Origin of the sequence: Rheinheimera pacifica (assembly GCF_900108485.1) — a bacterium.
GTDB classification, from domain to species: Bacteria; Pseudomonadota; Gammaproteobacteria; order Enterobacterales; family Alteromonadaceae; genus Alishewanella; species Alishewanella pacifica.
The window spans coordinates 309,390-367,060 of record NZ_FNXF01000003.1 but is presented as its reverse complement, the minus strand read 5'-3'; the positions used below and the strand labels follow the sequence as shown (position 1 = coordinate 367,060).

The 57,671-nt window shown below is 49.9% G+C and carries 51 protein-coding genes (2 of these 51 cut by a window edge); 34 read left to right on the top strand and 17 right to left on the bottom strand.

Annotated elements, in window-relative coordinates; translation table 11 throughout:
- Positions 1 to 1,644: the 5' portion of a catalase gene (locus BLW68_RS06190; RefSeq protein WP_245728283.1), read on the bottom strand. The gene continues 750 nt to the left of window position 1, outside the view; 1,644 of the gene's 2,394 nt are visible here — the first part of the coding sequence; it begins with the start codon at positions 1,642 to 1,644; the stop codon falls past the left edge of the window.
- A gap of 408 nt (positions 1,645 to 2,052) precedes the next feature.
- Here BLW68_RS06190 and BLW68_RS21080 point away from each other — a divergent pair, with 408 nt between their 5' ends.
- Positions 2,053 to 2,214: a hypothetical protein gene (locus BLW68_RS21080; RefSeq protein WP_177172168.1), complete on the top strand. Its 162-nt coding sequence runs from the start codon at positions 2,053 to 2,055 to the stop codon at positions 2,212 to 2,214.
- Between the two features lie 101 nt (positions 2,215 to 2,315).
- On the opposite strand, the gene BLW68_RS06180 is transcribed toward BLW68_RS21080, so the two are convergent.
- The 3 genes from BLW68_RS06180 to wecA are packed head-to-tail and all read right to left on the bottom strand — an operon-like array spanning position 2,316 to position 5,908.
- Positions 2,316 to 3,476, bottom strand: coding sequence for a polysaccharide pyruvyl transferase family protein (locus tag BLW68_RS06180; RefSeq protein WP_092791366.1), 1,161 nt, complete (start codon positions 3,474 to 3,476; stop codon positions 2,316 to 2,318).
- 11 nt (positions 3,477 to 3,487) lie between these two features.
- Positions 3,488 to 4,807 (bottom strand): flippase, encoded by a 1,320-nt coding sequence (locus BLW68_RS06175; RefSeq protein WP_092791364.1) that lies wholly within the window; start codon positions 4,805 to 4,807, stop codon positions 3,488 to 3,490.
- Positions 4,808 to 4,831: 24 nt separating this feature from the next.
- Positions 4,832 to 5,908 carry a UDP-N-acetylglucosamine--undecaprenyl-phosphate N-acetylglucosaminephosphotransferase gene (gene wecA / locus BLW68_RS06170; protein WP_092791362.1) on the bottom strand — a complete coding sequence of 359 codons (1,077 nt, stop codon included), beginning with the start codon at positions 5,906 to 5,908 and terminating at the stop codon, positions 4,832 to 4,834.
- A gap of 173 nt (positions 5,909 to 6,081) precedes the next feature.
- Here wecA and BLW68_RS06165 point away from each other — a divergent pair, with 173 nt between their 5' ends.
- The 5 genes from BLW68_RS06165 to BLW68_RS06145 are packed head-to-tail and all read left to right on the top strand — an operon-like array spanning position 6,082 to position 10,770.
- Positions 6,082 to 7,137: a glycosyltransferase family 4 protein gene (locus BLW68_RS06165; protein ID WP_218141315.1), complete on the top strand. Its 1,056-nt coding sequence runs from the start codon at positions 6,082 to 6,084 to the stop codon at positions 7,135 to 7,137.
- Positions 7,134 to 7,883, top strand: a complete 750-nt coding sequence (locus tag BLW68_RS06160; protein ID WP_092791360.1) for a WecB/TagA/CpsF family glycosyltransferase — start codon at positions 7,134 to 7,136, stop codon at positions 7,881 to 7,883. Before BLW68_RS06165 ends, BLW68_RS06160 begins: the two co-directional genes overlap by 4 nt.
- Before the next feature lie 19 nt (positions 7,884 to 7,902).
- Positions 7,903 to 8,805: a glycosyltransferase gene (locus tag BLW68_RS06155; RefSeq protein ID WP_092791358.1), complete on the top strand. Its 903-nt coding sequence runs from the start codon at positions 7,903 to 7,905 to the stop codon at positions 8,803 to 8,805.
- A complete protein-coding gene (locus tag BLW68_RS06150; RefSeq protein ID WP_092791356.1) occupies positions 8,805 to 10,085 on the top strand; it encodes an O-antigen ligase family protein in 1,281 nt (426 codons plus the stop codon). The genes BLW68_RS06155 and BLW68_RS06150 overlap by 1 nt, the downstream gene beginning before the upstream one ends.
- Positions 10,069 to 10,770, top strand: coding sequence for a YdcF family protein (locus tag BLW68_RS06145; RefSeq protein ID WP_092791354.1), 702 nt, complete (start codon positions 10,069 to 10,071; stop codon positions 10,768 to 10,770). The genes BLW68_RS06150 and BLW68_RS06145 overlap by 17 nt, the downstream gene beginning before the upstream one ends.
- Here the strand turns inward: BLW68_RS06145 and BLW68_RS06140 are convergent.
- Entirely contained in the window at positions 10,767 to 11,894 is a 1,128-nt protein-coding gene (locus tag BLW68_RS06140) for a PAS domain-containing protein (RefSeq protein WP_092791352.1), read from the bottom strand. The two genes, BLW68_RS06145 and BLW68_RS06140, sit on opposite strands and share 4 nt — an antisense overlap.
- A gap of 224 nt (positions 11,895 to 12,118) precedes the next feature.
- Between BLW68_RS06140 and BLW68_RS06135 the strand changes: the two genes are divergently transcribed.
- The 6 genes from BLW68_RS06135 to BLW68_RS06110 all read left to right on the top strand — a co-directional run bounded on the left by BLW68_RS06135 (position 12,119) and on the right by BLW68_RS06110 (position 21,377).
- Positions 12,119 to 13,084: a response regulator gene (locus BLW68_RS06135; protein WP_092791350.1), complete on the top strand. Its 966-nt coding sequence runs from the start codon at positions 12,119 to 12,121 to the stop codon at positions 13,082 to 13,084.
- Positions 13,077 to 13,499 (top strand): Hpt domain-containing protein, encoded by a 423-nt coding sequence (locus BLW68_RS06130; protein WP_177172167.1) that lies wholly within the window; start codon positions 13,077 to 13,079, stop codon positions 13,497 to 13,499. The genes BLW68_RS06135 and BLW68_RS06130 overlap by 8 nt, the downstream gene beginning before the upstream one ends.
- Entirely contained in the window at positions 13,492 to 13,866 is a 375-nt protein-coding gene (locus BLW68_RS06125; RefSeq protein ID WP_092791346.1) for a response regulator, read from the top strand. Before BLW68_RS06130 ends, BLW68_RS06125 begins: the two co-directional genes overlap by 8 nt.
- 62 nt (positions 13,867 to 13,928) lie before the next feature.
- Positions 13,929 to 18,719 (top strand): EAL domain-containing protein, encoded by a 4,791-nt coding sequence (locus BLW68_RS06120; RefSeq protein WP_218141314.1) that lies wholly within the window; start codon positions 13,929 to 13,931, stop codon positions 18,717 to 18,719.
- Positions 18,716 to 19,555 carry an ATP-binding protein gene (locus BLW68_RS06115; RefSeq protein WP_092791342.1) on the top strand — a complete coding sequence of 280 codons (840 nt, stop codon included), beginning with the start codon at positions 18,716 to 18,718 and terminating at the stop codon, positions 19,553 to 19,555. The genes BLW68_RS06120 and BLW68_RS06115 overlap by 4 nt, the downstream gene beginning before the upstream one ends.
- Before the next feature lie 16 nt (positions 19,556 to 19,571).
- Entirely contained in the window at positions 19,572 to 21,377 is a 1,806-nt protein-coding gene (locus tag BLW68_RS06110; protein WP_092791340.1) for an ABC transporter transmembrane domain-containing protein, read from the top strand.
- Between the two features lie 81 nt (positions 21,378 to 21,458).
- Here BLW68_RS06110 and BLW68_RS06105 read toward each other — a convergent pair whose 3' ends face one another.
- Together BLW68_RS06105 and BLW68_RS06100 are read right to left on the bottom strand one after the other, a co-directional pair.
- Positions 21,459 to 21,788, bottom strand: coding sequence for a hypothetical protein (locus BLW68_RS06105; RefSeq protein ID WP_092791338.1), 330 nt, complete (start codon positions 21,786 to 21,788; stop codon positions 21,459 to 21,461).
- Positions 21,789 to 21,790: 2 nt separating this feature from the next.
- Positions 21,791 to 22,135, bottom strand: coding sequence for a thiol-disulfide oxidoreductase DCC family protein (locus BLW68_RS06100; RefSeq protein WP_092791336.1), 345 nt, complete (start codon positions 22,133 to 22,135; stop codon positions 21,791 to 21,793).
- Positions 22,136 to 22,308: 173 nt separating this feature from the next.
- Here BLW68_RS06100 and cueR point away from each other — a divergent pair, with 173 nt between their 5' ends.
- Both cueR and BLW68_RS06090 read left to right on the top strand, forming a co-directional pair.
- Entirely contained in the window at positions 22,309 to 22,707 is a 399-nt protein-coding gene (cueR, locus tag BLW68_RS06095) for a Cu(I)-responsive transcriptional regulator (RefSeq protein ID WP_092791334.1), read from the top strand.
- Positions 22,708 to 22,728: 21 nt separating this feature from the next.
- Positions 22,729 to 24,987 (top strand): heavy metal translocating P-type ATPase, encoded by a 2,259-nt coding sequence (locus BLW68_RS06090; RefSeq protein ID WP_092791332.1) that lies wholly within the window; start codon positions 22,729 to 22,731, stop codon positions 24,985 to 24,987.
- Positions 24,988 to 25,029: 42 nt separating this feature from the next.
- Here BLW68_RS06090 and BLW68_RS06085 read toward each other — a convergent pair whose 3' ends face one another.
- Positions 25,030 to 25,965, bottom strand: a complete 936-nt coding sequence (locus tag BLW68_RS06085; RefSeq protein ID WP_092791330.1) for a sodium-dependent bicarbonate transport family permease — start codon at positions 25,963 to 25,965, stop codon at positions 25,030 to 25,032.
- A 131-nt stretch (positions 25,966 to 26,096) separates the two neighbouring features.
- On the opposite strand from BLW68_RS06085, the gene BLW68_RS06080 reads away from it, so the two are divergent.
- Positions 26,097 to 27,029, top strand: a complete 933-nt coding sequence (locus BLW68_RS06080; protein ID WP_092791328.1) for a LysR family transcriptional regulator — start codon at positions 26,097 to 26,099, stop codon at positions 27,027 to 27,029.
- A 54-nt stretch (positions 27,030 to 27,083) separates the two neighbouring features.
- Here BLW68_RS06080 and BLW68_RS06075 read toward each other — a convergent pair whose 3' ends face one another.
- Positions 27,084 to 28,940: a M1 family metallopeptidase gene (locus tag BLW68_RS06075; protein WP_092791326.1), complete on the bottom strand. Its 1,857-nt coding sequence runs from the start codon at positions 28,938 to 28,940 to the stop codon at positions 27,084 to 27,086.
- Between the two features lie 130 nt (positions 28,941 to 29,070).
- Here BLW68_RS06075 and BLW68_RS06070 point away from each other — a divergent pair, with 130 nt between their 5' ends.
- Both BLW68_RS06070 and BLW68_RS06065 read left to right on the top strand, forming a co-directional pair.
- Entirely contained in the window at positions 29,071 to 29,799 is a 729-nt protein-coding gene (locus tag BLW68_RS06070; RefSeq protein ID WP_092791324.1) for an SIMPL domain-containing protein, read from the top strand.
- Positions 29,800 to 29,886: 87 nt separating this feature from the next.
- Positions 29,887 to 31,557, top strand: coding sequence for a M28 family metallopeptidase (locus tag BLW68_RS06065; RefSeq protein ID WP_177172166.1), 1,671 nt, complete (start codon positions 29,887 to 29,889; stop codon positions 31,555 to 31,557).
- Positions 31,558 to 31,561: 4 nt separating this feature from the next.
- Here BLW68_RS06065 and BLW68_RS06060 read toward each other — a convergent pair whose 3' ends face one another.
- Positions 31,562 to 32,110 carry a TetR/AcrR family transcriptional regulator gene (locus BLW68_RS06060; protein ID WP_092791319.1) on the bottom strand — a complete coding sequence of 183 codons (549 nt, stop codon included), beginning with the start codon at positions 32,108 to 32,110 and terminating at the stop codon, positions 31,562 to 31,564.
- A gap of 130 nt (positions 32,111 to 32,240) precedes the next feature.
- Here BLW68_RS06060 and BLW68_RS06055 point away from each other — a divergent pair, with 130 nt between their 5' ends.
- Both BLW68_RS06055 and BLW68_RS06050 read left to right on the top strand, forming a co-directional pair.
- Positions 32,241 to 32,708, top strand: a complete 468-nt coding sequence (locus BLW68_RS06055; protein WP_245728282.1) for a DUF4199 domain-containing protein — start codon at positions 32,241 to 32,243, stop codon at positions 32,706 to 32,708.
- A 5-nt stretch (positions 32,709 to 32,713) separates the two neighbouring features.
- Positions 32,714 to 33,142, top strand: coding sequence for a CBS domain-containing protein (locus BLW68_RS06050; protein WP_092791315.1), 429 nt, complete (start codon positions 32,714 to 32,716; stop codon positions 33,140 to 33,142).
- Between the two features lie 35 nt (positions 33,143 to 33,177).
- Here the strand turns inward: BLW68_RS06050 and BLW68_RS06045 are convergent, their stop codons facing one another.
- Together BLW68_RS06045 and BLW68_RS06040 are read right to left on the bottom strand one after the other, a co-directional pair.
- Positions 33,178 to 34,263 (bottom strand): fatty acid desaturase family protein, encoded by a 1,086-nt coding sequence (locus BLW68_RS06045; RefSeq protein ID WP_092791313.1) that lies wholly within the window; start codon positions 34,261 to 34,263, stop codon positions 33,178 to 33,180.
- An 11-nt stretch (positions 34,264 to 34,274) separates the two neighbouring features.
- The gene (locus tag BLW68_RS06040; RefSeq protein ID WP_143039925.1) at positions 34,275 to 35,366 is read right to left on the bottom strand and encodes a flavin reductase family protein; all 1,092 of its coding nucleotides are present in this window, start codon (positions 35,364 to 35,366) and stop codon (positions 34,275 to 34,277) included.
- 330 nt (positions 35,367 to 35,696) lie between these two features.
- On the opposite strand from BLW68_RS06040, the gene BLW68_RS06035 reads away from it, so the two are divergent.
- A complete protein-coding gene (locus tag BLW68_RS06035) occupies positions 35,697 to 36,569 on the top strand; it encodes a GGDEF domain-containing protein (protein WP_092791309.1) in 873 nt (290 codons plus the stop codon).
- A 19-nt stretch (positions 36,570 to 36,588) separates the two neighbouring features.
- Here the strand turns inward: BLW68_RS06035 and soxR are convergent, their stop codons facing one another.
- On the bottom strand, positions 36,589 to 37,032 hold the full coding sequence (gene soxR, locus BLW68_RS06030) for a redox-sensitive transcriptional activator SoxR (RefSeq protein WP_092791307.1): 444 nt from the start codon (positions 37,030 to 37,032) through the stop codon (positions 36,589 to 36,591).
- A gap of 215 nt (positions 37,033 to 37,247) precedes the next feature.
- Between soxR and BLW68_RS06025 the strand changes: the two genes are divergently transcribed.
- The 5 genes from BLW68_RS06025 (at position 37,248) to BLW68_RS06005 (ending at position 39,785) form a co-directional block, all read left to right on the top strand.
- Positions 37,248 to 37,688: a VOC family protein gene (locus tag BLW68_RS06025; protein ID WP_092791305.1), complete on the top strand. Its 441-nt coding sequence runs from the start codon at positions 37,248 to 37,250 to the stop codon at positions 37,686 to 37,688.
- The gene (locus tag BLW68_RS06020; protein WP_092791303.1) at positions 37,685 to 38,236 is read left to right on the top strand and encodes an NADPH-dependent FMN reductase; all 552 of its coding nucleotides are present in this window, start codon (positions 37,685 to 37,687) and stop codon (positions 38,234 to 38,236) included. Before BLW68_RS06025 ends, BLW68_RS06020 begins: the two co-directional genes overlap by 4 nt.
- Positions 38,237 to 38,321: 85 nt before the next feature.
- On the top strand, positions 38,322 to 38,885 hold the full coding sequence (locus tag BLW68_RS06015) for a flavodoxin family protein (RefSeq protein ID WP_092791301.1): 564 nt from the start codon (positions 38,322 to 38,324) through the stop codon (positions 38,883 to 38,885).
- Positions 38,886 to 39,022: 137 nt separating this feature from the next.
- On the top strand, positions 39,023 to 39,289 hold the full coding sequence (locus BLW68_RS06010; protein WP_092791300.1) for a DksA/TraR family C4-type zinc finger protein: 267 nt from the start codon (positions 39,023 to 39,025) through the stop codon (positions 39,287 to 39,289).
- Between the two features lie 73 nt (positions 39,290 to 39,362).
- Positions 39,363 to 39,785: an N-acetyltransferase gene (locus BLW68_RS06005; protein WP_092791298.1), complete on the top strand. Its 423-nt coding sequence runs from the start codon at positions 39,363 to 39,365 to the stop codon at positions 39,783 to 39,785.
- A 139-nt stretch (positions 39,786 to 39,924) separates the two neighbouring features.
- On the opposite strand, the gene BLW68_RS06000 is transcribed toward BLW68_RS06005, so the two are convergent.
- A complete protein-coding gene (locus tag BLW68_RS06000) occupies positions 39,925 to 43,179 on the bottom strand; it encodes a S41 family peptidase (protein ID WP_092791296.1) in 3,255 nt (1,084 codons plus the stop codon).
- A 239-nt stretch (positions 43,180 to 43,418) separates the two neighbouring features.
- Here BLW68_RS06000 and BLW68_RS05995 point away from each other — a divergent pair, with 239 nt between their 5' ends.
- The 4 genes from BLW68_RS05995 (at position 43,419) to BLW68_RS05980 (ending at position 50,059) form a co-directional block, all read left to right on the top strand.
- Positions 43,419 to 44,012 (top strand): PEP-CTERM sorting domain-containing protein, encoded by a 594-nt coding sequence (locus BLW68_RS05995; RefSeq protein WP_177172165.1) that lies wholly within the window; start codon positions 43,419 to 43,421, stop codon positions 44,010 to 44,012.
- A 284-nt stretch (positions 44,013 to 44,296) separates the two neighbouring features.
- Complete coding sequence (locus tag BLW68_RS05990; protein WP_092791491.1) at positions 44,297 to 45,481, top strand: efflux RND transporter periplasmic adaptor subunit; 1,185 nt, start codon at positions 44,297 to 44,299, stop codon at positions 45,479 to 45,481.
- A 17-nt stretch (positions 45,482 to 45,498) separates the two neighbouring features.
- On the top strand, positions 45,499 to 48,672 hold the full coding sequence (locus BLW68_RS05985; RefSeq protein ID WP_092791291.1) for an efflux RND transporter permease subunit: 3,174 nt from the start codon (positions 45,499 to 45,501) through the stop codon (positions 48,670 to 48,672).
- Positions 48,673 to 48,787: 115 nt separating this feature from the next.
- Positions 48,788 to 50,059: an Nramp family divalent metal transporter gene (locus tag BLW68_RS05980; RefSeq protein ID WP_245728281.1), complete on the top strand. Its 1,272-nt coding sequence runs from the start codon at positions 48,788 to 48,790 to the stop codon at positions 50,057 to 50,059.
- A 25-nt stretch (positions 50,060 to 50,084) separates the two neighbouring features.
- On the opposite strand, the gene BLW68_RS05975 is transcribed toward BLW68_RS05980, so the two are convergent.
- Entirely contained in the window at positions 50,085 to 51,086 is a 1,002-nt protein-coding gene (locus BLW68_RS05975; protein ID WP_092791285.1) for a sugar phosphate nucleotidyltransferase, read from the bottom strand.
- Between the two features lie 242 nt (positions 51,087 to 51,328).
- Between BLW68_RS05975 and paeA the strand changes: the two genes are divergently transcribed.
- Entirely contained in the window at positions 51,329 to 52,636 is a 1,308-nt protein-coding gene (gene paeA, locus BLW68_RS05970) for a polyamine export protein PaeA (protein WP_092791282.1), read from the top strand.
- 22 nt (positions 52,637 to 52,658) lie between these two features.
- Here the strand turns inward: paeA and BLW68_RS05965 are convergent, their stop codons facing one another.
- The gene (locus BLW68_RS05965) at positions 52,659 to 53,255 is read right to left on the bottom strand and encodes a DUF5610 domain-containing protein (protein WP_092791280.1); all 597 of its coding nucleotides are present in this window, start codon (positions 53,253 to 53,255) and stop codon (positions 52,659 to 52,661) included.
- Positions 53,256 to 53,463: 208 nt separating this feature from the next.
- On the opposite strand from BLW68_RS05965, the gene BLW68_RS05960 reads away from it, so the two are divergent.
- Entirely contained in the window at positions 53,464 to 54,645 is a 1,182-nt protein-coding gene (locus tag BLW68_RS05960) for an MFS transporter (protein WP_092791278.1), read from the top strand.
- Here BLW68_RS05960 and BLW68_RS05955 read toward each other — a convergent pair.
- The gene (locus tag BLW68_RS05955) at positions 54,613 to 55,347 is read right to left on the bottom strand and encodes a pseudouridine synthase (RefSeq protein ID WP_092791276.1); all 735 of its coding nucleotides are present in this window, start codon (positions 55,345 to 55,347) and stop codon (positions 54,613 to 54,615) included. The two genes, BLW68_RS05960 and BLW68_RS05955, sit on opposite strands and share 33 nt — an antisense overlap.
- Positions 55,348 to 55,823: 476 nt before the next feature.
- Between BLW68_RS05955 and BLW68_RS05950 the strand changes: the two genes are divergently transcribed.
- The 3 genes in view from BLW68_RS05950 to BLW68_RS05940 are tightly spaced (at most 10 nt apart) and all read left to right on the top strand, a layout consistent with a single transcriptional unit that may run on beyond the window.
- Complete coding sequence (locus BLW68_RS05950; RefSeq protein WP_092791274.1) at positions 55,824 to 56,348, top strand: RNA polymerase sigma factor; 525 nt, start codon at positions 55,824 to 55,826, stop codon at positions 56,346 to 56,348.
- Positions 56,341 to 56,850 (top strand): hypothetical protein, encoded by a 510-nt coding sequence (locus BLW68_RS05945; protein ID WP_092791272.1) that lies wholly within the window; start codon positions 56,341 to 56,343, stop codon positions 56,848 to 56,850. The genes BLW68_RS05950 and BLW68_RS05945 overlap by 8 nt, the downstream gene beginning before the upstream one ends.
- 10 nt (positions 56,851 to 56,860) lie before the next feature.
- Positions 56,861 to 57,671: the 5' portion of a DUF4097 family beta strand repeat-containing protein gene (locus BLW68_RS05940; protein ID WP_245728280.1), read on the top strand. Its footprint extends 164 nt past the window's final position; only the first 811 of its 975 coding nucleotides appear in the window; the start codon lies at positions 56,861 to 56,863; the stop codon falls past the right edge of the window.

The following is a 57,671-nucleotide window of genomic DNA, read 5'->3' as shown; positions in this document are numbered from 1 at the left end:
GGCCTGCGCATAATGTTCGGCAAATTTTTCCGGCTTGCCGCGCACTTTGTCTTCTCTAACGGCCTCGGGGAATGATATAAAGCCTGCGCTTCCGGCCTGAAAAGGGCAGCCACCAGCCAGGGAGTTTGGTTCATAGGCAACGCGGCCACGGTTTATCGCCTGGCGGTGCATGCCATCGCGTTGGTTATTCTGCACCTGTGCCAGCGGCGAATTAATCGGGATTTCGTGAAAATTAGGCCCACCCAGACGGCTGATTTGCGTATCCACATAAGAATGAATACGGCCGGCGAGCAGCGGATCATTAGAGAAGTCGATGCCCGGTATTATATGTGCCGTACAGAATGCCACTTGCTCTGTTTCAGCGAAAAAGTTATCAGGGTTGCGATTAAGCACCATGCGTCCGACAGGTGTCAGTGGCACCAGTTCTTCTGGAATTAACTTGGTCGAGTCGAGTACATCGAAGCTGAAGCCTTCAGCCTGCTCTTCGGTAAATATCTGCACAGCCAGCTCCCATTCAGGGAACTCGCCTGACTCAATGGCTTCCCATAAATCGCGCCGGTGGAAATCAGGATCGGCACCGGATATTTTTACCGCTTCATCCCATACCAGCGAATGGGTGCCCAGCAGCGGCTTCCAGTGGAATTTACAAAATACAGCTTCACCCTGTTGGTTGACCAGCCGGAATGTATGCACGCCAAAACCCTGCATCATCCGGTAACTGCGTGGTATGGCCCGATCTGACATTAACCACATCAGCATATGAGTAGATTCGGGCATCAAGGATACAAAGTCCCAGAAAGTGTCGTGTGCTGAAGCCGCCTGCGGCATACCGTGATGTGGCTCTGGCTTAACAGCATGCACCAGATCAGGAAATTTCATCGCATCCTGGATAAAGAACACTGGCATATTATTACCCACCAGATCCCAGTTACCTTCATCGGTATAAAACTTTACGGCAAAGCCTCGCACATCGCGCGCAGTGTCTTTCGAGCCGCGCTCGCCCGCCACGGTAGAAAAACGTACAAACACCGGGGTGCGTTTGCCTTTTTCGGCAAATGGTGCTGCACGCGTATATCGGGTTAACGCTTTATATGCTTCAAAGTAGCCATGGGCGGCAGAGCCGCGGGCGTGAACCACCCGTTCGGGGATACGCTCATGATCAAAATGGGTGATTTTTTCACGCAGAATAAAATCTTCCAATAGTGTCGGCCCACGCAAGCCTGCTTTTAAACTGTTTTGATTATCAGCTACCGGTACGCCCTGATTGGTTGTTAATGGCTGCTCGCTGGCGTCTACCCGAACCCGGTCAAGCGGGCCATTTGCTGGGTTTGAGCCGGGCCGCGCTGCAGCACCGGTTTTTGTTGTGCCGTCTTGCTCGGTATGGGTGCTGGCAGTTAACGCTGCGGAATCAGGTTTTACTGTTATGCCATCGGGGGGCAGCACGGCATTATCGTGGCCATGCTCGAGTTTTTTATTACTGTTATATGGCATAGCTGCGACTAAAGCGTCGCTTGCGTCAGCTTGTTGCATGGTAACAGCGTTAGTTTTAAGCAACTTGTTGTGTCTGTGGGGAGCTGTTTTTTCAGCTTTAGCGGTTTTACCGCTTAGCCGGGCTGACTGCGTAGATTTGTTATTCGTGGCCATAAATAAATAGTTCTCCGGTTAAGGTCGGACCTATAGAGGATCCAGCTTCAAAGTAGAGCGGTGCATAAATTAGACCATGTAGCCACCATGCGGCTTTCGGACCGATGCGACAGCGGCATCAGGCTGCGCAGGGCAACTTCGGTGGGTAGTAAAGTTGGATGGCGGTCCGGATAAAGTGTGTTTTCTGCACACAAGTGAGTAATTTTTGCAATTTATCGTTAAAAAATTACATACTTTTTCTGGGGTGGTGCAATGCAAATATTTTACATTTTACACTTAAGGGCCTGAAAGATGAGGTTTGCACTATATGGCACTGACTATGCAACAGGGCTGCGTGAACAGTGTGCGTGAACATTGTTTATACATGCAGTCAGATAATTTATTTAACTTACTAGCAGGAGGCCTGTTATGGCTAACCAGAAAAATCCAGGTGGTCGTCCAATGGACGAAGAAAAGCGTCACGGGGGCTCACAAGAGCAAAGAAATCAGCATAAACCGGTCAAGCCGGAGCGGGAAATCGATCCGGATAAAGATCGTAGTCCAAGACGGCAAGGTGGCCGTAACTCATAAGTATGTAACCCGGCAGTAGATGCCGGGTTATTCTCTTTTCTTTATCAATGTTTAAATAACCCGTCTGTCACAGAGCTTCGCCGCCAGACAATACCAGCTATTTAACTGATAGCCTGATACAGCCGTTGCCACATAGCGGCATTTTGCTGTTTTAGCGCAGCGGCTTTTTGTTTTACCTCTGCGGCTAAAGTGGTTTTGTTATCCAGCAGTTGCTCCAGTGCGTCCAGCAGGTTTTGTTCACTAAGCTCAGCTACGCAGTAATCGCCCATGCCAAAATCGGTCATCATGGCGTGGTATTTGTGGCTCCAACTGGTGGCAATACAGGGTACGCCCTGGCTAAGAGCATTTACCGCGCCGTGAAAACGCGAGCTTATTGCCAGTTCAGCTTTGCCGATAAAGGCTTTTACCGCCAGCGGATCTTCAATTTGCACTATCTGACACGGGGCTTTGGCGGCTATTTCTGCACAAAGCTCGGCATCTTCTTTACCTTCGTGGTTTACCAGCACGCATTGCATACCGGCCCCAGCCAGGGTGTTGGCTGCAGCGGCAAAGGCGGTAATGTAATCGTTGCGCAGTTGCTCAGCTCCGGCATGGTTAAACTTAGATACCACCTTATTGTTGGGTATAAGAGCGGCGTAAGGGCCATTAATCACCGGGATCTCATCATTAGGCCTTGCTGTTAAACCGACGGTGAAATCCGGTGTTAATACCACGGACTCTGGCAGGTTAGGCACGCAGCTTTGTAAATGCTGCAAGGATACCGGATCACGGACAAAAATCAGCCGGGCATGGTTAATAATATCGCGCATGGCGGCTTTGCTGTCTTCGGTTTTAAACGGGCCAAAGGCTTGCGGCATAAACACAAAGGGTTTACCGGCTTTGGCAAAACGCACGACTTCTTTGGCGGTGTTTTGCAAAAAGCGCAGTGGCCACTGATCGCCATAGGCAAAGCCGCTGGCTTCGAGCACTAAATCAATTTGTTTTTCGCTTACCATGCCGTAGCGGTTAAACAGCCGCTGCACCGCGCCGGGTAATTTGCCAATCATTGGCGTTAAATCCAGACCGCCGCGGCGGAATGACAGCTTTTGCCAGGCACCTAAACGGGCGCGCTCGGGGTAGGGCAGGTTAGGGCCGGGTGATAACACCAGCTCTACCGGCCGGGCAATGCCTTTTAAGCCTTCAAGACTGGCCAGCAGCATTAAATAAGCGCCTTTGTTGCGAAACTGCACACCTTTAATTTCAACGAAAAGTGGTTTGCTCATAGAAAAACCTTTTAATTAATGTCAGCGCGACGTGTGGTAACTAATTGCCACAGTTGCTTACGGGTGCTGGAAGATAAAAACAGGAAAAAGAACGATGCATAGGCGTAAGAAATCAGTGTCGCCCAGGCGGCACCGACTATGCCCATTTTTGGAATTAACCATAAATTCAGGCCAACATTCAGCACAGCGCCAATACCATGGCTTAACAGCGACAGTGGCTCTTGCTCGGTAATAACCAGATGCTGGCTGATAAGATAACGGACAAAAATAAAACAGCCGGCCCAGATATGAATACGCAGCACTTCTACCGCTGCAGAGAAGTTTTCACCAAATAGCAGGCTGATAATCCACGGTGCAGATAGCGACATAACCACCGCAATGCTAAAAGCCGCGGCAAAAAACATAATGGCAAAACGGCGCAGTTTAAGAAAATAATGTGGCCAGCCCTGCTGATGGGCTTTTAGCATGTCGGGGTAATACCGGGCAGCCAGCGTAGCAGGAAACACATACCACAGCTCAGATAAACGGCTGGCGGCAGCATAAATACCGGCCTGCTCGGTACCGGCGATTGAGCCTATCATGACGATATCAATTTTCAGATAAATCACCGAAACAATGCCTGATAACCACAACCAGGACGAGCGTTTTAGCAGCTGTTTTGCCTGCGCCAGATTAAACCAGCGCGGGTGATAGCCCGGCCAGCGCGCTTCGTTTTCTTTAAATGGCTGGTGTTTATGCCGGTATATAAGGTACTGCGCTATACCCACAACAAAAAATTCGATACCGGTAAGCAGTAGCAGGCTGGCAATGCCAAAACCACTATAAAGCAGCGCCAGTTTGGCACCAAAGCTAAGCAGTGAAATAGCCGATTTTATATAAGCGACACTACGAAAAGTGCCCTGATAATTCAGGTAAAACTCAAACAGCAAAAAGCCAAAAAATGCCTGCAACATAAACAGGGTGGGAATGGCAATAGCGGTGTTGCCTTCAAACATACTGGGGTACAACAGATAAAACGCCAGCAACATCAGGCTGCCGCCCAGTAAACCCAGCGCTAACCGGATGCTGATGGCGCTGTATAACATGGTCATGGCGTCGTGGCTGTTGTCGTGCTTTACCATCTGGCGCACCACTATGTTGTTCAGCCCCATGCTGGTAAGCGGCACTAAAAAAGCACTCCAGGCCATAACAATAGAATAAACGCCAAGCTCACTGGCGCCCAGCATACGGGCGACAAACACCGTTAATATGGCGCCGGCAGCCAGCTTTACCAGTTTGTCACCGAGCATAGCTGTGGCGCGTGCCATCAGGATTTTTTTAATTATTTTCACTACTTGCAGTCCTTAATTACCTGGCTACTTCACTATCCTGGGCTGTCGGCTTTGCAGCCGTTTCTGGCGAAAGTGCGAGATAATACGCCAAATATTTTGCAGGCTATACAAATAAGCACCAAACACGGCTAAAAATAACAACAGCATAACGAGATCCGGTACCAGCAGGTATTCGCCGATAATACCAATACAGGCAAAAATACAGGCTAAAGAGGTAATTAACGCCAGTGACTCGCGCGAGCTTAAGCCTAACCGCAGCGAGATATGGTGCAGGTGTTCGCGGTCGGCCTGAAACGGCGACTGCCCTTTACGGATACGCCGCACCATAATGGCAATCATGTCCATCAGCGGTATGGCAATGATCCACAATGCCGTCACAGGGCGAAAGCTGGCGCTTTCACTTTGGGTACCAATAATTAACAGCCAAATTACGCTCAGGCCAATTAACATACTGCCGGCATCGCCCATAAAAATGCGCCGCCCGGGCACCAGATTAAGGTTACATGCCAGGTAAGGCAGCATCGCCAGCACCACCACCAGCGCCATAGACGCATGCAGTTGTTGGCCCCATAAAGACATAAAAATAGCGATAGTGACAAAACTAACCATGCTAAGCATACCCGCCAGGCCGTCGATGCCGTCGGTCATATTAAATGCATTAATGGCAGCGATTACCGCAATCAGCGTAACCGGAATACCCAGCACACCAAGGTCTACCACACCTAAGCCAAACAAGTCGCCTAAGCTACCCAGATGCAAATTCAGGCTGTATGTCATGGCAAGCCCCACCAGGGTCTGGATAGCCAGGCGCAGCTTTACGCTTAAATCGAGGTAATCATCAAATACCCCCAATAACACTATGGTGCCACTGCACAGCAGGTAATAAATGGGCTCTATGCTGCTGTCGGCAAATAACAGTAGTGCCAGGCTTAAACCACAGTAAGTGGCAATGCCGCCAATCAGTGGTACGGCACCCTGATGTTGTTTACGGCCGCGCGGAATATCGACCAGACCAAAGCGGACAGACAAAGGATATAAAAAGGCAATAGCCACACAGGATGTGATAAAGGCAGCGAGATAAAGGCTAATATGTTCAGGCATTTAACTTTCCGGTTTGCGCTCAGGGTTATAGTTATTCAGCCAGGCGTCAGCTAAAATCCGTTATTACTATGCCGTTTTCGGCGTGGCCAGCAATGTCTTATAAACTAAGTGTTTTCTGGCCAGACAACAAGTATTGTACACAGCCAGTGTGACTGTCAGGATGAAATTTAAGCGTGCAAGCAGCTAACAGCAACATTTTAATTATCAGTAACATGGGGCCTAAGCCGTCGTCACCGTTTCAGGGTAAATTTGTGCATAATCAGGTGTGGGCACTGGCTGCGTTTCATCCTGCTTATCATTATATGCGCTGGCACAGTGACTCTTTGCTGAACAAATTATTGAAATATCCCGTTTTTCTGCTGGATTTTATCTGGCGCTTTATTCTTACCCGCCGCCGCTTTGATATAGTGCATGTGCATTTCTTTTATCCCACTATCTGGCTGGCGTTATTGTATAAAGCGGTGCGAAACCGCAAAGTGAAAATTGTAGTGACCTGCCATGGCAGTGATATTTATAAGTATCAGCCGCCTGGTAAAGCTTACCGCTGGTGCGCGCGTAAGGTGGATCAATGGATTTTTGCCAGCAAGGCACTGGCACAGCATTTTACGCTGCCAACTAAGCGTGCCGTAGTATTGCCGGCGGGCATCAGTGAGTTATTTCGCCAGGTTGAGCCATTAAGCTGGCAGCAAAAAACCATAGATATATTGTATGTGGGCAGCCTGGATCAGAACAAAGGTATGGATCGCCTGCTGGCATTGCTGCCCGCCATCAGTGACAAAAAAGTGGTTATAGCCGGCTCCGGCCCCTGGCTGGATAAGCTGCAATCGGCGGCAAGGCAGTTTCCTAATGTGCTGGTGGTGGGGGCAAAAGACAGCCTGGCACTAAAACAGTTATACAGCCAGGCCCGCTGTTTTGTCAGTTTGTCACGTCATGAAGCCTTTGGTTTAGTGATGGCAGAAGCCATGGCATGTTATACGCCGGTAATCGCCACCCAAACAGATGGTGCCAGCGAGCAGATAAAAGCGCTCAGCAATGGTATTCTTATCAGCCAGCAAGAAACAGAGCAACAGCTTGTGGTGGCGTTTACCCATGCTATTGAGCGCATGTGGCAGCAAAGCCCGGCAGAATATCAGCGTATGCAGCAACAGGCCCGCGCCACTGCTGAGCAGTATTTGCTGGGCCAGGTGGTAAATGAATTACAACAGCTTTATCAGGAAATCTTATTATGACTGAAGCCAGTGCAGCAGTGTTGGGCCAACAGATCCCCCAGGTAAAGATAGGGCCGGTACAGGTGTCCTCGTTTGCTGATATGCAGCAGTTACTTGAGTTTATAGTGCGCGAAGACGGCAGTGTGTATGCCGGTTCAGCTATTGCCATTAACCCGGAAAAAGTGCTGACAGCTATGCGCAACCCGCAAATTGAAGCGGTGATTAGCGGTGCAGATATCCGCTATGCTGACGGCATTGGTGTAGTAAAAGTGATGCGTAAGCGGCTGAAAAAAGACGTGCAGCGTATTCCTGGCTGCGAGCTGTGGCAAAACCTGATGCTGCGTGCAGCACAGTATAAAGTGCCAGTGTTTATTGTTGGCGCCAAACCAGAGGTAAACCAGCAAACGGCTGATAAACTGCGCGCGCAGCAGGTTAATCTGGTGGGAGCAGTAGACGGTTATTTTAAAGATGAAGCTGTACTTATTGAGCAAATAAAGCAAAGTGGTGCCCGTATTGTCAGTATTGCGATGGGCTCGCCCAAGCAGGAACTGCTGATCCAGCGTATCCGGGCGCAACACCCGGACTGTTTTTATATGGGCGTTGGCGGCACTTATGATGTGTTTACCGGTAATGTGAAACGTGCACCGGAACTTTGGTGTAAGCTGAATTTAGAATGGGCTTACCGTTTGTTGTCGCAGCCTAGCCGTATTGGCCGCCAGTTAGGGCTGCTGCGGTATGTCTGGTGGTATTGGACAGGTAAAATTTAACGTCCGGGATGGAGTTAAGATGGAAAAACAACAGCAGTTACCACTAATCAGTGTTTATATGCCCACCTTTAACCGGGTGAGCATGGCTATTCGTGCAATTGAGTCGGTGCTGGCACAGGACTACAGCAACATAGAGTTGCTGGTGGTAGACGATGCTTCAACTGACGACACCTGGCATGTATTGACTAACAAATACATTAATGATGAACGGGTAAGGTTTTTTCGCCAAAGTAAAGGCCAGGGCGCCTGCGCGGCCCGTAACCGGGCAATATCTGAAGCGAAGGGCGATTTTGTTACCGGTATTGACGATGACGATGAGTTTTTACCACACCGTTTAAGCAGCCTGTATAACGCTTATGACGACAAATACAGCTGTGTCTGCTCTGGCTATATCTGGGATTACGGCACAGTGCAGAAAAAGCTGTTTGCCAGCCGCAGTGTGGTGGCGTTACCCGAGCTGCTGGATTTGCATACCTTATCTAATCAGGCGCTGGTGCGGCGCGAGCGTATGCTGGAACTGGGTGGGTTTGATATCGGCCTGGCTGCGTTTCAGGATTATGATATGTGGGTGCGGGTGGTACAGGCTTATGGCCCGGCACTACGCATTGCCGATGCCAGCTATAAGGTAAATGTGGGCCATGAACTGGGCCGTATTACCAATTCACCCAAACGGTTGGATGCGCATAAACAGTTTGTTGCCAAGCACCGCGTGCACATGAGCGAGCGCAACCTGCAAAACCAGATGTTTTACCGCCAGAGCATGGAACAAATTCCGTTAACCCTGCTCGGGCTTATCAGCAGCTGTCGTTATGGCCTGGTAAAGCTGAAATGGCGCTATTACCTTAAACACAAGCTGGGTGCGCTCAGCCGATGGCGTATTAAAGTATTCAGTAAAGGCCTGGCCGGACTATTTAAAAAATAATGTCGTTTGCTACGCTAACTTCACCGTTGCAGCAGCGCAGCGATAAACTGCTGGGCTGGCTTATCCCGCTGTTTTTGCTGGTAGATTGCCTAAACGGCGCTTTGCTGCAGCTACATGGCATCAGCTATGGCTTGTCGGTGTTTTACAAGCTGTTATTACTGCTGCTAATGACGTTAGCTTTGCTGGTGCAACAACCTAAGGTTGTGCTGGGCCTGCTGCTGCTATTGCTTTTAATGCTGTTGGGGCCCGCACTACAGTGGCCGGTTTTAGCGCAGCGCTGGTGGCTGGCCGACATCCAACTGGCCATTAAAGCCTTAAGCCCGCTGCTGGCTTTTGCCTATTTAGTGTCTTTGCAGCAACGCTTACCTGCAACCGCGCAATTAGTATTTAAACACACGCTGATCATCAGTGCTTTGGTGTTGCTGCTAAATGCTGTGGCCGGTTTAGCCGGGTTTGGTTTTACCGCCTATCAGCCGCTTGACGGCGTAGCGCAATCGTTCTTAGGCATTAAAGGCTTTTTTTATTCCACCAACGAATTGTCGGCCGTACTGCTGGTGCTAAGTTGTGCTTTGCTGGTGCTATGCTGGACGCAACATAAACTGGCGTACTGGGGTATCAGCGCTACCGCTTTGGTTATTGCTGTGCTACTGCTGACTAAAACCGGCTTATTTGGTGTGCTGCTGCTGGTGCTGCTTATTCCGTTACTGATGCAACCGCTTAGCTTTTGGCAACGCCAACGCAAGTTAGTGTACTGGTTGCTGCTGGCAATGGTGCTGGTGCTGCTGGCTGTGCTGTTTAACGGCGAAAGCCTGTTAAAGCTGCTGGGTATTTACGACAAGCTGACTTTTGTTTACCAGCAGCGCGGCATCAGCGGTATTTTGCTGTCATCACGTGATTACTACGCCGGGCGTATCTGGCAAACCACCGCCGAGCACTATACCGACTGGCAACGTATGCTGGGTGTGGGCCAGGGCGGGGTAGCGCTATATCTGAAAAAATATTTTGCCGAGCTGGATTGGTTTGACTTGCTGGTATTTCACGGTGTCGCGGGCTTGCTGGCGTTTGTACTGTGCTTTGCCGTATTTTTCCGCCACAGCTGGCAGTTAGGCGCCAGTGGTGCCGGGCGCAGTCTGTTGCTGTTAAACCTGCTGCTGTTGCTGGTATCGTCAGTGGCTGGCCACATTTTAACGTCCGGTATGTTGTGGCTGCCCTGGGCCTTATGTAATGCGTTACTGGTACATCAGCATCAGGCAAGGAGCAAAGATGAAAGATATTCTTGAACCCTTTATGTTTCCGCATAACCTTATGCTGTTTGGTCTGTTACTGGCGTGTATTGTGTACCGCAAAAAAGGCTTATGGTTATTGCTGGCGTTTTATTATCTGGCCGGTAACAGCTTTGTGGCAAATCAGGTAAGGCACTGGTACGCCGGCCATACCAGCAGTTACAGCATGGCAGCAAACAGCAGTGTGGTGGTGCTGGGCTGTGGCGGCTCCCAAACGGCATTACCGGCGTGCGCTAAATCACGCCTGCAGCAACTGGCGCAACTGTTGCCGGATGGTGGCAGCGTGATGATGACCACCCAATACTGCAAACCCTATATCGATTACCTGATCAGTGTGGCAAATAATGTTGCGGTAGACTGCTTTTATGGCGGTGATAATACCTATAAAGAATTTAACAGCTTAGCGGCCAGACAATTAAAACCGGATTATATTGTTACCAGTGATTTTCACGCCTGGCGGGTAAAACAACTGACCCGGCATCATGGTTTTAACAGCCAGGTTGTGGCTACCTCCAGCCAGACGTTTCGCCAGGTAAACTGCGGTTTAAATTGTCTGCTGACTGTAAACCTGACCAATTTTGATTTTTACAGCAAGTTAACCGCAGAGTTTGCCAGCTATGCTGTTTTTGTGGTTACCCGCAGTTGGACCGATTGGTATCAGCCGGCGGAACCGGCTAATTAATTCAGCTTAGCAGTGTCCGGTTTTTTAGCGGCTACTGATATTGCCATGGCCGAGCCGAGCCATTTTTCGATGTTGCCGTCGCTGCCATATTCTGCTACCGCTTTGGTTAAATGCCAGATATAGCTGCCATCGTGGCGGCGTATGCGAAATTCAATGCTGTAGGGATCGCCGCTTTGTACACAGTGTAGCCAGTGTACTGATACATGTTGCCGATCGTCAGGGTGCACTACATCCAGCCAGTTTGCTGTTAGCTGCTCAGCTGTTAAACCGGTGTAGTTCAGCAGCATCTGGCTGACAAAATTTACCGCCCCGCTGCTATCTGCGGTCCAGACAAAAATAGGCATACTGTCTGCCCAATGTTTAAAGCGTTGCTGCTCTTGCGCCAGCCGCATTTTTACCTGATGCGCCGAGTTGATCTCCTGCACTATACCTTGCATGGTGGCTTCAGGGTTTACAGAGGCATAACCGACAATTCTTACCCAGTGCTCCGTTTTACCGTCTAACAGGCAGGGGCATTCAATATCAAAAGGCTGTTGTTGCTCCAGATAGTCGCTCATTAACTGCTGTATTACCGCCTGATAAGGCGACTGAAATAAACTACTGAACTGGCTTAAGGTAAAACGGGTTCTGCTGGCGTTGGGCAGCAAGGCTTTTGCCTCTGCCGACAGCCTTACCATGCTGGTATGGGTATCAAGGGTCCAGCGCGCGAATTTGGTGAGCTTATTCGCCAGCTGAAGTTGCTGTTTTTGCATTTCCATATCGGCGCGTTGCCGGTTTTGCTGCAGGTGAAGGTAAATAGCGGCGCGCATTTGCAGGTAAATCAGTAACAGGCAAACACAGGCACCGGCCCGGTTCGCCAGGACGAAAATAAACGAAAACCCCTGTGGCGCGGCAGGAGAGGTTAATACCCCGAGCCAGATAAGTACTACAGCAGCAATAAATGTGGTGTGCAGCAAGCGCAATTTGTCGGTAAGGCTGGCCAACAGTAATAATGGCGCGTATAAAAAACCATGGGCAAAACCAAGCTGAGTTTGGCTGTCGGCAGCAAAAATAAGTAATAACAGCAAATAAATCAGGTAAGCTGCATTATCGTTCTCGCGCAGTTGCTGGATCCAGTGACTCATTGCTTGCTCCCTGCCAATATACGTGCGCTAATTATGGTACATAAGTTATTGGGTTAAAAATTATTTGTATGTAAATGCTGTTTTCTTGTGATGTGAAATATTTCAGATTACAGCTTAAGCAGAAATTCTGCTGTTACAGGCCTATACTGAAACCAAACAAGTTAATGATTCTAATCTAACTTTTATCAGCCAAATAAACTGTGCCAGAGGGTACACAGGAACTTATGTTACTGAAAAACTTTAACGTACTGGTGGTAGACGACGTAGTGCTTATGTGCGACTTTCTCTATGGTGTAGCCAAGAAAGTGCCGGGCTGTTATGCCTTTAAAGCACTGGATGGTAAAACTGCGGCCGAAACGCTGGAAAATGAAGCCATTGACTTGTTAATTACTGATATTGAAATGAAAGGCCCCACCGGGCTGGAGCTAATATATCGGGTGAGATCAGGCGGTTTTGCCAGCACCGCGCATGATATTCCGATCATTATATTTTCAGGCAATGCTTATCTGGAGTTAATACAGCAAAGTATCAGCTATGACGTTAATGATTTTCTGGCTAAGCCGATTACCGCAGATCAGCTGATACGCAAAATACAACATCATTTGCAGACAGAAAAACAGATTAAAAGTGCTGCACATTATCGGGCGCTAAACAGCGATTTTTCGGCTAAAACCGCCGTACCGGATGAAAACCGCAAAGTCAGTGTGGCAATAGTGCGTGAGTTAAACCCTAAGCCTGAAGCTGAGACTGAAGAGCCCGACATTTCAGGTAAGAAAGCAGATAAAAAGGATTTTTTGTTCTGGCCCGAACATGCCACTACCGGCTATTTCCAGATTGACCGCCGCCTGCGTAACTTTGCTTTTAATATCAGTTGTTTTCACAATGTATTTGTTGGTAACTGCAAGCCGGTGGCGATTGAGAGTGAACGTAAAAGAGCCTGTGAAGCCTGCGATTACCTGTTTCACATTACGAAAAACATTAAGCATAAAGAGCGCCGCCATCAGTTTTGGTTGTTGTTCAATCAACGGCTGGAAAAATTAAAACCCTTAGCGGCAGAGCTAAACAGCGTCAACATTAAGCATCATAGCCAGGTGCTGGTGTTGTTGAAACGGCTATCTTACTGGTGGATGCAAACCTGTAACCGGCCGATTATTCAGAAAAACGATGACGACGGAGCTGATAATGGCTGAACCAGCCACATTGCCGGTACTGGATCTTAACGTGCTGATTGCCATGTATGGTGATGACAGTGCAGAGACGATAACACTGGCCTTATCCGGTTTTCGCCGGGAAGCGACTCATTATGTACAACAGTTGCAGGACGTCGGGCAGCCCAGTGCTCGGAAAGATCATGCCCCAACAGATAATGTCCAAACAGATAATGCGCTGGCAGATACAGCACGCCTGTGTCACAGCCTGAAAAGCATGTGTGGCTTGGTGGGGGCTGCAAAACTGATGCAGTTGTGTATAGCGCTTGAGCAGGCCGCCTGGCAGCAAGACCTGCCAACCCTACAAAGCGGACTGCTAAAGTTAGCCGGGGTTTGGCCAGAAACGTTGGCCATGTTAAACCTGATCTTACTACAACACGGCTACACTGATGTGTAACATCCTGTTTATTGATGACGACGCATTTATCCTCAGTGCCTATCAGCGTATGTTGCGCGGGTCTGTTTATCAGGCCTGCTATTTACAACAGCCGGCCCAGTTGTGGCAGCAGGTTTATTTAACCTCACTGACGATCGTGCTGGCTGATCAACAAATGCCGGGTATAACCGGCACTGAGTTACTGCTACAGTTACAGCACAATCACCCTGCAATTAAGCGCGTATTGATCAGCGGTGACCTTACTTTAGCAATAGAACAGCTGGCACCCGAGCTGACACTTGATGCCGCTTTGGCAAAACCCTGTAGCAAAGTGGCATTACTGGACTGTTTACAACGCCTTAGCGGAGGGCTTACAGCAACTACATGACAAATAGCCAGCTTCGCATTAGTAACATTATATGGCTTAGTGTATTTTACAGCAGCAGCCTGGTGCTAGTGTTTGCTGCCTTATTGGTATTGTGCGGTACGCTGTTGCATAGCGATGCCAGGGTATACCGCTTTGTTTTACTACCCGACACTGCTTTAGCCCTGGTGGCCGCAGTGCTGTTACTGTGGGCAGTGATCAGTAAAAAGCCTGCTCTGGTATTAGCAGCAATGTTGGTTGTCGCTTTAGTTGCCGGCGCTGGTTTGCTGTGGTATCAGGCCGATGTTGGTAGCGCAGCGTTAAGCTGGCAAAGTGACGAAGCCCGGCTGCCACCACTGCAAAGCACAGTGTTGTTGTTGTTTTGCTTTGTCTGGTCAGGTTGGTTTTTGCGGCCAACATCGCACTGGTGTCGTGTTTTCAAAGGTTTACGGCTGCTATTTAATCTGCTTTTAGCTGGGTTAAGTTTCTGCATGTTACTGGCTGAACATGGTTTTCTCTCTGGTACCTCACTTAGCCTTGATATAGTGCCGGGCTCTGATGCGATGCTGAGTTTAAGTGCCACAGCTTCTGTTCATACCGCCCTATATTTACTCTTGCTGGCTGCAGCCAGTTTCACTGCGCCTTATGTCAAAACCCGGCCATCGGCACAGCAATTGCGCAGCAGCGGATGGTTATTGGTGTGTTTTATTGCCCTGGCATCCGCTTTGCTGTGGTTTAATTTTGCCCATCAGTTACAACAAAAAGCCGAGCAGGTATCGGCACAGATCGCAGATAAATTGCAGCTTAATGTCAATCAGATGATAGCGGAGCAGCGGGGCTTAATGTACCGTTTAGCTGAAAGAATAAACGCTGCCGAGTATGAACTTAGCCAGTCTTATTTCAGCGCTGAAATTCACAGTTATCTGCGTGATTATCCCTATATTGATTACCTTGCGGTACAGGCAGGCGACGGCTCCTTACTGTATGCCAATGCCCAGCAAAACACAGAGTTAGCCTGGTTTAACCGTTACCTGCAGCAACTGCCAGATATACAGCCGCAGCACTTTGCCGGGTTGTCGCAGCCTTCTTTGAGGCTGTACTATGATACTGTTATAGACCATGCATTTGTCCTTGCTGCAATAGCGCCAGTTAACCGCGCTGGTGTGGCTCAGGTGGTCGCCAGCGTCGACTTTGCCAAGGCGCTGCGGCTGGCATTGCCTGAGTTAATACCAGAGGGCTACTTTGTGAAGTTGCAGCAAACTGCGCAAAACCCGGTTTACAATTCGGTGGCTACAGCACCTGATGCTACCAAAGTGGGCCAGTTTGCTATTGATCTGATGCCAGGGTTTTCGTGGCAACTAAGGGTGTATACCAACCTCAATGCTGATGCCAAAACCATGTTGTTAACGGCAGAAGTAGTGCTGCTGGCAGGGTGGTTAACTACGTTGCTGGTGATGTTGAGCCAGAAATACTACCAACAAAGCCAGCGCCATCGTATGCGTTTGCTTGCCGGCAACGATAAACTGCAGCACAGCCTGGATACCGTGCGGCTGTTGCAGTTAAAACAGCAGCAAATTCTGGAGAACTCAGCTGATCTGATTTGTGTTATTGATGCTGACGGCTGTTTTGTGGAACTGAGTAAGTCTTGCGGCAAAATACTCGGCTACCGGCCTGACGAACTATTGCAGCAGAATTTTATCGATTTTGTGCATCCGCAAGACAAAGTTCTGAGCCTGACCGAAGCCGATAAAATTACCTCAGGCACGCCAACTAATCACTTTCGTAATCGTTATCTGCGTAAAGACGGCTCGGTGGTGCATCTGATGTGGGCGGCAAGTTATGTCGACGTTTATCGAACCATCTATGCCGTGGCCCGTGATATTAGCTATCTGGTGAAAGCCGAGTTGTATCAGCAGGCGCAACAAGACGTGCTGAGAATGATCTCAACCGAGCAGGCACTGCCTGAGATTTTGCAGCGCATTTGCCTGATGGCAGAGCAGCAAAGCAGTACAGTGTTGGCTGCAGTAATGTTAAAACAGGGCGAACAGCTGCATTTGGCAGCCGCGCCATCTTTTAGCACAGCCTTTGCTGGCGCGCTTACCACCCTGGCGGTGGCGGATAACGCCGGCTGTTGTGGTGCCGCGGCTTATCAAAAGAGCCTGGTAATGTCGCCGTTAATATCTGCTGATGAAAAGTGCCGCATTTATGCAGCCGCCGCCCAAGAGCAAGGCGTGCTGGCATGCTGGTCGATGCCCATGGTGTCACTGCAGGATGACGTAGTGGGCACCTTTGCCCTGTATTGCACCGAACAAAGAATTGCTGGCAAAGAAGAGCTTGAACTGATGATTAGCTGTAGCCGTTTTGCCGCTCTGGCAATAGAGCGTGCGGCGCATACCCGCCTGTTGCAGCAAAGTGAACAGCGTTTTCGCTCGCTGTACGAGTTAAACCCCGATCCGGTGTACATTCTTAACCCAGAAGGCTACTTTGTCGATATGAACCAGGCGGGCTGTAAGCTGCTGCAGTATAGCCGCGCTGAGGTAATCGCCATGCATTACGGCCGGGTAATGCTGCCTGAGCATTTACCGCTGGTACACCGCCATTTTGCCAGTGTTCTTGCTGGCAATGGCGAACGCTTTGAGGCCAGTATTGTTACCCGTAATGGCCGGCAGTTGGAGCTGGATATATCCATTATACCCAGCTGGCAGGACGGTAAGATTATTGGTGTTATTGGTATATCAAAGAATATTTCCGAACGGGTACTGGCACAGAATCAGTTGCGGCTGTTTAAACGGGCGGTAGATGCAACCTCCAACGGGGTAATTATCGCTGATGTGCTGCAGCCAGATATGCCTATCATTTATGTTAACAGTGCTTTTGAGAAACTTACCGGTTATAGCTCAACGGAGGTTGTTGGCCGTAACTGCCGATTTTTACAGGGTAAAGAGCGTGATCTGCTGGCAACGAATCAAATACGTGATGCCATTGCCAAACGTCAGGAATACTCGGTGGTGCTAAGAAACTTTCGCAAAGACAACCGTGCGTTTTGGAACAACCTGTTTTTGGCGCCGGTGCCGGATGACTGTGGTGCTATTACCCATTACATCGGTATTCAGGCCGATATTACGGAACAAAAAAATTATGAACAGGAGCTGGCGTATAACTCGTCGCATGATTTGCTCACCGGCTTACCCAACCGTGCACTGTTAAAAGATCGTCTGACACAAAGCTATCAAATCAGTAAACGCAATCAGCAAAAAGTGGCCATTTTGTTTATCGATTTGGATGGCTTTAAATTAATTAACGACAGCCTTGGTCATTTAAACGGCGACGAGGTGCTAAAACAAAGCAGTATGCGTATTGTATCCTGTATTCGCCCTGGCGATACGCTAGCCAGAATTGGTGGGGATGAATTTGTATTAATGCTAACCGATCTTAGTTCAGCAGATGAGGTTATGCCGGTTACAGAACGTATTCTGGCGGTAGTGGCGCAGCCACTTAACATTGCCGGCCAGGAGTTGCATATCACTGCCAGTATTGGTATCAGTTTGTCGGACAATGAACAATCCGAGCCGATGCAGATGGTGCAACAGGCTGACTTAGCTATGTACCGCGCTAAGCAGTTAGGCCGTAACAACTACCAGTGGTATAGCGCTGAATTGGATGTTGCGCTGAGCAAACAGCTGAATTTGCGGGCACAACTGAAAAAAGCTATCAGCAATCAGGAGTTCGAGCTGTATTATCAGCCACAAATTGACGCCATCAGCGGCGATATTATAGGGCTGGAAGCGCTGCTGCGCTGGCCCGATAAGCAAGCAGGCTTTATCAGCCCGGACGAATTTATTCCGCTGGCAGAAGAAACCGGTGAAATAGTACCGCTGAGTAACTGGGTGCTGGATCACGCCAGCCGCTATAATAAATCACTGATTGAGCGCGGTATTGCGTCAGTGGTGATGGCGGTGAATATCTCGTCGATACAGTTTCAGCGCAGCAATTTTGTAGAGCAATTACAGCAAACATTACAGACAAACGGTTTGGCGCCGCGCTGGTTCGAAATTGAACTGACAGAATCGGTGTTGTTCGATAACACCGAACAGGTGATCCTGAAATTGCAGCAACTGCGCCAGATTGGCGTGAAAATTTCAATTGATGATTTTGGTACCGGCTATTCCAGTTTAAATTACCTTAAGCGCTTACCGATGGATAAACTGAAAATAGATCGCACTTTTATCCGCGATATTGTTACCGATAAGCGTGATGCAGCGATCAGCAGAGCCATTATCGCTATGGCGCACCATCTGGATATCAGGGTTATTGCTGAGGGCGTGGAAAATGAAGCCCAGGTCGCGCTGCTGCGCAAAAGCCTGTGTGATGAATACCAGGGCTATTACTTTGCTAAACCGATGCCCGCAGCCCAACTTGAGCTGTTTATACAGCAGTACCCCACGCAGCGGCAGATCCTGCCGGAATCGGTCAGTAATCAGCAAACTATTTTGCTGGTGGACGATGAAGAAAATATTCTCAGTGCCCTGACACGGGTGTTGCGCCGCGATGCTTATCGAGTGCTGACCTGCACCGGCGCTAAGCAGGCGTTTGATATTCTGGCACTGAACCAGGTGCAGGTGATCTTGTCAGATCAGCGTATGCCGGGCATTAGCGGTACTGAGTTCTTTAGCCAGGTTAAAGATATGTACCCCGACACCATTCGTATCGTGTTATCCGGCTATACCGATTTACGTTCTGTCACCGAGGCAATAAACAAAGGCGCTATTTATAAATTTATGACCAAACCCTGGCAGGACGACGAATTGCGTAGCGAAATCAAACAGGCATTTGCACAGTATCAGCAGCAGATCAACAGCAAAACGGGGCAACAATGAGCCAGCGCAATAATGGCAAAGAGGCACAAATAGCGCGTTTAGAAGCGCAATTGCTGGTATTGAAAGAGCAATTGCTGCAATCAGAAAAGCTGGCATCTTTAGGCCAGTTGGCCGCTGGCGTGGCGCACGAAATTAATAACCCTATTGGCTATGTGTCGTCGAATATGAAAATGCTGGCAGAATATTCCGACAGTTTAATTAATCTGGTGAAACTGCTTAGCATGCAGGTTGATGAAGCGCAGCGTCTGCCGCTGCTGGCGCAGTTTGATTTTGATTATGTCTGTGCCGATTTACCCAAGCTGGTGCAGGAGTCTGAGCAGGGCCTGAGCCGGGTAGTGGATATTATTCACGACTTAAAAGATTTTTCTCATATTGAAGAAGCTGAATTTGTTGAGGCTGATTTACATCAGGGCATCCAATCTACCCTTAATTTGGTGGCAAATGAACTGAAGTATAAAGCTGATGTAGTAAAAGACTTTGCTGAATTACCTTCGGTGCACTGTATTCCGTCACAGCTGAATCAGGTGTTGCTTAACCTGCTGATCAATGCCGCTCATGCCATTGAGCAACATGGTATTATCCGTATCAGTACCGGTTGTAATGACAACTGGGTTTGGTTTAGCGTAAGCGATACCGGTAAAGGCATGGAGCCGGCGCAGTTAGGCCGTATTTTTGAGCCGTTTTATACTACTAAACCCAAAGGCCAGGGCACTGGCCTGGGGTTACCGTTGTCCCGCAGCATCGTCGAGAAACATCAGGGTGTGCTCGATGTTAGCAGTACGCCTGGGGTTGGCAGTTGTTTTACCGTTAAATTGCCGCGCCAGCCACAACTTTAATCATTAAGAATACACCATGACTGATAAAACCCCGCACCTTGTAGTGGCGCCAAATGTGCCTGTGTCAGCCCAAGTAGCCGTGCCGCCAACTTTAGCTGTATTGCCTTGGATAGGCGGCTTTTTAAAGCCTTATCGTAACCGGGTATTGCTGGCCATATTGTTTTTACTGATTGGTTCCCTTAGCTGGCTGGCGCTGGGCCAGGGTGTGCGCCTGTTGGTTGACGATGGTTTTGTTGCCAATAACAATGCCCGGCTAAACCAGATCACGCTGGGTATTTTGCTGCTGTGCATGTTGTCTTCGGCGGCGGTATTCTGCCGTTTTTATTTAATGACCTGGCTGGGTGAGCGGGTAAGTGCTGATATCCGCAACCGCGTGTACCAGCATATGCTGAAGTTGTCGCCGTCATTCTATGGTGAAATGCGCACCGGTGAGGTGATTTCACGTTTTACTGCCGATACCACCTTATTGCAAAGTGTCGTGGGTTCCAGTTTGTCGATGGCGCTGCGGGCAACAGTAACGGCCATTGGCGGTTTGCTGATGATGGCACTAACCAGCTTCAAAATGACCGGATTAGTATTGCTGGCAGTGCCGCTGGTATTACTGCCGATTATTGTGCTGGGTCGCAAAGTGCGTAAATTATCGCGCGTCAGCCAGGACCGCTTAGCTGAAGTGGGCGCCTATGTTGATGAAAGCCTGCATGAAATTCATACCGTGCAGTCTTATGGCCATGAGCCGCGTGATAAACAATTGTTCGCCGACAGAATTGAGCAGGTAATGCAGTCTGCCAAACAGCGTATTTTCTACCGTGCTTTACTGATCGCTGCCGTAATGCTGCTGAGTATTACCGCTATGGTACTGATCAGCTGGGTAGGCGCGCGCGATGTGATGGCCGGGGTTGTCAGTGCCGGTGAACTGACTGCTTTTATGTTTTATGCCGTGATGGTGGCAGGCAGCGCAGCAACAATCAGTGAAGTAACCGGCGATATTCAGCGCGCAGCGGGCGCCACGGAGCGCTTAATTGAACTGGCCACCGCACCGGTTGAAATAGCCTCACCGGCAGTTCCACAAGCACTTTGTGCGCCGGTAGCAGGTGCACTTAGCCTGCACCAGCTTAGCTTTGCTTATCCGCAGGTGGCCGATAAAATGGTGCTGCAACAGCTTAATATCGACATTCAACCCGGTGAACGTATTGCGCTGGTAGGGCCAAGTGGGGCCGGTAAAACGACTTTATTTCAGCTATTACAGCGGTTTTATCAGCCAACTACCGGACAGATACTGCTGGATGGCACTGATATCAGCCAACTGGATTTAACCCAGCTGCGCGCCCAGTTTGCTCTGGTACCGCAAGAGTCAGTTATTTTTGCCAGTTCAGTGCTGGAAAACGTGCGTTACGGCAGGCCAGATGCCACAGAGCAAGAAGTAATTAACGCCTGCATTGCCGCACGGGCAGATGGTTTTATTGCTGAGTTTAGTGACGGCTATGCCACACAATTAGGTGAGCGCGGCGTGCGGTTATCCGGTGGTCAAAAGCAGCGTATTGCTATTGCCCGGGCTATTTTGGCTGACAGACCTGTGTTGTTGCTGGATGAAGCGACCAGTTCACTGGATGCCCTAAGTGAGCAACAGGTGCAACAGGCGCTGGATAATTTAATGCAGGGTAAAACCACACTGATTATCGCCCACCGGCTAGCCACAGTACTTAACGCCGATCGCATTCTGTTGCTGGAACACGGCAGGCTGATCGCCAGCGGTACCCACCAGCAGTTGCTGTTATCAAGCCCGTTATATAAGCAGCTGGCTGAGCTGCAGTTACTAAATTAATACCAGCAGTAAAACAGCAAATGGCTAATGCTTACCCCGAAGGAATTAAGCCGGCATAACCTAACACGGATAAGCGTGACATTATGAGTTCTCCATTAAAATAGCCTGGCGCTCGTCTTCGGTTAAAATACCCACCAACACCGTGCGACGGCGCAGTTTATTCATCCGCTCGCCGTTATCCAGCAGGGCAGTGCGAAATACCTCGGGCTGCTTAATACAATCTAAAATGCTGTACCAGTGGATATAGCCACTGTGGCGCAGTAAACCGGCCTGATAACGTTGCTCCAGCGTGTTAAGTACTTGCTGCAGCCGCTCAGGTTCGGCCAGCAGTTTGTCTGCCATTGCGCTGTGCAAGCGTAAGATTTGCGCGTCGGTTGCTGCGCTTTGTTTGGTTAAGGTGCGCCGGCGCATGGTTAGAGTGTGCAATTGCCGCTTGAGCAGTTACTGCGTTTGGCTGCCCAATATGCATAGGCTTTTTTCGCCAGCCAATAGCAGGGGGGCAGGCGCAATAACGCCACCAGCCAGCTGTGGCCGGCCAGTTGCCAGTAGTGCAAGGTTGCGTCGATACCAATCAAAAAATGATCCTCCCGCCATAAATGAATCTGCTGCATCATGGCGGTTTTAGTTACGCCTTCAAAGCCACTAAAGCCGTCTGCGCTGATATCGATAAGCTCTAAATGCGGCTTCAGTTTGGGTGCCAGCCAGTTAATTTCGCGCCGGCATAAAGCACAGCTGCCATCAAAAAACAGTTTTTGCATTTTTTGCCTCTTTTGCACAGCTAAATGCTTAATTCTGCTGTTGGCTAAATACTGTTGCTGCGGTTACGGCTGGCGCGCATTATGGATCAGTGTGTTTAATCGCTATTGCCGCTTGACCTTGCCATGATGGTAAGGTTCATACTGCTACCAGTGTGATGCAGCAGGAGACAGCAATGAATATTGGTCAGGCAGCCGCGGCAAGTGGCCTTAGCGCAAAAATGATCCGCCATTATGAGCAAAGCGGGCTTTTGCAGCCTATGCAGCGCAGCGATGCCGGTTACCGGCAATACCAGCCAAAAGATATTGAAATACTTAAGTTTATTCGCCGCGCCCGTGTATTGGGCTTTTCACTGGCCGATATTGCCGGCCTGTTGGCGCTGTGGCAAAACCCGCAGCGTTCTAACACTGTAGTCAAGCAGGTGGCACTACAACATTTAGCTGAAGTAGAGCTGAAACTGCAAGAGCTGCACGCGATGAAACAAACGCTGCAGCAGATGATAGCGCAATGTGCTGCTGATGGTGGCGCGCACTGTGCCATTTTACAGCACCTGGCTAAGCCGGCTAGTAGTTAAACCAGCAGTGGAGACAAATTAATGTCAAAAGCAATGTCGAAAATCAGGCTTAATATCAGTGATATGCACTGCGGCTCTTGTGTGGGCAAGGTGGAAAAAGCCTTACTGGCGGTGCCTGGCGTACACTCAGCCAGTGTAAACCTGGCCACTGAGCAGGCGCAGGTAGAGGGCAGCGCCGCAGCGGCGGCTTTAGTGGCAGCGTTACAGGGCGCCGGTTATAAAGCCACAGTGCTGGTAGCCGAGGCAGATAAACAGGCTGCACAGCAGGATAAAACGGCACAAAAGCAGGCAGAGCAGGCGGTGTTGCTGCGCGATCTGTGGTTAGCTGCTGCGTTAACCTTACCGGTATTTGTATTGGAAATGGGCGCTCACCTTATTCCGGCGTTCCACCATTGGTTAATGGCCACTTTAGGCCAAAGCCTGAACTGGCAACTTCAGGCTGTGCTGACTACCTTAGTTTTACTGGGGCCGGGGCGGCGCTTTATGCAAACCGGTATTCCGCTGCTGCTAAAAGGCCAACCGGAAATGAATTCCTTAGTGGCGCTGGGCACCTTATCGGCCTGGGGCTTTTCGCTGGTGGCGACCTTTATGCCGCAGCTGCTGCCGGATGGCACGGCGCAGGTGTATTTTGAGGCCGCTGCAGTAATAGTGACGCTGATTTTGCTGGGGCGTTATCTGGAAGCGCGCGCCAAAGGCCAAACCGGTGCGGCGATACAGCAACTGCTTAGTTTGCAGCCTGCTACCGCAACGCTGTTAATAGACGGTAACCAGCATAAGGTCGCTCTGGCGCAAATTAAACCCGGCGACCTGTTATTAGTGCGCGCCGGTGAACGTATTGCGCTGGATGCCACTGTAGAGCAGGGCGAGTCTTATATCGATGAGTCGATGCTAAGCGGCGAGCCGCTGGCCAAAGCCAAACAGCGCGGTGATGCGGTGTATGCCGGTACGGTAAATAAGCAGGGCGTGCTGCAGGTGCGCGTAAGCAAAGCCGCCGGCGATACCGTACTGGCACAAATTATTGCCCTGGTGCAACAAGCGCAAAGCGACAAATTACCCATTCAGTCGTTAGTAGATAAAGTAACGGCGATTTTTGTACCGCTGGTTATGCTGCTGGCGGCTGCTACCTTTGTCGTCTGGTGGCTGTGGGGGCCGGATCCGGCCCTTAGCCTGGCGCTGGTTAATGCCGTAGCGGTGCTGATTATTGCCTGCCCCTGCGCCATGGGCCTGGCCACGCCGACCTCTATTATGGTTGGCACCGGTCGCGCAGCGCAGCTGGGTATTTTGTTTCGCCAGGGCAGTGCACTGCAAACGCTACGCGATTGTAAGGTGATAGCACTGGATAAAACCGGCACCTTAACCTTGGGTAAACCGCAACTGACCGACACCTTAATACTGCAAGCAGGCCTGAATGAGCAGGATATTCTGGCGCTGGCAGCGGCGCTGGAGCAACAATCTGAGCATCCGCTGGCCGAAGCCTTAGTGACTGCCGCGGCGCAGCAGCAACTGACATTGCAGCCGGTAAGCAATTTTACTGTGCACAGCGGCATGGGGGTAAGCGGCACGGTTAACGGCCAACAGGTTGCCATTGGTGCCGACCGTTTTATGCATCAGCTACAATTGGATGTAACTACGCAGGCGGTTCCGGCCGATACGCTGGCCAAAAGCGGTAAAACGGTGTTGTATCTGGCGCTGGATAATAAGCTCGTGGCAATGCTGGCGGTGGCCGATACGCTAAAACCTGGCTCCGCAGAGGCGATAACGGCGATGCACCAATTGGGCTTAAAAGTAGCGATGATCAGCGGTGATAACCGCCATACCGCTGAGGCGATTGCCAACCAGTTGCAGATTGATACCGTGGTGGCCGAAGTGTTGCCGCAGGGCAAGGTTGATGCCGTAAAACAGCTACGTGCTGAGTTCGGTGCTGTGGCTTTTGTCGGTGATGGTATTAATGATGCACCGGCGCTGGCAGAGGCCGATATTGGCCTGGCGGTGGGTAACGGCACCGATATCGCAATAGAAGCGGCCGATGTGGTGTTAATGCGTGCCGATATTATGGGTGTAGTTAATGCCATAGCGCTTAGCAAAGCCACCTTGCGTAATATCCGCCAGAATTTATTTTGGGCTTTTGGCTACAACGTGCTGCTGTTGCCGGTAGCTGCCGGGGCACTGTACCCGGCCTTTGGCTTGTTGTTATCGCCGATGCTGGCCGCCGGTGCGATGGCGTTATCCAGTGTGTTTGTGGTAACCAACGCGCTGCGGCTGCGCCGCTTAGCGCTTTAACCAGCCAGCCCGCGTTAACCGGGCGGGCTAAAACTGCCGGCTTTAACCGGTTAGCGCCGTGATCCAGCTTAAATACAGCGGCAGGCCAATAAGCACATTAAGCGGGAACGTCAGCCCCAGCGCGGCCAGTAGTGCCAGGCCAATATCCGCCTGCGGTATGGCAGCGCGGATAGCCGCCGGCGCTGCTATATAAGATGCGCTGGCCATCAGAGCAGCTAATACCAGAATACTGCCACTGCTTAACCCCAGCAGCAGGCCCAGGCCAATACCCAGCCAGGCCAGTACAAAGGGGGCCAGCAGGGCAAACAGCATCAGCCGCCATTGTTTAACCGGCAGTGGCGAGCACACTTTGGCAGTGCACAGGCCCATTTCCAGTAAAAACAGCGCTAACAAAGTACTGAAGCCGCCCATTAACACCGGCGTAATAGCGGATAGCCCTTCAGGGCCATACAACCAGCCAATCAGCAAACCACCGCCCAGCAGTAACACACCGCGGCTGGTTAAGGCTTCATGCAGTATCGCCAACGAGCCGGCCTTGCTGCCGTTTACATAGCGATACAGCCATAGCATGGTGACAATAGCAGGTAGCTCCAGTAGGACCAGATACAGCGTAGTTTGCGGCTGCATCGGCAAGTTATGCTGCATTGCCAGTGCCATCACCACAGCAAAGGTACCGGCGCTAACCGAGCCGTAATGCGCCGCCACACTGGCGGCATTGGCGCTGCTAAGCCGCACCAGTTTGCGTAGCAGCGGGTATAGTAACAATGGCAGTGCCACGCCAGTGGCGGCAATCAGGCCAAGCTCGGGCAATATCGGCATCAGCGGTACACCGTGTAGTGCCATACCGCCTTTTAAGCCCAGGGTTAGCATCAGTAAAATCGACAGGGTTTCGTATATCGGCAGCGGCACTTTCAAATCTGACTTTACCAGCCCGGCCAACAAGCCCAGGGCAAAAAACGCGATTACAACATCAGGCATAACACTCTCCGCTAAATGGAAACCAGCGCAGTGTGCCGAAAAACAATCTTATTGCCTAATTAATAATATAAGTGTTTTATATAGATAATTATCTATGGCTGTGTTTGTGGATGTAATTGAAAGAGGGCGCAATGGACGTACGGCAATTAAGTTTTCGCTTGCTGCAGGTGTATATCAGGGTAGTGCAGCTGGGCAGCATTTCCGCCGCAGCGCGGGCACTGCATTTAACCCAGCCGACGGTATCGCTACAGTTGAAAAAGCTATCTGAGGTGTTAAACGAGCCCTTGCTGCACAGCCATGCCGGCTCGTTGCAACCTACGGCAGCCGGGCAGGCGTTGTATCAGGCGGCCTGCGATGTGCTAAGCCGGTTTGATGATTTAGCCGGTGAGATCAGTGAGCTGCACGCCGGGCGGCGCGGCAGCTTAAGCATAGCGGTGGTGAATACTGCGCAGTATTTAATGCCGCGCATTTTGGCACCGTTTTACCGGCGTTTTCCACAGATTGAGGTGACCCTGCATATTGGCAATCGCGCGCATATTTTAAGCCGTTTTGAACAGCAACAAGACGATATTTACCTGTTTAGCCACCCGCCCGGTGGTGAGCATGTACTGGCCACGCCGATAGTGAAAAACCCGCTGCAGCTTATTGCACCTTCAGAGCATTGGGCGGTGGGGCAGCGGCAGCTTGATTTTACCCGGTTAAAGCAGGAGCGGTTTTTATTGCGCGAGCCCGGCAGTGCCACAAGGATGATGTTTGAAGCCTGGCTTAGCAGCCAGGGTATACAGCTTAGCCACAGTATGCAGATTGAAAGCAACGAAGCTATTCGTTTAAGCGTAGCGGCAGGGCTGGGCTTGTCGGTCATTTCCGGCCATACCCTGCTGGAAGGGCGGGAAAAACTGGCGGTGCTGGATGTGGCCGGTTTTCCGCTTAACAGCCATTGGTATCTGGTACGTAACGCTGATAAGCGCTTATCTTATGCGGCGCAGTCGTTAACACAGTTTATTGCAGCGCATTTGCCGGAGTGTATTGAACCGGACTGGTTGTTAGATAAGCTTAAGGTGTAAAACCGGTGCTGCAGCTAACTAAGCACAGCACCGGCGTAGCGGACTATTGGTTTGCTACTTCAGTATCTCATCTACCGTACCCTGCGCCAGCGGATGATAACCAGGGCGGGCTTTTTCGTATACGGCACGGGCAAAAGCCAGGCCTTCCGGGGTGGTGGCTAACTGGCGGTACAGCGGAATAATCAGCTTACGCCGGCCAATACCCACCAGATACTGCTCCAGCGCGGCGGCAATGTCCTGATAACCGGTTTTAAGTGCCAGTAAATACCAGGCGTGAGCAATTTCGCTGTTGGTCGATTGCGTCAGGTTAAAGGTGCTGTCCAGCTCTGCCAGTTGCTCCGGCGCAATAGTCAGCGGCAGATTATTAATAAAATACAGCCATTCGTGTACTGTCCAGTTATCGGTGGGCAGGCTGGTTAGTTCACTGGTGCCGGCCAGCCAGCTGTCAGCCTGTTGCTGCACCTGATTAAACGCATCCGACTGCGGATCGGGCGTGCCCGCTGGCAAGCCAGGCTGGTAAATCCAGCTTTTGGCTTCATCCAGCGACACTATGCCGGGGTATTTTTGCAGTAAGTGGGTGTTTAAGTACTTTACAAAGCGTGCGGTATCCAGGCTTTGAAAAGCATGGTCGTCAAAGTACTGCCGCACGAACGGGTCAAACTTATCGCGGCCGAATTTTTGCTCCAGATACATTAAAAACAGCTGGCCCTTGGTGTAAGGCACGCCGCTAAAGGCGTCGTCCGGATCACGGCCGTTAAGGTCGATATACAAAATGCTGTCGTTAGCGGGTAGCTCTGCCAACTCTTCTTTTAAACCCTGCACCGATAAGGCTTGCTCCATAATGGCGCGATCTGTGCCGAATACCTGCTCCATAATGCGGTTTTCGACATAGGAGGTAAAACCTTCATTGAGCCATAAATCGCGCCAGGTCGCGTTAGTGACCAGATTACCCGACCAGGAATGCGCCAGCTCGTGGGCAATTAAATTCACCAGGCTGCCATCACCGGCCACCACTGTGGGGGTAATAAAGCTCAGTACCGGGTTTTCCATACCGCCAAACGGGAAGCTGGGCGGTAAGATCAGTAAGTCGTAACGGCCCCAGCGGTAGTCACCGTACAGCTGTTCAGTGGCATCGATCATCGCCTGGGTGCTGGCAAACTCTTGCGCCGAGGCGTTAAGAATATAAGGCTCGGCATAAACGCCGGTTTGCTCACTCATGGCTTTAAATTGTAAATCACCGGCGGCTATGGCAATTAAGTAGGCCGGAATAGCCTGTGGCATAACAAACTGGTAATCGCCGTCGCGAATCATGCCCGGTTCATTATTGGCACTCATAATAGCCAGCACATCGTCACGGGTTTGAATACGGGCGCTGTACGTCATGCGCACGGCCGGGGTGTCCTGAATTGGGATCCAGCTACGGGCATGAATGGCCTGGTTCTGGCTGAACATAAAGGGTGTGGTTTTACCGGCGGTTTGCTCCGGCGTTAACCACTGCAGGCCAGAGGCTTTGTCGGTAGAGCTGTAGTAAATACGCAGTGTTTGCGCCTGAAAGGAGGGGCTTACCGTAAGTTTGCTGCCCAGCACTGCATCGTGCTGCCCCAGGCTAAAAGGCACTTTTTGCCAGTTGCCGTCGGCCCTTTTGGCGTAAATGCGCTCTATAACCAGATCGCGGGTGTCCAGATATACTGTATTGCTTCTGCTGTTTAGCCAGTTAAGTTGTAAATCGGCAAAGCCGGTTAAGGCTTTTTGCTCAAAATTAACGGCTAAATCCAGGTGCAGGTGCTTTACCGTTACGGCATCAATGTTGGCGTAGGTATAGGCATCGGTAGCGGCCAGAGTATCGGTAGCGACAAAAGCATAGCTACTGCAGAGCAGGGCCGTGCTAAGGGGAAGCAGGCGTACAGACATGGTGTTTCCTTAACATCGAAAGAGAGCAGAGTGTAAAGGCAAACTCAGGCCAAATACAACTCTACAAATAGTAACAACTTAAGCCGCGCCGTTTTGCTGTAATGCGCGTTAAACACTACAGGAGTTTGAGATGAAATTAGCCACTATTACTACCGCCCTGGCATTAACCCTTAGCGGCGCAGTGCAGGCCAGCCCGCTGCCGGATTTTCCGTTTATTAATGTTACCGGTGCGGCCAAACTGGAAGTTGCACCGGACAAAGCCCGTATTCAGTTTGTTATCCGCCAAACCGCAGATAAAGCTGATGCTGCAACTGAAGCGGTGTACAAGCAGGGCCGTGACCTAATGCAGTTTCTGGCTAAACAAGGCATTACCGAAGCCGATATTGATGCCGCCCAGATTAACAAAGAAGCGCTGTTTAAAGACTATAACAACAGAGCCATAACCGGTTATGAAGCCAGCCAGCCCATTATGGTAACGCTGAACCAGCTGACCAATTATGTTGCTGTAATGGATTACCTGTTTAAACAGCCGCAAATTTTCTCTATCAGTGGCAGTTTTGACAGCAGCCAGCGTGAGCAATACGAGCAGCAATTAAGTGAAAAAGCCGGTGCTGACGCCCGTCGCCGGGCTAACAGTTTGGCTGCGGCACAAGGTGTTAAAATCAGTTCTGTATTTGCTATCAGCGAAGCTTCAGGCTGGGGCGCTATGGCCGGTGATTTTGGCTTTGGCGGCGGCTCGGTAAGCTATGGCGCAATGCGCAAAGCTGATATGGCAGAAAGTAGCAGCAGTAACTTAATAGTGCCAAAACATATTCAGTTGGAAAAATCAGTTAATGTAATTTACAAACTTAAGCCCTGATCCAGGCTGTTTGTCTCAATGTTGTCGTGTCAGGGCCGGCAATAGGCTAAGGTAAGCGCTTATCTTAGCTGTATTTAAGGAAACCTGATGACACTTCAGTTCGGCCCTATGCTGGTAGCTGCACTTAGCGCCAGCCTGCTAGTGGCGTCGTGTTCAAAACAGAATACGCCGCCACAGCCAGAGCAACCTCTGCTGCAAACCAGTTTTAACGCCAATTTTGCCGGTTATTTTCAGAAAATTGCCTCAGATGAAATGCAGGGCCGAGCCCCGGCAACTAAAGGTGAAGAGCTTACCGTACAATATCTGGAGCAGCAGTATGCCCGTATTGGCTTAACGCCATACAGCGGCGACAGTTACCGCCAGAGTGTGCCGGTGGTGCAGATAGACCCTGTTAAGGTATCGGCATTAACGCTAACCGATAACAGCGGCGCCAATACTACACTGACTTATAAAACCGATATGATGGCCTGGTCTACCCGGATGCTGGGGCAAATAGATGTTGCCGACAGCGACGTAGTATTTGTTGGTTATGGCATAGTCGCACCGGAATATAACTGGAATGATTACGCCGGTTTAGATGTAAAAGGCAAAACCGTGGTAATGCTGGTTAATGATCCGGGCTACGCCACGCAAGACCCACAGCTGTTTACCGGCAATGCCATGACGTACTACGGCCGCTGGACTTACAAATACGAAGAAGCAGCCCGCCAGGGCGCGGCTATGGCGCTGATAGTGCATGAAACCGACGCCGCCAGCTATGGCTGGAATGTGGTAGCGGGCACCTCGCCAATTCGGTTTGAGCTGGCTAACGACAACAAAAACCTGCACAAAACTGAAGTAGAAGGCTGGTTGTCGCTGGACGCTGCCGAAAAACTGTTCGCTGCGAATGGCACTTCACTGGAACAACTGCGCCAGCAGGCGCTGAGCAAAGATTTTAAACCGGTAGCGCTGAATGCCAAAGCGGCTGTCAGCATTAGCAATAATTTGCGCGAGCTTAGCTCCAGCAATGTTATTGGTTATATTGAAGGCAGTGAAAAGCCCGATGAAGCCATTATTTATATGGCGCACTGGGATCATTTCGGCCTAGATTTCAGCCGTCCGGACGATAAAGTGTTTAACGGTGCCCAGGACAATGCCGGTGGCGTCGCTGCTTTGCTGGCGCTGGCTGAGCAGTTTAAAGCCGGCCCTGCACCGAAACGTTCGGTGGCGTTTTTAGCGGTAACTGTAGAAGAGCGCGGCTTGCTGGGTTCAGCCTGGTATGCGAGCAACCCGTTATTTGCTTTAGATAAAACCGTGGCCGGTATTAATATGGACGTGATTAACGTGTACGGCCCAATGCGCGATGTCATGGTATTTGGCTATGGCAGCTCTGAGCTGGAACCGATACTGGAAAAATACGCTCAGGCGCAAAACCGCTATATAGCACCCGAACCCACACCGCAGGATGGTTTTTACTATCGCTCAGATCACTTTAACCTGGCAAAAAAAGGCGTACCTATGTTGTATGCCCGTGGTGGCGTTGACAGCTTTATCCACGGTAAAGACTGGGGCCTGGAGCAGCGGCGCATTTATGTGCGCGACTACTACCACAAAGTAAATGACGAGTTTGACCCCAACTGGGATTTACGCGGCGCCCAGCAGGATTTACATCTGTATTATCAGGTAGGGCACGCGTTAGCCAACAGCGACAGCTGGCCAAACTGGTATCAGGGTAAAGAGTTCCGCGCCGTGCGGGATGCCTCATTGTCGGCGCAATGAGGTATTAGCGCCAGAGCGCCAGATTGTGGCCTTGCTGCAGCATGCGGCTAAGCAAGGCCAAGCTGCGCTGCTGTGCCGCTGAGTGGTCATTTAACCAGTAAATAAATACCGCCACAAACAGGCTGCTTAATGCCAGCTCCTGGCCAACTCTTGCTGCGCCGCTGGCGGTTAAACCGGCCGCTTCACGCAGCCATTGCACAGTGCGGCTAATGCGTAAAATACCCGCCGCCTGTAAATGAATATGGCCGGGTTCCAGTTTATACAGCAGCATTTGGCCGGTAAGTTTATGGTAGGGCGAAAGCGCCGCCAGCCAATGCTGTATGGCCTGTTGCAACCGGGCTTTAGCGGGTAACGCTTTACTTATCTGTGCACTTAGCAGCGCCAGATCGGCGCGGTCAAACCAGGCCTCAACCAAATCATCTTTTTGCCGGTAATGGCAATAAATATCAGCCAGGCTGATCTGCAGCGCAGTGGCAATCTGTTGCAGGGTTAACTGCTCCCAGCCGGTTTTCGCTGCCAGTTGCAGTGCGGTATCAAGGATTTGTTGACGCATAAGCTTTACCTTTATCTGCTGCAGGTTTTAAGTATAGGTTTCTCAGCGCAAACAGCTGGTAAAGCGATATAAAAGCGCTATAGTTTTACTGTGTCTAAGCTAACAAGAACAATAAGTTATGCAAAAGTATATGACAGAAATACGCTGGGGGCTTATTTTTACTGCCGTTATGCTGCTGTGGATATGGATAGAGCAACTGACAGGTCTGCATGACCAGCATATTGCGCAGCACGCCACCTATACTAATTTATTCGCTATACCGGCAATACTGGTTTATGTGCTGGCGCTGCGGCAGAAAAAGCTGCGCGATTATAACGGTATTATGAGCTGGAAGCAGGGTATGCAGTCTGGGCTGTTAATCACACTGGTGGTAGTGCTGTTAAGTCCGGCAGCGCAGTGGCTTGCGCATATGGTTATTAGCCCGAACTATTTCCTCAATATGCAGGCCTATGTTGTAACCGAAGGCATGATGACGACGGAACAGGCTTTAAAGTACTTCAGTTTAACTAACTATATGCTGCAAAGTGTTATCGGTGCCGCCATTATGGGCGTGCTGACCTCGGTTATTGTCGCGTTTTTTCTGCGAAGTAAAGGTTAACCCTGATGCTGAGTATCGCTCAATTAATGAGTACTAAACCGGTTAGCGTATCGCCGGATGATACGCTGACGGTGGTAAAGCAAATTTTTGATAACGTTAAATTTCACCATGTGCTGGTGGTGGAAAAAGGCATTTTGCTGGGGGTGTTATCTGACCGTGATTTATTTAAAGCGTTAAGCCCGCATATTGGCACCGCTGCAGAAACACCGCGCGATCTGGCTACTTTAAATAAAAAAGTGCATCAGGTTATGCTGCGCAAGCCGGTTACCTTGCAGCCACAGGCGAAAATAATGGATGCTATTCATCTGTTTAACACCGAAGGTGTATCTTGTATTCCGGTGGTAGACAGCCAAAACCGGCCACAGGGTATTTTAAGCTGGCGCGATATTATTCGCACACTGGACAGAACCGATAAGCGTACTGCGCCCACCTGACAAAGTATCTGCACGAAGCGGTTAAGTGACGTTTTCTACAATGCCTTTACTGCTTTATCACCGCCCGGCAGTGAATAGCGCATAATGCGCAGAAATACCGTGCTGTACTGGTGCACAAAGCTGCCGGTGTTGTATGGAATAGCATATTTTGCCGCTATTGCCTGCACCTGTTTTGCCATAGCAGGGTAGTGCCGTGCCGGAATATCAGGGAAAAGGTGGTGCTCTATCTGGCAGCTTAAATGGCCGGTTAAAATATGCAGCCAGGTGGGGCCGGTAAAGTTAGATGAACCCAGCATCTGGCGGTAATACCACTGGCCGCGGCTTTCGCCTTCGCACTGTGCCGCGCTAAACACATACACGTCTTTGGTAAAGTGGCCGCAAAAAATTACCGTTGATGTCCATAAGTTGCGGATTAAATTGGCCAGCAGATTACCGCACAATACCCACAGCCACATTGGCCCGGCAATTAGCGGGAAAAACACATAGTCTTTAATCAGCTGGCGTGCACCCTTGCTAAAAAAGGCTTTTTTCAGCTCGCTATCGCTAACCTGGGAATGGCGCTCAAGCTTCTTTTTACCAAAAAATACCCGCTGCGCGGCTAATTCATGGTAAGACACACCCCACTGAAACAGCATACTAAGCAGCAGGTAAGTGCCGCCTTGCCATAAGTTACGCAGCCGCCAGCGAAAATCGTTACTTAAACGCAGCAGGCCGTAACCAAAGTCGCGGTCTTTGCCAATAATATTGGTGTAAGTATGGTGCTCAAAGTTATGTGTGCGCTGCCAGGAGCCGGCGTCACAAGCAATATCCCACTCATAACGTTTGGAATGCAACACCGGATCGTTCATCCAGTCATATTGACCATGCAGCACATTGTGGCCAATTTCCATATTGTCGAGAATTTTCGCCAGTGCCAGCAGCAGCACGCCCAGCAGCCATAGCCAGGGCGTAATAAAGCCCAGCACCAGTAAAATACGCCCGCTTAGTGCGCTTAAACGCTGCGTTAGTAATACGCGGCGGATATAGCGCGCATCGGCATCACCAAGCCCGGCTTGTACCTGTTGTTTTACGCTGTCCAGCTCTTGCTCAAGCGCGGTAAATTGTTCGGTGGTTAATTTCATCACAAGTCCTGTTACAGCTTAATCACAAGTTCGGTTAGTGGTTGGCTTACACACAGCTGAATTTGTTCGGCGCCATGGCCGCTTAGGGCGCCGCTGCGTAAATCGCGTACCTGGCCGGATACTTTGTCGCACACGCACTGAAAACACACGCCCATACGACAGCCAAAGCGGGGCGCAAGGCCATGCTGCTCGGCGTTCTGCAATAAACTCTGCTGGGGGTTTAGCGTAACCTTTGTACTGATGCCGGCGCGGATAAAGCTGGCGCTTAACTGCATACCAGCCGCCGTGTGATCTGCTGGTGCTGTTATGGCTAAGCCAAACTGCTCTTGCCGGATCTGTGCTGCATTTACGCCATTGTGTATAAGCGCCATACGCATTTGCTGCATAAAGGCCGCCGGGCCGCACAGATAAAACTGTCTGGCGTCGCTGTTATTAATCAGCCGCTGTTGCAAGGTTTCAGCCGGCTCGGTGCGGCTGTCAGACAGCGCTAAGGTAAATAGTGGTTGGCGTGCTGCCAGCTGTTGCAGCTCGCTAAGCAAAGCCGCATTTTCTGCGCCACGACAGCGATAAAACAAGCTTACCGGCGTTAACCAGTGGCGCTGGCTTAACAGCATGGCAGCAACGGGCGTTATGCCAGAACCGGCGGCCACAAATACTGCCGCCGTGGCTGCTTGTTGCCAGTAAAAATCGCCCTGCGCTGTGCTGATATTAACCACTGCACCATTTTTCAGCTGGTTTAATAGCGGCGTAAATTCACCGGCGCGGTTAATTTTGCAGCACAGTTGTATTTGCTGCTGGCTTTGCCACAGGCTTAGCGGCGAGCAAATGCTAAAGGTGCGGCTGATGTAGCGGCCCTGATGCTGCAGCGTTAGCAGTAAGTGCTGCCCTGGCACAAAGCCAGGCCAACGGCCCGACACTTTAAAGCTAAGTTGCAGCATATCAGCCGTTTGCCATTGGCGGCACAGCAGGCGGGCACGGTAATGGCCGGGTAAAAAGCCCGGCACTAATTGTTGCATCAGCGGCAGCAAATACAGGGTTAGCGAACTCTGGTTACCCAGCATTAAACAAAAACTGCGCCAAAGGCGGGATAAAAATGGCTTCACAACAGGATCACGTATCAGTTAATTTCAGCGTACAGTTGTACACTAAAATATCTGGTTTGGCCAGTTTGGTTTCTGCTGTTGAAATGTAAATTCTATTAACTGTATGAATTATATATAGTTAAATGTCGTATTTGTAATGCGGCTATAGGGTGTTCAGTGCACAAGTGTATATTTTATCTGGGTGCAGGCTTTCAGACCAATATCTACCTGACAGGTTGGTGTTATGTGGGCTAACGCACAGAAAGGGCCATGCAGCATGCAATATATTTATAGATTTAACCTGGCGTTGCTGGCAGGGATTGCCGGCGCAGCGTTACCCAAGAGGTGCTTATGTTCACAAAATCTAAAGTGTTGAGAAAAAAACGTAGCGGCAAAAGAGTGTCACTGTATGGTGTGCTAAAAGAAAATGAAGGGATAAAAAAAGAAATCAGCGTAGCGGCAGACGAGCTTAACTCGGTTAACGATGTACTAAAGCAAGGCCAAAGCTCGGTTAGCATGATCAAGCAAGCCCTGAAGAAGAATGAAGACGCTGAAAATATCGTTGCCAAAGCGGCTGAAGATCTAAAACGGGTTAATATTAAACTGTCGAATGAAATTGCCATGCGTATAGGTATTGAATCTGAACTGGATGATGCCAAAACCGATCTGGCAGCCGTGCGCGATGATTTAGTTCAAGCCCAGGTGACCGAAAAAGAAGCACGCCAACGAGCGCTAACCGACAAGCTTACCGGTTTACCAAACCGGACGTCATTTGATCAGGCGCTGGCGCATGGTTTGGTGCAGGCAAAACGCCACGGCTGGGCACTGGCGGTGCTGTTTATTGATGTCGACAAATTTAAAAATATTAATGATGCTCACGGCCATGACGTTGGCGACCAGGTGCTGTTAACCGTAGCCAACCGCTTGCGGGCCTTTGTGCGTGATGGTGATATGGTAAGCCGCTGGGGCGGTGATGAGTTTGTCTGCTTACTGCTTGAAATAAAGCAGCAGGATGACGTGGTAAAGCTGGCTAAGCAATTGGTCGAATGTGTCGCTGAAGCTTTTATCTTAAACACCCAAACGCTGCATATCCATATCAGCATAGGTATTGCTATAGCACCGCAAGACGGCAAAACAGCGGATACGCTGCTTAAATGCGCCGATACTGCTATGTATCGGGCAAAAGCGTCCGCACAACAGGTGGCGTTATTTGACCAGCCCTAATTTGTCAGCCTGCTGCTTACTATTCTGTCTGTTCCAGGATCACCGGCCCGGTGCCTTCAGCGCCCAGTACATCATCCGGGTTGTATAGTGGGCATTTGCTCATACTCAAACAGCCACAACCAATACAACCGGTGAGGTAATCGCGCAGCCGTTGCAGGTAAGCAATGCGCGCATCCAGCATTTTCTGCCAGTTGGTCGATAGCAGCTGCCAGTCTTCTACTGTGGGCGTGCGGCTGTCGGGCAAGGACAAAAATGCCTGTTTTACTTCTTCCAGGCTAATGCCGACTTTTTGCGCCGCCTTAATCACCGAAATGCGCCGCAGTACCTCTGGCTTGTAGCGGCGCTGGTTGCCGTCATTGCGCCAGCTTTTAATCAGGCCTTTTTGTTCGTAAAAATGTAGTGTACTAACCTTAACGCCACAACGTTTTGCTACGCGCCCGACACTCCAGGTTGCATCAGTCATCTCAAGCCCCTTCATTTTTCTGCCATTTTTTTCAAAAAAACACTTTACCTTAACTTAGGTTAAGGTTTTAACCTGCTGTCAGTTTAATTGCAAGGAGATAAGACATGAGCACTTTACCGGACAACTCAGATCCGCGCTGCAACAGCTTTTTGTGTCAGTTTTTCCGACTGTTCAACCGCACTATGCAGAATAAATAATCTGATAAGGAGATAACTATGTACCTGGAACATGTGAACCTGGTGGTGGCAGATATCGGCGCCATGCTGAATTTCTACCGCGCTGCTTTTCCGCACTGGCATATCCGCGATGAGGGGCAGGGTGAGTGGTATGGCAAGCCGCGTAAATGGCTGCACTTTGGTGACGACTATCATTATCTGGCACTAAGCGATCACGGCGAGGGTGAAAACCGTGATTTAGCAGGGCATAGCGTTGGTCTGGCGCATTTTGCCTATGTTACTAACAATCTGAATGCGGTTATCGCCAGGCTGAATACCGCAGGTTTCGCCATTGCCAAACCGGGCGCTGACGACCCCTATCGTAAAAATATCTACTTTGTTGATCCGGCCGGATTTGAAGTGGAGTTTGTTGAGTATTTAAGTGATATACCGGCCGAACGCAACTTAAACCAGGACAAAGCCCGCAAGGAGGTGCTATGAAAATTCTTGCTTTTGCCGCCAGCAATAATCCGCAATCTATTAATCAGCAGTTGGCGTTAAGTGTGGCCAGGTTGCTGCCGCAGGCTAAGGTGGTTAGCTTAAATATCGATGATTACGAGCTGCCGATATACAGCGAGCAGCGCGAAGCTGAGCTTGGTTCGCCGGCAAAGGTAACGGCGTTTTTACAGCAGATAGCTGAAGCTGACGGCCTGATAGTGTCTTTTGCTGAACATAACGGCACTTTTACCGCGGCGTTTAAAAACTTGTATGACTGGGCCTCGCGCAGCCAACGTTATATTTTTCAGCATAAACCGGCGTTGTTTCTCTCTGCTGCGCCGGGGCCGGGTGGCGCTCAAAGTGTGCTGCAAGCGGCGGTGCAAGCTGCGCCGTATATGGGTGCCAAGCTTACAGGTACCGTGTCGGTGCCGAATTTTCATCAGGTGTTTGACCAACAATACCAGCAGGTGAAACACACAGCGTTGTTTTTGCAACTGCAGCACGCGGCCCTGACACTGCACCAGCAAGTTATGCAGAGCAAAGCCGCTTAATTGCGGCTTTTTAAATAACATAATTGAAAGATATAGCCTTGCTCAGCATGGCAGTGATAAGGATGGTCTCGATAAGGAGAGTTAAGTGATAAAAGTCGCAGTGGTGTTTCACTCAGCCGGCGGCAGCACCAGGCAATTAGCTGCAGCGGTAGCTGCCGGTGCTGCAACCGAGCCTACCGTAAATGTTATTCATGCCGAAATTGCCGGCGTCGATATTCGTGCTGGGCGGTTTCGCAATAGCAAACTGCTGGCGCAATTAACCAATGCTGATGCCATAGTATTTGGCTCACCTACCTACATGGGTTCTGTGTCGGCACAGTTTAAAGCTTTTGCCGATGCCAGCAGCGAGCATTGGGAGACGCAATTGTGGGCCAATAAAGTTGCCGCCGGTTTTACCATTGGCAGCAACTTTAGCGGCGATCAGCTGCATACCCTGCAATACTTGCAGATTCTGGCCAACCAGCATGGTATGTTATGGGCAGGGCTGGATATTCCCGGCAACCACAACACCGCCGGGCTTAATCGGCTGGGGGCGCAATCCGGCCTTATCGCCCAATCAGCAGACGGGCTGTTAAATGAAACGGATTTACTTACCGCACACTACTTAGGCCGGCGTGTGGCACAGCTTAGTAAAAGGTTTGCTGCGTAAAGGTGCTGGGCAAACGTATTGATGTGTTGAATTCGTCGGCAACCGCACATACTTACTTTATAACTAATGCTAGGGTTTTATTTTGGTGTGGTGAATAACATCTGACCACGTTAATTCCTTAAAGGTTGGAGAACATTATGGCAGGTGGTTGGTCACGGGATGGTGCTATTCATGAGCAAATAGACGCCAGCGTTGACGAAGCTGTGCAGCGCGCACGCAGCCAATTAGCTAATGGTGACAGCGCGCTGAACTGTGAAGAGTGTGGACAGGTTATTCCACAAGCGCGGCGCAAAGCAATTCCCGGCGTACAGCTTTGCGTTGCTTGTCAAACCGCGCTGGAAGAGCAGGAAACAAAAGCGGGCGGTATTAATCGCCGTGGTAGTAAAGACAGCCAACTTCGATAAGCTGATGTGGTGCTAGTTGGCTCACCAACGTATATCGGTTAGCTGTTATAAACTAATAAATAGTTAAGACAAAATGATTAGAAAAAGCGAAAGTAAAGACGTTGATACAATTTTAAATATCTGGCTATCTGCATCTGTGAAATCTCACAATTTTATTGAGCCAGACTTTTGGCAGTCTCAGGTAGATAATATGCGTGATGTCTATCTACCAGCTTCGGACGTTTATGTTTATGAACAAAATGGTAAAGTCACAGGTTTTTATGCGCTTTATGACAATACGCTGGCAGCTATTTTTGTTGAGCCAGCACTGCAGGGACAAGGGATTGGCGGGGAACTGCTCAGTCATGCAAAAAGTCAGCGTGATGAGCTAAAGTTAACTGTTTACAAAGCTAATGTACAAAGTTGTTATTTTTACCAAAAGCATGGTTTTGCGGTATTGGGTGAACAAGTCGATCCGCATACAGGACATACAGAGCTGCTTATGAGTACTGTCTAATAGCATATATCAGCTTTATTAAGCCGATTAGTCGATAAAACGCTGTTATAACAAAGCTTTGTTATCCGGTTTGTAATGTGAAAATAATCGCCAAAAAAAACCGCTGCCGGGCAGCGGTTTTTGCGTTAGATGCAGGAGATTATAACCCCAGCTTAGTCGGCATAGCCGGGGCTTTGCTGTGATCTTTGGGCGGGTTGGCTTTTAGCTCGTTTAGCGTATGCGCTATGGCACGCTCTAACTGCACATCAATGCCTTTATTTACCGCTATCGGATCCAGTTCTACCTCAATATCTGGTGCTACGCCTTCGTTTTCTACCCGCCACTCGCCATCCGGCGTGTAGAAGCGGAAGAACGGCACGACGTGGAAACCACCGTCTATCATATTCGGGTTAGCCGAAATACCAATTAAGCCACCCCAGGTGCGGGTGCCGATGGTTTTACCCAATTCCAGGCGTTTGAACGCCCAAGGTAGGAAGTCACCGCCTGAGCCAGCATCCTGATCAATCAGCATGGTTTTCGGACCGTAAATACCCGCGCCTGGTGTGGTAAACACTAAACCGTCACGGTCTTTCCAGCCGGATAAAAACGGCCGGCCGAGAATTTCGGTAATATAGTTTGCCGCCTGACCGCCGCCGTTTTTACGCTCGTCAATAATCACTGCCGGTTTATCGGTTTGCGCGAAGAACATACGGTTAAAGAAGTAGAAGCCACCGTCTGCGGTGTTAGGCAGATAAACGTAGGCCACTTTGCCATCGGTTTTTTCTGCTACCAGCTGGCGGTTTTGTTCTACCCAGTGCCATAAGCGCAGCTGGCTGTCGTTGGCTACCGGCTCTACGGTAATGTTGCGACGGTTTTTACCGCGGGCATCGTCAGCAATGCTTAGCACCACCTGTTTACCCAGAGTGTTGTCCATCAAGGCGTGGATATTGTCAGAGGCGTTAAGCTCTTTGCCGTTGACCGCCAGCAGGTAATCACCGGCTTTGGCACTGGCGCCCGGTACATTTAGCGGGGCTTTTAAGAACGGGCTCCAGCGGTCGCCCTGATAGACGGTTTTAAACTGATATTTACCGTTGCTAATAACAAAGTCGGCACCCAGTAAACCGGCTTTGGTTGGGCTTTCCTGGTGTACATCGCCACCCCCAATACGGTTATGGCCAACCTGCAGCTCGGCTATCATTTCTACCAGTACGTCGTTTAAATCTTCGCGTCGCTGCACATGCTTGAGTAGCGGTTGGTATTTATCATATACCGCCTGCCAGTTTATGCCGTGCATATTGGCATCATAAAAGTACTCTTTTTGCATGCGCCAGGCGTCGTTAAAGATTTGCTGCCATTCTTGCGCCGGGTCTACAAAGCTGCGCACTTCAGACAAGCCGACCGCTTTGGCATCCGGTTTGGCTTTGGCATCACCTACCTGCAGTGTATTTGGCAGGCTGACCAACAGTAGCTTTTTGCCATCGTCACTCAGGTTATAGCTGGCCAGGCCGTCTTTAACCTGCTCGGCTTTTTTCTCTTCAAAGTCAAAGCGGTATAAGGTGCCGTTGTTCTGGCCATTGCTGCCGGGCAATTCGTTACTGGCACCCGGTTGTGTGCGCTCTACATAAAACAGGGCACCGTCACTGGCTACGCTTAAGCTGTCGTAATTACGCTCTGGTACCGGCAGCGCTACAATGCGGTTTTGTAAACCGGCGATATCAATTTTTACGGCTTTAACCGCAGCGACTTTGTCGTCTTTATCTTTTTTGTCGTCTTTGCTGTCGGCAGTTTTTAGCGGTTCATCACCGGTTTTTGGCAATAACGGCGATTTACCATCGCTGGCCAGCACATAGGCATAAATAGCTTTGCGTACCGGGCGCTCGCGCGTGGATAAATCCAGCCCGACTTGCGCCGGGCCGGTGTTTACCGAGGCAGTAAAGTACAGATAATCCTGGGTAAATACCGGATCATCAGCCTGGCTTAAACCATCGGTAATTTGCGTAGCTTTGTTGCTGCTAAAATCAAACAGTTTAATCTGGCTAAAATAGTTAGCACCCGATACGGTGTAAGCCAAATAGCGGCTGTCAGGCGAGAACGACACATTAAAACCATCGCGCCGTGCTGAGGTATCCAGTTTTTGGCTGCGTTTGGTTTTCAGGTTAAACGCATACAGGTTTAAATGGTTGTCGTGGTAAGCAATCAGGTTACCATCCGGCGAAAAGCTCAGCAGATTAAAGTAGCCGTTGTCTGATAAGGCAAAAGTTTCTGCTGCGCTTAAGCCATCCTGTGCTTGCAACACTAACTGGTGCTTATTATCGGCATCAGAAATATAAGCCACCTTGCTGCCATCGGGGCTCCACAGGCCATCAAACTCATTAACGCCACTACTTTGCGTAAGGTTACGGCTGCTGCCATCTTTTACCGGCACGGTAAATACGTCGCCGCGGGCACTTAGCACTAAACGTTGGCCGGTAGCCGACAAACGGGCACGGGTAAGGGTTTTGCTGGCGTCTTTCCACTGTGGCCGTAATTGAGCTGACTGGGTATTAATATTTATCGTCAGGGGCGAGCTTTGGCCGCTGCTAACATCAAGCTTGTGCAAAAAGCCACCGGCTTCATACACTATAGTGTTACCATGGCCGGCGGCGCTGCGTAAATCCCAGTCGGTGTTGTTGGTTAGTTGTGTTACCTGTTTATCGCTGTAACGGAACAGATTTACCGCTTTATTGTCGCGATCTGACAGAAAATACACGGTGTTACCCAGCCAGAACGGGTTAAATTCATTGGCGTTAGGGTGGGGGATTTTTTCCAGCTGCTGTTTTTCTAAATCGATAATCCACACCGGCGGGGTGCTGCCACCACGGTGTAAACGCCAGCCACTGGCGCCGCTGTAGGCCATATTATTCGGCCGGTAGGCCAGCTTTTTGCCATCACTGCTTAAATCACCTTCAAATGCTACAGCTTGCATCAACTGCTGCGGGTAACCCCCGTCAATGCTCACTTTATACAGCTGGTTACTGCGGCTATTGGCTATTTCGCGGTTAGAGGCAAAAATGACGCTTTTACCATCCGGGCTCCAGCCGTTTACTGTATCTGCGCCCGGGTGAAAGGTCAGCCGTTTGGCTGCGCCGCCGCTGACCGGCATAACGTACACATCGGTATTGTTGTCATAGCTGGCAGAGAATGCAATCCAGTTACCATCGGGAGAAAACTTTGGTGCAAATTCATTAGCCGGGTGGCTGGTTAACTGGCGTGGGTTCTGGCCATTTTTATCGCTCAGCCAGATATCGCCGCCATACACAAAAGTAAGATGATCTGCTGAAATATCCGGCTGGCGCAGTAAGCGCGTACCATCATTGGCAAAGGCCGCGCCGCTTGCCAGCGCACAAAACAGTGCAAGGTAACGTGGTTTAAACATGATGTGTCCTTGTTATGGTTCTGATTCGACCACAAGTAAAGCACATTGTGTTGCTGCGGCAAAACATCAGGTTGTAACAGTTAGTGTCAGTATGAAATGTCAGCTTTGTTTACATTTAGTAATGCCAGACAAAGCGGGCTTTTATTATGTTAATGAATATTCGTGAATTTTAATTATGGCACAGGCTTTGCTTTACTGTGGCAGTAGTAATTCAGTAGTACATAAGAAGGATGCTGTTTATGTTGAAGAAAGCCATTGTTTCAATGTTGTTATTGTCTGTGTCATGTTTTTCCCACGCTGGCCTGATCAGTGCCGATTTCCGCACAGAGTCCCATCTACCCGCTTATTCGCAATCAGGTGCCAAAACCTATCAGAATCTGGCTGCCGCGATTGGTGGTGGCGCAGAGCTGAAAAACAAACATCTGTTAGCAAACCCGGCAAATTGGGGTGGTGGTGTAGTGTGGATGGATTTTGATCCGCTTACCAGCATTCTGACATTAACCTCAAAAGATAGCTGGGATTTTCAGACCTTTGATGCATGGATGAGTAATATTCTGTTTAGCGAGCCAGGTGAATCTATCCTTGGTTTTTCTTTATTGAGTAATAATCTGGTAACTAATGGTATCCAGCCGGTACTGTCATACACTGCCAATAGCCTGCATATTGCTTATAGCAGTGTGCCGGTATTTAATTTTACCGGCGGTCAGGCTACCTTTTTGGTTCAGACCGGTATTGCACAGGTTCCGGCAACTGTACCTGAGCCTGCTTCACTGGCAATTTTTGGTCTGGCACTGTTGGGTTTAGGCGTTAGTCGCAGAATGTCACGTCGTTAATCAATACCCCCTTATTAACAAAAAAGCCCCGTTTTTCGGGGCTTTTTTATGCCTGCCGGTTTTACCTTGTTATGGCGCTGTGTCGCATAGGTATTTCGTGAAATATATGCTGCAACAGCTTTTTACAAATCTTCATATTTATTCTATTCCGCTCGGTAAGAAATATGCTATTTTACTGGCGTTTAATCTTATTTCCTCTGCTTATTACATAACATTCCCGCGTGATACTGCTGCAGCCTGCATTGCTGTCTGCAGTTAAAGGCGGCCAGCTTAAAGGTGCTTGTATGACAAGAATGTCATTATCTTCCGGTGCAGCTAAGTTAACAGCTGTAGTGTTTTCACTGGGTTTACTGAGTGCCTGCTCAGAGCCTTCTGCCGCATCAGACGCCGGTGGCGGTGGCATGCCCCCTGCTACCGTAAATGTGCAAAAGGTAGAATTGAAAACAGTACCCTTGCTGATCGAAAGCCCGGCTTTACTGGCTGGTTCACGCGAGGTGGAAATTCGTGCCCGGGTGTCCGGTATTTTAGAAAAACGTAATTTTACCGAAGGTGCGGCAGTTAAAGCTGATCAGACATTATTCAGTCTGGATGCGGCGCCTTTTAAGGCTGCTGTAAACCGTAATAAAGCCGAATTAGCGGCGGCACAAGCACGCCGGGCGCAGGCCGAACGCACACTTAAACGGCTGGATAAACTGCGCAAAGACGGTGCAGTGTCGCAACAAAGCTATGATGATGCGTTGTCGGCATTGGATATTGCCGGAGCTGATGTAAAAACGGCTGAGGCCATTTTGCAGCAGTCACAATTGCAGCTGAACTATACCGAAGTGCGTTCGCCAATCAATGGTGTGGTTAGCCGGGAGTTGGTATCAGAGGGCACCCTGGTATCAGGCCCCGAGCTGCTGTTAACGCACGTTACCCAGTTAGACCCAATGTATGTGCGCTTTTCTGTAGCTGAGCGTGATCAACTGAAACTGCGCGCTGAAGCACAAAACGGCAAAGTTGACTTACCTGAAAAATGGCAGGTTAAGCTGCTGCTGGCCGATGGCTCGGTGTATAACCAGGCTGGCGTGGTAGATTTTTCTGATGTACGCATTAATACCCAAACCGGCACCAGTGAAATGAAAGCTGAAATTGCTAACCCTGACGCCTTGCTGCGCCCGGGCCAGTTTGTGCGTATTCAACTGGAGGGCGCGGTACGGCATAACGCCATAGTAGTGCCCCAAAAAGCGGTACTGGACAGTGGTACCGGTAAATTTGTTTACCTGTTAGCCGATGGCGAGCAGGGCGGTAAAGTGGCCTTGCCGGCGCCGGTTGAAGTTGGCGAGTGGGTAAAACTGGATAACGGCAATGGTTGGGTAATTAAAAGCGGCCTGAAAAGTGGCGATGAGGTGATCATCGAAGGTATGGCGCGCATTTTCTTCCCCGGTATGCCGGTGCAGCTTGCTGCATCTGCGGCTGATGCAGGTTAACAGGCAAGGATCAGCTTATGTTCTCTCGTTATTTTATTGACCGGCCTATCTTTGCATTGGTGATAGGCATTTTTATCTGTCTGGCAGGCCTGGCTGCTATGCGCAGCCTGCCGGTAGCGCAATACCCTGAAATTGCACCGCCTGTGGTGCAGGTAATGGCAGTGTATCCCGGTGCGTCTTCAGAGGTGCTTGAGCAAACGGTAGCAGCACCGCTGGAAAACGCTATTACCGGGGTCGAGGGCATGATGTATATGTCGTCTACCTCTACCAGTTCAGGCATTACTACCATTTTTATTACCTTTGAAATTGGCACTGATGTTGACCAGGCCGCGGTAAATGTGAATAACCGCGTTAGCAAAGTAGAAGCACGTTTACCTGAGGAAGTGCGCCGCCAGGGCATAACGGTAGAAAAAGGCTCATCGAGCTTTTTACAGGTGTTGGCGTTTTATTCACCTGATGGCAGCCGGGATGATTTATGGACGTCAAACTACGTAACATTAAACGTGCTGGACCGGTTAAAACGTATTCCCGGTACCACTAACGTACAGATTTTTGGCGCCAAAGATTACGCTATGCGTATCTGGCTGCGGCCGGATCAGATGAGCCAGCTTAAAGTCACGGTGCCGGAAGTTGCGGCGGCGTTAAGTGAGCAAAATGCCCAGTTTGCTGCCGGTAAAATTGGTGCCACCCCAACCTCAGCCGACGCGCAGGAACTGGTATACACCGTTACCGCGCAGGGGCGTTTTTCTACTGCTGAAGAGTTTGAAAATGTCATTATCCGAGCTAACCCGGATGGCAGTACATTACGCATAAAAGATATTGCCAGGGTAGAGCTGGGTTCCCGCGATTATGATTTTGTCGGCCAGTACAACGGCCAATCATCTACGCTGGTGGGTATATTTTTGCAGCCCGGTGCGAATGCCCTGGATGTAGCAGATGAAGTAAACCGCACTATTGCGGAATTGAAGCAGCGTTTTCCAAGCGGTCTGGCTCAGGCTACACCTTATGACACCACCCGTTTTGTTGAAGTGTCGATCAGTGAAGTGGTAAAAACCCTGGCCGAAGCCATGCTGCTGGTGTTTCTGGTGGTTTATCTGTTTTTACAGAACTGGCGTGCTACGTTAATTCCAATTCTGGCGGTACCTATTTCATTGCTGGGTACTTTTGCCGGTTTGTATATGCTGGGTTATTCCATTAATACGCTGACACTGTTTGGTATGGTGCTGTCGATAGGCATAGTGGTTGATGATGCCATAGTAGTACTGGAAAACGTTGAACGTATTATGCACGAAGAGCATGTGTCGGCGCGTGATGCCGCAATAAAAGCCATGCAGGAAGTGTCGGGCCCGGTAGTGGCTATAGTAATGGTATTGTGCGCGGTATTTGTGCCGATTGCCTTTTTAGGTGGTTTAACCGGCGAGCTGTTCCGCCAGTTTGCCGTAACCATTTCTATCGCGGTAAGTTTATCCGGTGTGGTTGCACTGGTGATGACACCGGCACTGTGCGTGATGATTTTGCGCCATGAACATAAACAAACGGCGAAATTCTTCCTCTGGTTTAATGACTTTTTCCAGCGTATTACCGGTAAATATGTCTCAACTGTGGGGTTCTTCCTGCGCCGTGGTTTACTGGCACTGGTACTGGTAGGCGGCATGATTTTTATCACTGCCGGTATGTGGAAGGCTACGCCGGGTTCACTGGTGCCGGATGAAGATCAGGGCTTTTATATAGCCGCAATCTTTTTACCTGACGGTGCCTCGCTGGAGCGCACGCAAAAAGTGACCGAGCAGGTTATTGCTGCTATCCGCTCTAACCCGGCCAATAAAGATGTGATCAGCTTTGCCGGTTTTGACTTTATCGGCGGCGGTTATAAAAACAGTGCCGCTACTATATTTGTTACCCAGCAAGACTGGAGCGAGCGTGATATCAGCGCCAGCGACCTGGTAAACGAGCTGTTTATGAAAACAGCCGGTATTAATGAAGCATTAGTGCTGGCCTTTAACCCGCCGCCTATTTTTGGCCTGGGTAATACCGGTGGCTTTGAGTTTTATCTGCAAAACCGTGGCGATGGCGGGCCGGAAAAGCTGGCCGAGGCTATGGGTATTATGCAGGGCGCTGCCGGGCAAAGCCCGGTGCTGGCCGGCGTGCAAACACTGTGGCGGCCCAATACGCCGCAGCTAAAGGTAAACCTGGACCGCGAGCGCGCTAAAGCGCTGGGTGTGCCGGTAAATGATGCCTTTAATACCCTGGCGGGTACGCTGGGAACTTACTACGTAAATGACTTTAATAAGTATGGCCGTGCCTGGCAGGTGTTAATGTCGGCCGATGCACAGTTCCGGATGAAACCAGACGACATCAACCATATTTACGTTAAAAGCCAAAGCGGTGAGATGATCCCGATGTCGGCACTGGCCGAAATTCAGTACAGCTCGGGCCCGGACAATATGGAGCGCTACAATAACCTGCCTGCGGTAAAACTGCTGGGCAATGCGGCGCCCGGTTACAGCTCTGGCCAGGCCATTGCTGAAATTGAACGTATTGCCAACACTATGTTGCCACCGGATATCAGTTACGACTGGACCGGCAGCGCCTTTCAGGAAAAACGCAGCGGTGGCACTACCGGCTTGGCACTGGGCATGGCGGTGGTGATGGTGTTTTTAATTCTGGCGGCGTTATATGAAAAATGGTCATTGCCACTTTCAGTATTATTGGCCATGCCATTTGGTATCTTTGGTGCACTGGTTGCCGTTTGGATAGCCGGGTTAACCAATGATGTGTACTTCCAGATTGGCCTGGTAACCTTGCTTGGGTTAGCGGCGAAAAATGCCATCTTAATTGTTGAGTACGCGCTGATGAAAACGCAGCAGGGTTGGAGCACCGGCACCGCCGCGCTGGAAGCTGCACGTTTGCGTTTCAGGCCCATTATTATGACGTCACTAGCGTTTATTCTGGGGGTTGTACCGCTGGCATTTAGCAGTGGCGCCGGCGCCGGGGCACGTCATAGCGTAGGTACAGGCGTAATGGGCGGTATGATGGCAGCAACCTTCCTGGCAGTGTTTTTTGTGCCGCTGTTTTTCTACTGGCTAACTGAGTTACGCATCCGCGAACCCCGTAGTAAGCAGCAGCTGGCGGATGAAATTGCTGAACACCACCGGCAGGAACATCTGGATACCAAAGAGGGCCTGCTGTGAACTAAGTGCTGACACTGCTAACAGTTAAGCCAAATGGCGCTGCCTTATGCTAAGGTAGCGCCATTGTTATTTTTATCACCTGCTAACTATGTCTGACACTTTGCCTGATAACACTTTGCCCAGGAAAACGCAGCAACCGCCTAAACGGTCGTTGTTGGGCCCTGCCACCTTAGTTACCGCAGCATTTATTGGCCCGGGTACCGTTATTACAGCATCACTTGCCGGGGCCAACTATGGTTATGCCTTAGTGTGGGCACTGCTGTTTTCTGTGTTTGCCACTATGGTGCTGCAGGAAATGGCTGCCCGGCTGGGTATTGTTACCGGCCGCGGCCTGGGCGAAAACCTGCGTGAGTTGGTACGCCAGCCACTATTGCGCTGGCCGCTGTTGCTGCTGGTGGTAGCCGCCATTGTTATTGGCAACAGTGCCTATCAGGGCGGCAATATCAGCGGCGCTGCGCTGGGGGCCGATGCATTGTTTGGCCATCTGCCACTTATCCAGCGCTGGCACAGCAGCACCGGTATTAATCTGTGGGCGCTGTTGTTGGGTACTTTAGCGGCAGTGGTACTGTGGTTTGGTCAGTATAAGCTGATAGAGCGTTGTCTTATTGCCCTGGTATTGCTAATGAGCCTGGCGTTTATTGGCACTATGCTGCTAACTAAACCGGATTTGGCTGCGCTGTTTAAAGGCGCTTTTATACCGGTTATTCCGCCAGGTGCCATCTTAACCGTAGTGGCATTGATTGGCACCACGGTAGTGCCATATTCGCTGTTTTTACATGCGGCCGGTGCTGCTCAAAAATGGCCGAAGCAACAGATAGATACTGATACCGCACTTAAGGCGTCACGCCAGGATATTGCAGTGGCTATTCCGCTTGGTGGCCTTATTTCTATTGCCATAGTATCAACGGCAGCGGCGGCGTTTTTTGGCCGTGAACAACAGCTGGAAAATGTAGCGCAATTAGCACAAAGCCTTACACCGTTGTTTGGTAATGCAGCTACCTGGTGCCTGGCGCTGGGCCTGATGGCGGCCGGTTTATCATCAGCTATTACTGCGCCGTTAGCGGCAGCTTATGCGTTGTCAGGTATTTTAGGTAAGCCGCTTAACCTGAAACTGCCGCTGTTTCGCCTTACCTGGCTGTTTATTATTGTTTGTGGTGTGCTGTTGGCGTCACTGGGGATCCGGCCGGTAAGTGTGATTTGGTTTGCCCAGGTGGCTAACGGTATTTTGCTACCGTTGATTTGTTTATGTTTATTACTGGCGATGAACCACGCTTTGCTGGGGCCATATAAAAATAACCACTGGCAAAATGCGCTGGGTGTTCTGGTGTTGCTGGTAAGCCTGCTGTTAAGCGGTCGCAGCCTGGCACTGGCATTTGCACTGTTATAGCCGTTGTATAAATAACCATTGCTTGCTAGGCATATAACGGACGCTGATATTGCAGGGTTAAGCGCTGCATGGCTCGGGGGCACAGCCGCATTTTTAGCGCACTGCTGTTTGCTGCCAGTATTGGCCAGCGCTGTGCAGGTCCTTCAAGCCAGTCGGAGTGCTGCAGTATATCCAGCCTGCTGTGAAAGTAAGCGGCTAAAGTACCGACATCACGCCAGTAGTTCGGCAGGCTTTGCTCGCCCGGTAACTGGTTATTGCTAAAGTCGTACACACAGGCTTGTTGCTGGCGAAACAGTGCAGGCAGCAGATCATGGCCAAAATCGACCGGTTGCGACAGGCTGGCATTATCTAATAGCTGATACAGGCTACTGGCATTAAACAAATAGTTACCCATCGACGCCAGCGCGTAGCCGGGCTTACCCGGTATTTGCGGTACTTCGCCCTGTGGCTTTTCAATAAAACCGCAGATACGGTGGTTGTCGTTTACTGTAAAAATACCAAATTGCCGTGCCTGAGCCACCGGCACTGCTATGGCCGCAACAGTTACGGCAACCTGTTGCTGTTGATGAAAAGCCAGCATTTGGCGGTAGTCCATTTTATAAACATGATCGGCACTTAATACGGCTATAACATCAGGGCGCTGATCGCGAATGACACTAAGCTGGGCGGCGACAGCACCTGCAGTACCCTGGCAAACAGACGCAGGCGCCTGATACCATTGCAAAAAACCACAACGGTTAAACACAGGTTGCCAGAATTGCTGCAAATGTTGGTGCAGGCTACGGGGTTTGTATTGGGTTAATACCAGCAGCTGTCGCAAACCAGAGTGCCATAAGTTACTTAGCACAAAATCAATCACCCGCCGGTGCTGAATAAAGGGCAAGGCTGGTTTAGCCTGCTTTAATGTCAGCGGCTGCAGCCTTTTACCAGCACCACCGGCCAGTACTATGCTAAGCACCTTAGGCTCCAGTACTTGCGGTGCTGGTGTTTCTGGCATAGGTGGTGTGGTCATAGGATCTCTGAGCATAGCCGGTCTCCGTAAACGTTATTTGCTCGATAAATGTACACCATGCTGGCAGACAGTGTTTGATATGTATCAAATGAATTTATGATAACCAGGGCGAATTGCTGCATTTTCAGCCTTGCTCAGGGGGCAACTAAGATGCTGTTTGAATATTTTCAGGTAGTTAGCAGGTTTGGTCATACAACAGCGCTATACTAGCGCCATATGTCAGTGCTTTGGGCTGATGCTGTTATACAGGAGAGAATATGTCGACGCTGGAATATATGTTGCTGATGCTAGTGCTGGTTGCCAGCAGTGCATTTTTTTCGGTATCTGAAATTGCACTGGCTGCATCACGGAAAATGCGCCTGCGGCTGATGGCAACCGAAGGCGATGCCAATGCTGAGAAGGTTCTGGCATTGCAGGAGCACCCCGGTAACTTTTTTACCATAGTACAAATTGGCCTCAATGCGGTGGCGATTTTGGGTGGTATTTTAGGCGAATCGGCTTTTACCCCTTACTTTACTGCTTTACTGGCACTGTTTTTCAGCGGTGCCTGGGTGCCAAGCGCAGGTTTTGCCTTATCGGTATTTTTTGTTACCTCGCTGTTTATCCTGTTTGCTGACTTAATGCCCAAGCGGCTGGCTATGATAGCACCGGAGAAAATTGCCACTAAGGTAGTTAGCCCAATGCTGTTTTTGATCATGCTGTTAAAACCTCTGGTTTGGCTGTTTAACAGCCTGGCTAATTTGTTTTTCAGCCTGTTTAATGTACCCACTATGCGCAAAGACGATATTACCCCGGAAGATATTATTGCCATGATGGAAGCCGGTGCGCAGGCCGGTGTATTGCAGGAGCATGAACACCAGTTACTGGAAAACGTTTTTGATATGGAATCGCGCACCGTAACCTCGGCCATGACAGCGCGTGAAAGCCTGATTTTTTTCACTAATAATGAATCACAAGACAGTATTAAGGCAAAAATTGCCGAGCACCCGCATGCTAAATTTGTCGTCTGTGATGAAGTGCTGGACAAGGTAGTAGGCTATGTCGATACCCGCGATATTCTGATGCAGGTGTTACACGATCAGCCGATTTCGCTGAAAAAAGAAGGCATAGTGCGCCTGCCGCTTATTATTCCCGATACATTATCGTTGTATGAAGTGCTGGAACACTTTAAATCAGCCGGGGTTGATTTCGCCATTATTATGAACGAATACGCGCTGGTGGTGGGCATTATTACACTAAAAGACGTTATGAGCATTGTGATGGGCGAGCTGGTAAGTTCAGAGGAAGAGCAGATAGTCGCGCGTGATGCTAACTCCTGGCTGGTAGAGGGGTTAACGCCACTACAGGATGTGATGCGGGTGCTGGATATCGATGGCTTTCCCAGCCCGGAAAATTATGAAACTATTGCCGGTTTTATGATGTATACGCTGCGCAAAATTCCCAAACGTACAGACTTTGTTCTGCATGGAGGCTATAAATTTGAGGTAGTAGATATCGACAGCTATAAAATTGACCAGCTGCTGGTTACCCGTATTGGCTCAGCCGAGCCTGCTGTTAAGCTATAACCATAAAACCACAGCGCTATGGTTAAACCTTAGCGCTGTTATCGGGTTGTGTGGGTATGGTGGCCAGTTCGAGCATTTTTTCGCGAAAGCTATTTAACCCCTGCATAACTAAGCCATAGGTTTTGTCTACGCCGCTTTCTACTTCGCCTTCATACACTTTTAAGCCTTTAAGAATATCTTTGGCGTCGTTAAAACCTTTTTCGATACCGCCGCCGATGATCTTCATAAAGCTATCGAGGGTTTCTTCTTCTGATTTGCCCGGGTTCAGTTCTTTGTAGCGGCTGTAAAAGCCGGTAGCAAAGGCAACAATACGATCAGCTGTGGCCTCAGGAGAGGTATCAATGCCGGAATCATAAATTTTTTGCGCGGCGTTTTCGCCCATTACCGGTTCCAGTTCGGCGTTTATACCTTCCAGCGCGGTTTTGTACAATAAACTTAGTGAGTCGTTATTGCTGCGCAGCGATACCTGTTCATTAGCACGTAAAATAGCGGTGTTTTGTGCTTGTTTAGCCTGCGCCGCCATATCTTTAATACCGCGGTTATCCTCTGCTTTTACGCCTGGAGTATTTGGTTTGGCAGCGCCCACTACTGAGGCGCTATTGCCGGAAGTAATTGACATAATATTGCTCCTGAAAATTCGGCTGTAATCTGGTTTCAGTATAGCCCGTAACTGGTTAACGGCCGGTGTTGGCGAAACTTTAAGCTTTTTTGCAATTATTACTGCAGATAGAAAGCGGCTAATACAGGTTGTAATGGTTTAAGCCTGCTCGTGCGCTGTGGCAAATAGCTTTATACTAGCCGCACTTTTATAAGTCAGGCCCTGTGTTGTGATCGAGTACAAAAGCCCGGCGTTTTACCGAGCTACCTTTGCGCTGTGTTTAGCAGCCGTGGTGGTATTTGCTAACCTGCATTTGCTGCAACCCTTATTACCGGTGCTAAGCCGTGAGTTTGCCTTAACGCCCCTTGAAACCACCTGGGCTTACACCAGCGGCACTTTGTGCCTTGGTTTGTCGTTACTGGTTTATGCTGCGTTATCTGATGCCTGGGGCCGCAAAAAACTGCTGCTGATCACCCTTATTGGCATGACGCTAAGCACCCTGGCATTGACTCAGGTGGAGAGCTTTGTTGCTCTGGTATTCTGGCGTGCCGTGCAGGGTGTTTTTCTTGGCGGGCTGCCTGCTGTGGCCATTGCTTACATGGGTGAAGAATACAGCAAACCGGCGCTGGTAGCTGCAGTGGGCTTTTATATCAGTGCTAACTCGTTAGGCGGCATAAGCGGCCGGTTAATGGCCGGAGCACTGGCCGATATTGGCCACTGGCAGTGGGTGTTTTGGCCGGTAGCCGCATTAGGTGTTGTTAGCTGTTATCTGATCTGGCGCAACTTACCACCGGCAAAACACTTTGTGGCCAAGCCATTTGCGTTAAAGCAGGCCCTGGCTGACAACCTGTATCATTTGCGCCAGCCATTATTGTTGTTAACCTATCTTATTGGCGGACTTAACTTTTTTATTTTTCTTAACCAGTACACCTATATTGCTTTTGTGCTGTCAGATGCGCCTTACAGTTTATCCAGCTTCTGGATTGGTTTGCTGTTTATTACTTATTTTACCGGCACTATCGGCTCGGCCATTTCCGGCAAAGTAGCACTGAAACTGCCGGTGCCACTGGGTATGGCACTGGGCGTACTTATTTTAATGCTGGGCACCTTACTGACACTGGGCAGCAGTTTAGGCTTTATTGTGGCCGGTTTTTTTATTAATGCCTTTGGCTTTTTTCTTACCCATTCGCTGGCCAGTAGCTGGGTAAATCAGTGCGCCAGTAGGGCTAAAGCCAGTGCTAATGCACTGTATTTAGTGTTTTACTATGTTGGCGCCAGCACCGGTGGTTTGTATTTACAGCCTTTTTGGCAGTGGCACAGCTGGCATGGCGTAGTGCTGGGGGCGTTACTTATGTATGGCGTAACTCTGCTGTTATGTTTATGGTTGTGGCAGCGTGCTAAGCAACTGTAGCTGGTGTAATTCAGTGCTGCTTAGTGGCCGCATTTGCCCTTCAGGTAGCTGTGCCAGTTTTAGATTATGCAGCCGGTCACGTTTTAGCGCGGTAACACGATAACCCAGTGTTTTACACATATAGCGTATTTGCCGGTGCAGGCCCTGGGTTAACACAATATAAAACTGCTGGTTACCGCTTTGTGTTATCTGGCACGGGCGGGATTGGTAGGTTTTTTCTCCCAGTTGCCAGCTTACCCCTGCAGCCATGCTGGCAATAAAATCGGCGGTGATGTTTTTATCAGTGTTAACCTGGTAACCTTTTTCATGGTAAAAGGCCGGGTGCATCAGGCGTTGGCTAAGCGCGCCATCATTGGTTAACAGCAATAAGCCGCTGGAATCTTTATCCAGCCGGCCCACCGCAAATAAACGTTGTGGTAATAACCTGAGTACCTGATACAGGCTGGCCGGATCATCCGGGCGGTTATTGCAGTCAATCCCAACTGGTTTATGGTACAAAACATACTGCAAGGCCGGTTGGGCCGATAGCGGTTGGCCGTGAATACACACCCGATCCACTGTGCTAACGCCATCTGTATGGCGTGCTACAGCGCCATTTATGCTAACTACGCCTTCGGTAATAAACCGCTCGGCAGCACGGCGCGAGCAATAGCCGCTTTGGGCAATCCATTTGGCCAGACGCTGTGGAGCAGGAGATACCATGGAATGAAACCGCCAGAATAAAGATGCCGATAATAACCGATATAGCGGCGCAAGATCATCTGGCTGTAATACTTTACATGCACACTAAGCACTGCCTGTTAAGGCAAACCTGTTCCTCCTAGTGCTTCAAATTCGCCGGATCTATAGGGTCCGGCTTTTTTTTGCCCGCCATTACTTACTTATCGTTTCTTTATTGGCGTTGCTTAAAAAGGTTTAATAAAAGTATCGCTAAGCTGTAACACAACTGACACTTAGGCCGGGCACAATGCACAGCGTTACACCTTCCTTCCTGGATTATTAAACACTATTTAGTGGCGGGGGCCTTGGCTCCCGCTTTATTTTTTCTGTAAAAACCTATCTGCAAAAAACTAGCGATAAAAATATCTGTAAAACTTTTTGCTGCGTTTAAACCTTTCGCTATACCCTGCCGACTAACCTGACAATTAACACAATAACTTTGGTATTTAAGGGCGTTTATGGCTATGGAGATTGCGCAGGCAGTCACAGCTGCGCAAAAGGGCGACAAACAAGCCTTTTACTACCTTTATCAGCAGTATGTCGGCCGGGTATACGCTATTTGCTGGCGCTTGCTGGCTAATAAGCAAAAAGCTGAGGATGCCAGCCAGGAAATTTTTATGAAGGTTTGGCAGCAATTGGCAGGGTTTCGTGGCGATAGCAGCTTCGCCACCTGGCTGCATAGTATTGCTACCCGCACTGCTATTGATATCTGGAGGCAGGAAAAGTACCTGCGCTTAACCGACAGCAGTGACGAACAACCAGAACTGGCTGAGCAAGCGGTAGAGTGCGCCAGTGAAGATGCGCCGCTGGAACAGGCGATACAGCGTTTACCAGCACAGGCCAGAGCCGTATTTGTATTGTTTGCTCTGGAGGGCTATCAGCACCAGGAAATTGCGACTTTGCTGGGTATCGCCGAAGGTACCTCTAAAGCACAGTATTTCAGAGCCAGACAACTGTTACAGGAGTGGTTAGCAGATGAATGATCAGCAACTTGATAACGCTATCAGCAAGCTGGCACCGCAGATAGCACCACAACGTGATTTATGGCCAGACATAGCCGCACAGCTTGAAATAACCGTGCAGCATGAGGCCGTGGAAACACCCCCTGATACCACCAAATCCGCGCGCTGGTATTGGGGCGTTGCCGCTATGCTGGGGCTGCTGAGTGTATTTGGCTGGCAGCAGTCATTGTTGCCCGGTACCACCAGCACCACGGCGGCTATGCCTAGCGCAGAGTTGATGTTGCTGCAGCTGTATGAGCAGCAAAAAGCTACCCAGTTAAGCCAGATGGTGGCAGTAGCCGAGGGCTTTGATAACTGGCAGCAACAAATACGTGTATGGGACCAGGCAATAGCCCAGGTACGCCAGGCATTAGCATTCTATCCGGATGAACCGCAACTATTAGCGCAGTTGCAAAGCTTGTATCAACAGCAGTTGTCTTACCTGCAACAGGCGACACTGCAACAACCTTTATTAATAAGTTAGGAGATTACAAATGAATACAATGGCAAAAACATGGGCCTTTGGTCTTGGCAGTTTAGTGTTATTGGGTTTTAGCCAGCTGGCATTAGCCGATGCGCGTGAAGCGGTAAATGAAAGCCGCGCGGTAAGCGCCAACGAGAAAATTTATATTGAAGTAATGAGCGGTGAAATAACCATTAATGCAGTAAGTAGTAACCAGTTTAAAGCCAGTGGCAAGCTGGATGAAAAAGCCACCGGTTATACGCTGGAAAGCAAAGACGGCTTTACCCGCTTTGAAATGACCATGCCACGGCAGGTTAATTACAACTGGCGCGACAAAAGCAACAACGCTGAGCTAAGTTTTGATGTACCGGTAGGCAGCAGCGTTGAGTTTAAAGGTGTAAACGGCAATGTTACCGTAAGCGGTATTCACGGTAGCAGCCAGATCAGTACAGTAAACGGCGACATTAAAGCCTCTGACTTACGCAACAGTGTAAAACTGAGTACGGTAAATGGCGAAATTAAAGTAAAAAGCGCCAGCGGCAAGGTAGAGCTAAGCTCGGTTAATGGCAAAATAGATGACGAAGGCTCCAGCGGCCGCCTGAGCTATGACGTAGTTAACGGCAAAATTAACGTTAAAAGCAGTGCCGAAGAGGTAAGTGTCAGCACCGTAAACGGCGACGCCGAACTGGAGTTAAATGGCACTAAACAGCTGAAACTAAGCACCGTAAACGGTGAAATTGATGCCAAACTAAAAGGCTCTGCCAGCCCGCGTGTAACTGGCAGCAGTGTAAGTGGCGATATTGAATTAAAACTGGATAGCAAGGTTAGCGCCCGCTTTGATA

Excerpts from the sequence above, each read along its gene's own strand:
- BLW68_RS21080 (WP_177172168.1), top strand. The coding sequence starts at position 2,053 with ATGGCTAACCAGAAAAATCCAGGTGGTCGTCCAATGGACGAAGAAAAG.
- BLW68_RS06180 (WP_092791366.1), bottom strand. The coding sequence starts at position 3,476 with ATGAGCAAACCACTTTTCGTTGAAATTAAAGGTGTGCAGTTTCGCAAC.
- wecA (WP_092791362.1), bottom strand. The coding sequence starts at position 5,908 with ATGCCTGAACATATTAGCCTTTATCTCGCTGCCTTTATCACATCCTGT.
- BLW68_RS06160 (WP_092791360.1), top strand. The coding sequence starts at position 7,134 with ATGACTGAAGCCAGTGCAGCAGTGTTGGGCCAACAGATCCCCCAGGTA.
- BLW68_RS06155 (WP_092791358.1), top strand. The coding sequence starts at position 7,903 with ATGGAAAAACAACAGCAGTTACCACTAATCAGTGTTTATATGCCCACC.
- BLW68_RS06150 (WP_092791356.1), top strand. The coding sequence starts at position 8,805 with ATGTCGTTTGCTACGCTAACTTCACCGTTGCAGCAGCGCAGCGATAAA.
- BLW68_RS06145 (WP_092791354.1), top strand. The coding sequence starts at position 10,069 with ATGAAAGATATTCTTGAACCCTTTATGTTTCCGCATAACCTTATGCTG.
- BLW68_RS06140 (WP_092791352.1), bottom strand. The coding sequence starts at position 11,894 with ATGAGTCACTGGATCCAGCAACTGCGCGAGAACGATAATGCAGCTTAC.
- BLW68_RS06135 (WP_092791350.1), top strand. The coding sequence starts at position 12,119 with ATGTTACTGAAAAACTTTAACGTACTGGTGGTAGACGACGTAGTGCTT.
- BLW68_RS06130 (WP_177172167.1), top strand. The coding sequence starts at position 13,077 with ATGGCTGAACCAGCCACATTGCCGGTACTGGATCTTAACGTGCTGATT.
- BLW68_RS06125 (WP_092791346.1), top strand. The coding sequence starts at position 13,492 with ATGTGTAACATCCTGTTTATTGATGACGACGCATTTATCCTCAGTGCC.
- BLW68_RS06115 (WP_092791342.1), top strand. The coding sequence starts at position 18,716 with ATGAGCCAGCGCAATAATGGCAAAGAGGCACAAATAGCGCGTTTAGAA.
- BLW68_RS06110 (WP_092791340.1), top strand. The coding sequence starts at position 19,572 with ATGACTGATAAAACCCCGCACCTTGTAGTGGCGCCAAATGTGCCTGTG.
- BLW68_RS06105 (WP_092791338.1), bottom strand. The coding sequence starts at position 21,788 with ATGCGCCGGCGCACCTTAACCAAACAAAGCGCAGCAACCGACGCGCAA.
- BLW68_RS06100 (WP_092791336.1), bottom strand. The coding sequence starts at position 22,135 with ATGCAAAAACTGTTTTTTGATGGCAGCTGTGCTTTATGCCGGCGCGAA.
- cueR (WP_092791334.1), top strand. The coding sequence starts at position 22,309 with ATGAATATTGGTCAGGCAGCCGCGGCAAGTGGCCTTAGCGCAAAAATG.
- BLW68_RS06090 (WP_092791332.1), top strand. The coding sequence starts at position 22,729 with ATGTCAAAAGCAATGTCGAAAATCAGGCTTAATATCAGTGATATGCAC.
- BLW68_RS06085 (WP_092791330.1), bottom strand. The coding sequence starts at position 25,965 with ATGCCTGATGTTGTAATCGCGTTTTTTGCCCTGGGCTTGTTGGCCGGG.
- BLW68_RS06080 (WP_092791328.1), top strand. The coding sequence starts at position 26,097 with ATGGACGTACGGCAATTAAGTTTTCGCTTGCTGCAGGTGTATATCAGG.
- BLW68_RS06075 (WP_092791326.1), bottom strand. The coding sequence starts at position 28,940 with ATGTCTGTACGCCTGCTTCCCCTTAGCACGGCCCTGCTCTGCAGTAGC.
- BLW68_RS06070 (WP_092791324.1), top strand. The coding sequence starts at position 29,071 with ATGAAATTAGCCACTATTACTACCGCCCTGGCATTAACCCTTAGCGGC.
- BLW68_RS06065 (WP_177172166.1), top strand. The coding sequence starts at position 29,887 with ATGACACTTCAGTTCGGCCCTATGCTGGTAGCTGCACTTAGCGCCAGC.
- BLW68_RS06060 (WP_092791319.1), bottom strand. The coding sequence starts at position 32,110 with ATGCGTCAACAAATCCTTGATACCGCACTGCAACTGGCAGCGAAAACC.
- BLW68_RS06055 (WP_245728282.1), top strand. The coding sequence starts at position 32,241 with ATGACAGAAATACGCTGGGGGCTTATTTTTACTGCCGTTATGCTGCTG.
- BLW68_RS06050 (WP_092791315.1), top strand. The coding sequence starts at position 32,714 with ATGCTGAGTATCGCTCAATTAATGAGTACTAAACCGGTTAGCGTATCG.
- BLW68_RS06045 (WP_092791313.1), bottom strand. The coding sequence starts at position 34,263 with ATGAAATTAACCACCGAACAATTTACCGCGCTTGAGCAAGAGCTGGAC.
- BLW68_RS06035 (WP_092791309.1), top strand. The coding sequence starts at position 35,697 with ATGTTCACAAAATCTAAAGTGTTGAGAAAAAAACGTAGCGGCAAAAGA.
- soxR (WP_092791307.1), bottom strand. The coding sequence starts at position 37,032 with ATGACTGATGCAACCTGGAGTGTCGGGCGCGTAGCAAAACGTTGTGGC.
- BLW68_RS06025 (WP_092791305.1), top strand. The coding sequence starts at position 37,248 with ATGTACCTGGAACATGTGAACCTGGTGGTGGCAGATATCGGCGCCATG.
- BLW68_RS06020 (WP_092791303.1), top strand. The coding sequence starts at position 37,685 with ATGAAAATTCTTGCTTTTGCCGCCAGCAATAATCCGCAATCTATTAAT.
- BLW68_RS06010 (WP_092791300.1), top strand. The coding sequence starts at position 39,023 with ATGGCAGGTGGTTGGTCACGGGATGGTGCTATTCATGAGCAAATAGAC.
- BLW68_RS06005 (WP_092791298.1), top strand. The coding sequence starts at position 39,363 with ATGATTAGAAAAAGCGAAAGTAAAGACGTTGATACAATTTTAAATATC.
- BLW68_RS06000 (WP_092791296.1), bottom strand. The coding sequence starts at position 43,179 with ATGTTTAAACCACGTTACCTTGCACTGTTTTGTGCGCTGGCAAGCGGC.
- BLW68_RS05995 (WP_177172165.1), top strand. The coding sequence starts at position 43,419 with ATGTTGAAGAAAGCCATTGTTTCAATGTTGTTATTGTCTGTGTCATGT.
- BLW68_RS05990 (WP_092791491.1), top strand. The coding sequence starts at position 44,297 with ATGACAAGAATGTCATTATCTTCCGGTGCAGCTAAGTTAACAGCTGTA.
- BLW68_RS05985 (WP_092791291.1), top strand. The coding sequence starts at position 45,499 with ATGTTCTCTCGTTATTTTATTGACCGGCCTATCTTTGCATTGGTGATA.
- BLW68_RS05975 (WP_092791285.1), bottom strand. The coding sequence starts at position 51,086 with ATGCTCAGAGATCCTATGACCACACCACCTATGCCAGAAACACCAGCA.
- paeA (WP_092791282.1), top strand. The coding sequence starts at position 51,329 with ATGTCGACGCTGGAATATATGTTGCTGATGCTAGTGCTGGTTGCCAGC.
- BLW68_RS05965 (WP_092791280.1), bottom strand. The coding sequence starts at position 53,255 with ATGTCAATTACTTCCGGCAATAGCGCCTCAGTAGTGGGCGCTGCCAAA.
- BLW68_RS05955 (WP_092791276.1), bottom strand. The coding sequence starts at position 55,347 with ATGGTATCTCCTGCTCCACAGCGTCTGGCCAAATGGATTGCCCAAAGC.
- BLW68_RS05950 (WP_092791274.1), top strand. The coding sequence starts at position 55,824 with ATGGCTATGGAGATTGCGCAGGCAGTCACAGCTGCGCAAAAGGGCGAC.
- BLW68_RS05945 (WP_092791272.1), top strand. The coding sequence starts at position 56,341 with ATGAATGATCAGCAACTTGATAACGCTATCAGCAAGCTGGCACCGCAG.